Raw genomic sequence first — 57,671 nt, forward strand, 5'->3', positions numbered from 1 at the left:
AATCGACCAGTGCCAGTTAAAAACTGTTACCTATGTGCTTGAACTGTTTTGTTACCTATGTGGGTGAGTCATACCCGAGCGTTTTTTGCTTCCTTTTTTAGGCGCTTGTAAAAAAGGGAGTCGCCGTAAGGGCGAAACCATAAGCCGCCGTTACCGCAGAAATGGATATGTACACCACCAACAAGAACATGGTCGGCCCGAAGGCCGCCAAGATCAAACCGGTTCTTTTTTCACTCTGAACCAAGCCGCATACAACGCCGGCAAGAACAGCAACGTCAACGCCGTCGCCACAATCAGCCCGCCCATGATCGCCACCGCCATCGGCCCGAAAAACACACTGCGCGATAATGGAATCATCGCCAGCACCGCCGCCAGCGCGGTCAACACAATCGGCCGGAAACGTCGCACCGTCGCCTCGATGATCGCCTGCCAGGGCTTGAGCCCGGCAGCGATGTCCTGCTCGATCTGATCCACCAGAATCACCGAGTTACGCATGATCATCCCGGACAGCGCGATGGTCCCGAGCATGGCGACGAAACCGAACGGCTGACGGAACACCATCAGGAACAGCGTCACCCCGATCAACCCCAGCGGCGCTGTCAGAAACACCATGGCAGTGCGTGAGAAACTGCGCAGTTGCAGCATCAGCAACGTCAGCACCACCACGATGAACAGCGGCACGCCGGCCTTCACCGAGTTCTGCCCACGAGCCGAGTCTTCCACCGTACCGCCGACTTCCAGCAGATAGCCGTCCGGCAGTTCGGCGCGGACCGGATCGAGGGTCGGCATGATTTGCTGCACCAGTGTCGCCGGTTGTTCCTTGCCGTAGATGTCGGCGCGAACCGTCACGTTGGGCAGGCGGTTACGGTGCCAGATGATGCCTTCTTCAAAGCCGTATTCCAGCGTGGCAATCTGCGACAGCGCCACGCTGCGACCGTTGTCGGTCGGCACGGCCAGGCTCGGCAGCAATGCCAGTTCAGTGCGCTCATGCACCGTGCCGCGCAGCAGGATCTCGATCAATTCGTTGTCTTCGCGGTACTGACTGACACTGGAGCCGGTCAGCGAGCTTCGCAGGAACCCCGAGAGGTTCGCCGTGCTCACGCCCAGCGCCCGCGCGCGATCCTGATCGACGTTCAGGTACACGACTTTGCTCGGCTCTTCCCAATCCAGATGCACGTTGGCCACGTGTGGGTTCTCGCGAACCTTGGCCGCGACTTTACGCGCCAGGGCGCGGACGTCCGCAATGTTCTCACCGGTGACCCGGAACTGCACCGGATAGCCAACCGGCGGGCCGTTTTCCAGACGCGTGACCCGCGAGCGCAGGGCCGGGAATTGTTCATTGAGGGTTTCGATCAGCCAAGTGCGCAGGGCTTCGCGGTCTTCGATGGTTTTGGCCAGGACAACAAATTGCGCAAAGCTTGCAGCCGGAAGTTGCTGGTCCAGCGGCAGGTAGAAACGCGGCGAACCGGTGCCGACATAAGCCACATAGTTGTCGATCCCGGCGTGATCCTTGAGCAGGCCTTCGAGACGCTTGACCTCCTCGGCGGTGTTGCTCAGGGAGGCACCTTCGGCGAGTTTCAGATCAACCATCAATTCCAGTCGCCCCGATGCCGGGAAGAACTGCTGCGGCACGAAACGGAACAGCACCACGGACGCGACGAACATCACGATGGTCAGCACGATCACCGTTTTGCGTCGGCGCACGCACCACTCCACCAGCCGTCTGACGCGCTGATAGAACGGCGTGCCGTAAGGGTCGGGTTGGCCGTCGCCAGTGCCGTGTTTGGCGGCGTGAATTTTCGCCAGGTCCGGCAGAAGTTTCTCCCCCAGATAAGGCACAAAAACCACGGCGGCCACCCACGACGCCAGTAGCGCGATGGTCACCACCTGGAAGATCGAGCGGGTGTACTCGCCGGTGCCCGATTGCGCGGTGGCGATCGGCAGGAAACCGGCGGCGGTGATCAACGTACCGGTGAGCATCGGGAACGCGGTGCTGGTCCAGGCATAGCTGGCGGCCTTGATCCGGTCGAAGCCCTGCTCCATTTTGATCGCCATCATTTCCACGGCGATGATCGCATCATCCACCAGCAAGCCCAGCGCCAGCACCAGCGCGCCGAGGGAAATCTTGTGCAGGCCTATCCCTAAGTAATACATGCAGGCGAACGTCATCGCCAACACCAGCGGTATCGCCAGCGCTACGACCATGCCGGTGCGCACGCCGAGGGAGAAGAAGCTCACCAGCAACACAATCGCCAGGGCCTCCACCAGCACCTGAACGAACTCGCCCACACCGGTTTTCACCGCGGCGGGTTGATCGGAGACTTTGCGCAACTGCATGCCAGCCGGCAGGTTTTGCTGAATCCGGGCGAACTCGATTTCCAGCGCCTTGCCCAATACCAGAATATCGCCACCGTCCTTCATGGCCACCGCCAGACCGATGGCGTCTTCAGCCATGAAGCGCATGCGCGGCGCCGGTGGATCGTTGAAGCCACGACGAACGTCCGCCACATCACCGATGCGGAACGTGCGATCTGCAACGCGAATCGGGAAGTTCTTGATCTCGTCGACCGTCTGAAAATTCCCCGAGACCCGTAGCTGCAAACGCTCGCTGGTGGTTTCGAAGAAGCCTGCGGTGGACATCGCGTTCTGTTCTTCAAGCGCCTGCTGCACCGCCGCCAGCGGCACCCCGAGGGTGGCCAGTTTAACGTTGGAGAGTTCGATCCAGACCTTCTCGTCCTGCAACCCGAGCAGGTCGACCTTGCCCACATCCTTGACCCGTTGCAGCTGGATCTGGATGCGGTCGGCGTAATCCTTGAGCACTGCGTAATCAAAGCCCTCGCCGGTCAGGGCGTAGATGTTGCCGAACGTGGTGCCGAATTCATCGTTGAAAAACGGGCCCTGGATACCCGGTGGCAGGGTCTGGCGAATATCGCCGATCTTCTTGCGGACCTGATACCAGAGGTCCGGGATATCCACCGAATGCATGGAATCGCGCGCCATGAACGTCACCTGGGACTCGCCCGGGCGGGAGAACGAGGTGATCCGTTCGTACTCCCCGGTTTCCATCAGTTTCTTTTCAATACGCTCGGTGACCTGGCGCGAAACTTCCTCGGCCGTGGCCCCCGGCCAGTTGGTACGAATTACCATGGCCTTGAAGGTGAACGGCGGGTCTTCGCTTTGGCCAAGCTTGGTGTAGGACAACGCCCCGACCACAGCCAGCAGGAGCATCAGGAACAGTACGATCTGGCGGTTACGCAGCGCCCATTCGGATAGATTGAAACCCATCGGGGATTACTCCTTGTGCGCCAGATTGACCACGCGATTGGAGCGATCCACCGGGCGCACTTGCTGCCCGTCGTGAAGCACATGAACACCGGCCGCCACCACCCAGTCGCTGGCGTTCAGTCCCTCGAGCACCGGCACGGTTTTCTCGCCAAATGCACCGACCCGCACCGGGACTTTTTTCAAGGTGTTGTTGGCGCCGACCACCCACACGTAGGTGGCGCCGTTTTCTGCGGTGAGGGCCGACAGCGGCACTGACAACGGCACCACTTCGGCAGTCTGGATGAACACCCGGGCGCTCTGGCCGAGTTCGGCGGGAACCTTGCCGGCGGTAAAAGCGATACGGGCGGCAAAAGTGCGGGATTTGGGATCGGCGGCAGGCGACAACTCACGGATCTGCCCAGGGAAACGCTGATCGGGTTGGGTCCAGAGCTCCACCGAGACCGGCTGACCGACCTTGAAGCGGCCGAAGCTCTGCTCCGGCAGGCTGATCAATACTTCGCGCTCGCCATCGGTGGCCAGGGTAAACACGGTTTGCCCGGCCGCCACCACTTGCCCGACTTCAACCGCACGCTTGGCCACCACGCCATCCTGCGGCGCACGCAGCACCGCGTAACTGGCCTGATTGGTCGAAACGTTGAATTCGGCTTTGATTTGCTTGAGGCGGGCCTCACCGGAGCGGTAGAGGTTTTCCGCGTTGTCGTACTGCGAACGGCTGACCATCTGCCGCTCCATCAGGGTCTTGTAGCGATCACGCTCGGCGCGCACCAGGTTCAGATTGGCTTCGGCAGCCGCGACCTGGGCACGGGTGGCTTCCAGTTGCAGGCGCACGTCCTGAGGATCGAGTTCCGCCAGGGGTTGGTCAGCCTTGACCCGCTGCCCTTCTTCGACCAGTCGTCGGCTGACTTTGCCGCCAATCCGGAAGGCAAGGTCCGGCTCATAACGCGCGCGAACTTCGCCGGGATAGCTTTCCATTGCCTGGGCCGAGGGCTCTGGCTGCACCACCATGGCCGGGCGCACGCTGACCGGAGGGGCTTCTTCATGGCCACATGCCGACAATAAAAAAGCCAGACTGACCGGCAACGCGAGGGGCAAGGCAAAGCGCAGCATGGTGAACGACCTTTCGCTAATGGGGCTTGGAATAATTATACTGACCAGTATGTTATTAATAGCAAACTCACCAGTCCAGTATTAAAAGCGAAGAATGTCAGACAATCTTTCCACCCCCAGCGGTCCGGGCCGTCCCAAGGATCTGGCCAAGCGCCGGGCAATCCTCGACGCGGCGAAAATCCTGTTTTTGAGTAAGGGATACGCCAACACCAGCATGGATGCCGTAGCGACTGAGGCCGGCGTGTCGAAGCTGACGGTCTACAGCCATTTCAACGACAAGGAGACGCTGTTCTCTTCCGCTGTCGTGGCCAAATGCGAGGAGCAATTGCCTCCGCTGGTTTTTGAATTGCCGGACGGCGTCGCCGTGGAAACCGTGCTGCTGAACATCGCACACGGCTTTCATCAACTGATCAACAGCGACGAATCGGTGAACCTGCACCGGCTGATGATGACGCTGGGCAGCCAGGACCCGAAACTCGCACAGATCTTCTTCGAGGCCGGGCCGGAACGCGTGCTGCACGGCATGGAGCGTTTGCTGAGCAAGATCGATCAGAGTGGCGTGTTGAGCATCGACAAACCGCGCAATGCCGCCGAGCACTTCTTCTGCCTGCTCAAGGGCGCGGGGAATTTCCGCTTGCTGTATGGCTGCGGCGAACCGGTAACCGGGGATGCGGCCGAAGCCCATGTGCAGGAAGTGGTGGGATTGTTTATGCGGGCGTATCGGCCGGAGTCGGCCTGATAGATATTTGGCGTGATGATCGTTCCCACGCTGCGTGGGAACGATCAGTGAAGGCGACTCGATCTTAAGGCTTGAGCGCTTTCTTCGGATAAATGTCATATCGGCTGGACTTGCCGTCCAGCGCATGGCTCGGCTTCGGCCCATCGATGCACGGCGCCTTGCGCGGGCGTTTGACCACCACCCGGTGGCTGGCCAGGGCTAAGGCCGCTGCGAGCAGGGCCGGCGCATCCGGATCATCGCCGACCAGCGGCCGGAACAGGCGCATTTCCTTCTTCACCAACGCGGTTTTCTCTCGATGGGGAAACATCGGGTCGAGGTAGATCACCTGCGGCGGCTCGCCTTCCCAGTTGCGCATCACCTCGATCGAATTGCCCTTGAGCAAACGCATACGCGCCACGATCGGCGCTACGTCGAAATCTTCCGCGCCGCGTGCCAGACCATCTTCAAGCAAGGCGCCGATCAGCGGCTGGCGCTCGATCAGGCTCATCTCGCAGCCCAGGCTGGCCAGCACGAACGCGTCCTTGCCCAGCCCGGCCGTGGCGTCCAGCACCCGTGGCCGCACGCCTTGGGCGATGCCGACCGCCTTGGCGATCATCTGACCGCTGCCGCCGCCGTACAACCGACGATGGGCCGCGCCACCCTCGACGAAGTCGACCCGCACCGGCCCCGGTGCATCCGGCCCCAGTTGTTGCAGTTGCAAACCCTGCTCACCCACCTGCAAGGCAAACTCGCCGTCATCCACCTGCAACGGCAAACCCAGGCGCTCGGCCCATTGCTCGGCCTGTGGCTGGAACGTCGCGCCCAAGGCTTCGACATGGATGCGGCAGGCCGCAGGTTGCTCAATCATGGGAAAACACGCTCAAAAAATTAATGATCGGCAAAAACGGCCGATAACCAAACTATCGAGCATTTTGCCAGAGCTGAGCGTCGACCGAGAAAAATGTCAGGCATTCAACGCACATCGATAGGTTACATCTCGCCCCACGGCGATTTTGGCCTGCGAAACTCCCAAGCACTGAGCGGCGTCAGTCACCTGTGGCAAGATTTTTTTGCCCAGGCCCTGGCCGATCAGTCGGGCGATGTGGTGCCGGCGTCTCTGGACTTTCCGCCGGTCGATCTCGACAGCCCGGTCGAACCGACCGTCGGCAGCGAGCTGCTGGCGCACATCATTTCCCAGCGCGAATGTGATGTGAAAGAAACCGAAGTCCGTCCGCCGGAGCCATTGTTCCTGCCAATTGCCGAGTTCGAAATGGACCTGGCCGATAAACCGTTCCCACCGTTCCCGCCGGAAGAAATCGTCGCGCAACAGAAACAGCAGGACTTCGAAAGCGGCTGGGTTCGCCCGATCGTGCTCACCGCCGGTCAACCGCTGCCCGAGCCTGGTGTCGCGCCGCAACCGCGTCCGCTGCACTTGCCAATCGCCGAGTTCGAACTCGACCTGCTGGACAAGCCATTCCCGCCGTTCTCACCGCAAGAGTTGGTGGAACAGCAGAAACAACTCGATTTCGATAACGGCTGGGCGCGCCCGATCGTTCTGCAGAACCTGCGCATCGCCGCATAACCCCTCAGCGGCCCAACCATCACGGCCCGACCTCGTCAGCCTTTGAAGAATTGATTGGCCTTCTGGAACGGCATCGACCGGGAAGTGAAGCCAAAGGTCCCGTGTTGCTGGATTTCCTCGGCCGCGCGCAAGAACTCGCCATACGCTGCCAAAGCCAGGGCTGAACCGACGCTGATGCGTTTGACGCCCATTTCGCTCAACTGCGCTACCGTCAGCTTGAGCCCGCCGGACATCAACACATTCACCGGTTTCGGTGCCACGGCGCGAACCACCGCCAAGACCTCTTCGGCATTGCGCAGGCCTGGGGCGTAAAGCACGTCCGCGCCGGCCTCGGCGAATGCCTGCAAACGGCGAATGGTGTCGTCGAGGTCAGGATTGCCGTGCAGATAGTTCTCGGCACGCGCCGTCAACGTGAAGGGGAAAGGCAAACTGCGCGCTGCTGCGACAGCGGCTTCGATACGCGCCACGGCATGCTCGAAGCAGTAGATCGGACCGTCTTCACGCCCGGTGGCATCCTCGATCGAACCGCCTACGGCACCGGCCTGAGCGGCCCGCAGAATACTTTGGGCGCACTCGGCAGGAGCGTCGGCAAAGCCGTTTTCGAGATCCACCGCGACCGGCAAATCAGTGGCCGCAACAATCGCCTCAACGTTTGCCAGGGTATCGTCGAGCGTCAGCCCACCATCAGGACGGCCCCGGGAAAAGGCATAACCGGCGCTGGTGGTTGCCAGTGCCTCGAAGCCCAGGCTGGCAAGCATTTTCGCTGAGCCGGCGTCCCAGGGGTTGGGAATGACAAAGGCGCCCTCGCGTTCGTGCAGTGCTTTGAACGCCTGGGCTCGAAGGGTTTGCGCATCCATTGGCAGACTCCTGAAAAAGGGAAAACCCGCTTCAGAGCAAACCAAGTTGCTCGGCGGCGGGTTCTCTGTATAGCTCAGGCAGCGGCGGCAAGCCAGGCAAACGCTGCATCAGTTGTGCGTGAAAACGTTGTGCCAGTTTCGCCGCCAGCAGGTTATCGGCGGTGTGCAGAAAGATATACGGCGTGCGGCCCTCTTCGATCCAGACGGCGATTTTCTCGACCCATGGCACCAGGAACGGATCGTTGGCTTCAAGTTCGGGGTGGCCGATGAAACGCACCTGTGGAAACTGAGTGAACGCCGCAGGGCGAGGCGGCACCCTGGGCTTTTTCGATTGGGCGTGAAGCACCGAAGGATCGGTCGAGGTGCAGCTGAACAGCGCTCGCGGATCGAGGCAAATGCGCTCGACACCACGGTCCAGCAACAGGCGATTGAGCATTCGCTCGGCATCGCCCTTGGCAAAGAACTCGTCATGCCGCACTTCGACCGCCAAGGGCCGGTCCACCGCATCGATAAAACCGGCCAGCTCTGACAGTCGTTGCGGGGTGAAGTTTTTGGACAATTGCAGCCACAATGGCGAAACCCGCGCCCCCAGAGGGCTGAGCAATTGCAGGAAAGTTTCTGTGGCGGTCAATTGTTCGCGCAGGTCACCGCTGTGGCTGATGTCGCCGGGAAACTTGGCTGTGAAGCGAAAGTGTTCGGGCATGGTCTCGGCCCAGCGCTGCACGGTGGCGGCAGCCGGGCTCGCGTAGAAGGTCGTATTGCCTTCCACGGCGTTGAACACTTGAGAATAAAGATCAAGAAACTCGGCGGGCCTGGCGTCCTGTGGATACAAGTAGTCGCGCCAGGCGTTTTCGCTCCAGGACGGGCAGCCGAGGTAATAAGGCAGCATCAGATGTACAGGTCGAGACCCAGCACATCCGCATCCCAATCGACAAAAGTGGCAGTGCTCAGGTAACTGGCCAGTGCCATCGCCACGCTTTTGCTCATGGCGCGGTGATAAATCATGTCTTGTTGACGCGCGGGAAGATTGCTCAGGCGTTGCGCGGAGGCTTTGGCGGCGCGGGCGGCCAATTGCTCTTCGGTAGGGAATTCCAGCTCGCCGTCGATATCGACGGAGTCATCCTCAGACACATGGCCTTTACGAGGCTTGCGCTTGATCGGGTAGGACTGGGAGGAAACGCCGTCTATACGCATAAGTGCATGCTCGGTATCGATGATGGCAGTTTAGTGGCGCATTACCCACTTCGCAAACCGCCGAGTGATAACTAGAACACAGAAAAGCGAAAAGGTTTAAAAGCGGCGGGCAGAAACTGATGATTAGCTGCGGTTGGAACACTTTGTGGCGAGGGAGCTTGCTCCCGCTGGGCTGCGAAGCTGCCCCCCACGCGCAGTCAGATACATCGCGCCGTCAGGTTCTACGGCTGCTCCGCAGCCGAACGGGAGCAAGCTCCCTCGCCACAGGACAACCGGGATCAACGCGCTTTCGGCGTCGCGACTTTATCGCGCAAATACACCGGCTGCGCCTGATCGGCCACGATCGCTTCACCGCGTTCCCAGGCGAAACGCGCCAGGGTCAGCAAATCTTCGGCGTGGGGCAGCATGCTCGCGTCCTGGCCGCTCAGGTTCACTGCAATACGCTCGGCATAACCCCAACCGGTGCCCGCGCCGAACCACTCGCCGCTGGCATCGACCGGCAACGCGGCGGCTTCCGGTGGCAATACCGCTTCGTTGCCCACCAGCCGCATCTCCCCCGCCGTTTCGCGGTAGCAGCCCCAATACACCTCATCCATACGCGCATCGATGGCTGCCGCGACCTGGCTGACGCCGTGTTCGCGATAAGCCCGCTGGGCGAGCACCGCGAGGTTGGAGACCGGCAACACCGGACGGTCCAGCGCAAACGCCAGCCCTTGCACCACGCCAATGGCGATCCGCACACCGGTAAACGCGCCCGGCCCACGACCGAACGCAATGGCGTCGACCGCTTGCAGCGTGGTCCCGGCATCGGCCAGCAGTTGCTGAATCATCGGCAACAGCTTCTGCGCATGCAGGCGCGGGATCACCTCGTAATGGCTCGTGACCTTGCCGTCATGCAGCAAGGCAACGGAGCAAGCTTCAGTCGCGGTGTCCAGGGCCAGCAAGGTGCTCATCGATGTATCCGTAAGAGAGGTCAGAAAAAGTGCGCCAGTATAAACAACTACGGCCCGCAAGCGGGCCGTAGAAGATGAAGCCGATCAGACTTTTCAGCTCAGTGCTTCAAGCACCTTGCCGGTAATCGTCTCAACCGAGCCGACACCCGGAATATGGCTGTACTTCGGCTTGCCCTGAGCAGCGGCCAGGCCTTGGTAGAACTCCACCAGAGGTTTGGTCTGGGAGTGGTAGACCGACAGGCGATGACGCACGGTTTCTTCGGTGTCGTCCTTGCGCTGCACCAGCTCTTCACCGGTGATGTCGTCTTTACCGGCGATTTTCGGCGGGTTGTACACGGTGTGGTACACGCGGCCGCTGGCCTCGTGAACGCGACGACCGGCGATACGCTGAACGATCTCTTCGTCATCGACGGCGATTTCGACCACGTTGTCCAGTTCCACGCCAGCTTCTACCAACGCTTCAGCTTGCGGAATGGTGCGCGGGAAACCGTCGAACAGGAAACCGTTGGCACAGTCAGGCTGCGCAATACGGTCCTTGACCAAAGCGATGATCAGATCGTCGGAGACCAGACCACCGGCATCCATGATGCTTTTGGCTTTGATGCCCAGCTCGGTGCCGGCTTTTACAGCAGCACGCAGCATGTCACCGGTAGAGATTTGCGGAATGCCGAACTTTTCGGTGATGAACTTAGCCTGAGTACCTTTACCGGCCCCGGGAGCTCCCAGCAGAATGACGCGCATTAGATGTGCTCCTCAATTTTTTATTTAGAATTACTTAAACAAAACAAAGGATTCGCCTCGTAGGGCCAATCTCAAAAAATAGGGTCGTGACCGCCCAAACGGCCAAAGGCTGATCAAGATACACAGCAGGCCCTGCCCACACAAGCCGCCGAAAGTCGGAGAAACCTGCGCAGGACGTGCCCTTTCGAAGGGGTACCCCAAGTCGCAACCCCGTCATTAACTGTCGCCTGACAGACCTTCTCAACCGCTCGCCGACAGGCACTCGACGCTCGCGCCAGGTGCCTGTTCCCTATGACGAAAACCTTAGCCGGTATTTCGCAAACCGGCGGCAATCCCCGCCACAGACACCAGCAACGCCTGTTCTACCGGGCTGCCCTGCGCTTCATCCTGCTGCCGCGAACGGGCCAACAGTTCGGCCTGCAATAGATGCAGCGGGTCGAGGTAGGTGTTGCGCAGGCGGATGAATTCAAGGGTGTCTGGGCTATGTGCCAGTAGCTGGGACTGACCCGTCAGCCCCAGGACCACCGCACAGGCCTGCGACAATAGGTCGCGTAAATGCGCACCCAAAGGGAGCAGATCCGGCTCGACCAGGCGCTCGTCGTAAGACTGGGCGATATCGGCGTCGGCCTTGGCCAGCACCATTTCCAGCATATCGATACGGGTGCGGAAGAACGGCCATTGCTCGCGCATCTGCCCCAGCAGCTCCCCTTCGCCGCGCTCCAGCGCCTTGCTCAGCGCCGTTTCCCAGCCGAGCCAGGCCGGCAACATCAGGCGCGTCTGGGTCCAGCCGAAAATCCACGGAATGGCGCGCAGGCTTTCGATGCCGCCGGCGCGGCGCTTGGCCGGGCGGCTGCCCAACGGTAAGCGCCCCAACTCCTGCTCCGGGGTGGACTGGCGGAAATACTCGACGAACTGCGGATTTTCCCGCACCACGGCGCGGTAAGCCTTGACCCCATCGGCGGCCAGTTCGTCCATCAAATGGCGCCAGGCAGGCGTAGGAGGTGGTGGCGGCAGCAAGGTCGCTTCCAGCACCGCCGCCAGGTACAGATTGAGGTTTTGCTCCGCGATGTCCGGCAGGCCGAATTTGAAACGAATCATTTCCCCCTGCTCGGTGGTGCGGAAACGCCCCGCCACCGACCCCGGCGGCTGCGACAGAATCGCTGCGTGCGCCGGGCCGCCACCACGGCCCACGGTGCCGCCACGGCCGTGGAACAACAGCAGCTCCACTTGTTGCTCCCGGCAAATATCCACCAGACGCTCCTGCGCCCGATACTGCGCCCAGGCCGCCGCCGTAGTGCCGGCGTCCTTGGCCGAGTCGGAATAACCGATCATCACTTCCTGCGGCCCTTGCAGGCGCGAGCGATAACCCGGCAGCAACAACAGCTTTTCGATCACCGGGCCCGCGTTATCGAGGTCGGCGAGGGTTTCGAACAGCGGCACCACGCGCATCGGCCGCAACACGCCGGATTCCTTGAGCAGCAACTGCACGGCCAGCACGTCGGAAGCGGCGCCAGCCATGGAAATCACATACGAGCCGAGGGAAGCCCCCGGCGCGGCAGCGATTTCCCGGCACGTCGCCAGCACTTCGGCGGTGTCGGCAGACGGCTTGAAGTAGGCCGGCAGCAACGGCCGGCGATTGTTCAGTTCGCGCATCAGGAAGGCGATGCGCTCCTCTTCGTTCCAGTCCTCATAACGACCCAGGCCGAGGTAATCGGTGATTTCGGTCATGGCTGCGGTGTGGCGCGAGGAGTCCTGTCGCACATCGAGGCGCACCAGAAACAGCCCGAACGTCACCGCTCGGCGCAGGCAGTCGAGCAACGGGCCATCGGCGATAACGCCCATGCCGCATTCATGCAGCGAGTGGTAACACAGCTCCAACGGGTCCAGCAGGTCGCGGTTGTTTTGCAGCACATCGGCGGACGCCGGCGTGGTGGCCGTCAGGGAGGCCTGGGCCCAATTACGGGTTGCGCGCAGGCGCTCACGCAGCTGTTTGAGTACCGCGCGGTAAGGCTCGGCGCTGTCGCCAGCCTTGGCTTTCAGGGCGTCACTGGCCTGTTGCATCGACAATTCGGCGGCGAGGTGATCGACATCGCGCACATACAAATCGGCAGCCATCCAGCGAGCCAGCAACAATACTTCGCGGGTCACGGCGGCGGTGACGTTGGGGTTACCGTCACGGTCGCCGCCCATCCACGAGGCGAAGCGAATCGGTGCGGCCTCCAGCGGCAGATGCAGGCCAGTGGCGGCATGCAGGGCCTGGTCGGCTTTGCGCAAATAGTTGGGAATCGCCTGCCACAACGAATGCTCGATCACCGCAAAGCCCCACTTGGCTTCGTCTACAGGTGTCGGGCGGGTGCGGCGGATTTCTTCGGTGTGCCAGGCTTCGGCGATCAGGCGCTGCAAGGTGGTCTTGATCTGCTCGCGCTCGGCGCTGGTCAGGTCGCGATGATCCAGGGCCGCCAGTTGCGCGGCGATCGCGTCGTATTTCTGGATCAGTGTGCGTCGCGCCACTTCGGTGGGGTGCGCCGTCAATACCAGCTCGATGTCCACCCGCCCCAATTGCCGGGCCAGGGATTCGGCGTCATGCCCCGCAGCCAACAGGCGAGTGAGCAGCTCCGGCAACACCCGGGCCTCGAACGGCGCGGGTTGTGACTCTTCGCGGCGGTGAATCAGCTGATATTGCTCGGCGATATTGGCCAGGTTGAGGAACTGGTTGAACGCCCGCGCCACCGGCAGCAATTCGTCCTCGCTCAACTGGTTGAGGCTGGCGCTGAGTTCGGCATCCATCGAACCGCGACGGTCGGCCTTGGCGCCTTTGCGGATTTGCTCGATCTTGTCGATAAAGCCATCCCCGTACTGCTCGCGAATGGTGTTGCCCAATAGCTCACCCAACAGGTGAACGTCCTCGCGCAAGCGTGCATCAATATCGGTCATCAGCAGTTCTCCAGCGAAAATCCGGGCGGCTATGCTTTGATAATAGAGAGTGCCGTTGTAAAGCGGTTCTTACAAGTAAACCAGGGACTGCAAACCCCGAACGTTGCAGCTAGGCTCAACACCAAGCCGTACAGCGGCTTGCCACCGGCCACCGCCGGACACTCACCCGGCCTGCCATGAGCAGGTGCGTAATGAGGTCATTATGAAAATCCGCGAGCTTGCCAAGCACTGGGAAGAAAACGCCAAGGGTCGCCTGACCGACTCCGGCTACACGATTCGTCTGGACGTGGAAGCCGCCGCACGGCTGGCGGCGATTATCGATATGTACCCCAAACGGCACCCTGAAGAACTGCTCGGAGAATTGATCGGCGCCGCCCTGGAAGAGCTCGAAGCGAGCTTTCCGTATGTGAAAGGGTCAACGGTGGTCGCCACCGATGAAGAAGGCGATCCGCTGTACGAAGACGTCGGTCCAACCCCGCGTTTTCTCGCCTTGTCCCGTCGTCACTTGCACGATTTGTCGACCGAAAACGACAAGCCAAAACACTGATTTGCGCGTCTTGCTCCCCTTCCAGAAATACGTATTTCCTGGCCCGTGCAGGGCCGGAAATACCTCTGCGCACGACTAAAGTTCCCGATTTAGAGCCTTGTCCGTCAGGTCAAAGTTTTTTCGGGCGAAAGGCCATTTTCTCTGAACTTTTAAAAAACGCCTCGGGTCAACCCAGTAACCACGCCTGGGACGGCCGTTTCAAAATGCTCTGGAAATCGAAGGTTGCGGCTCCTTGCCCAGGATGGATTCAGATGTATTTCAGGAGTTATCCAACGGAGTTGAAACCATGAAGACCAGCACTGCTTCATCCTCGTCCACCCACCTGCGCGGTCTCAAACTGGCGGCCCTGGCCATCGGCAGCAGTTTGGTTCTGGCCGGATGCGCCGGCAACCCGCCCACCGAGCAATACGCCGTGACTCAATCGACCGTGAACAGTGCCGTCAGCGCCGGAGGCACCGAATTCGCCGCGGTGGAAATGAAGTCCGCTCAGGACAAGCTCAAACAAGCCGAAATCGCCATGCACGACAAAAAGTATGACGAAGCCAAAATGCTCGCCGAACAGGCCGAGTGGGACGCCCGAGTGGCAGAACGCAAAGCCCAGGCGATGAAAGCCGAACAGGCTGTAAAGGACTCACAGAAAGGTGTTCAGGAACTGCGTCAGGAAAGTCAGCGCACCGTGCAGTGAGCGCGCATCCCGATTTTCAGGCCTGACACTTTTATCGATAGAAAGGACGAACCACCATGCGCAAACAACTGATGATACCCGCCCTCCTGGCCGCAAGCATTGCACTGGCTGCCTGCGCCACACCGCCCAACACCAACCTGGAGCAAGCCCGCACCAACTACGCCGGCCTGCAAGCCAACCCGCAAGCCAGCAAAGTCGCGGCACTGGAAACCAAAGACGCCAGCGATTACCTGGACAAGGCCGACAAGGCTTACCAGGACAAGGAAGACCAGAACAAGGTCGACCAACTGGCTTACCTGACCAACCAGCGCGTTGAAGTGGCCAAGCAGACCATCGCCCTGCGCACCGCGGAAAACAACCTGAAGAACGCCGCGGCTCAGCGAGCCCAGGCGCGTCTGGATGCCCGCGACCAGCAGATCAAACAATTGCAGGCCAGCCTCAACGCCAAACAGACCGATCGCGGCACGCTGGTAACGTTCGGTGACGTACTATTCGCCACCAACAAGGCCGACCTGAAACCCAGCGGCTTGGTGAACATCAACAAACTGGCGCAGTTCCTTCAGGAAAACCCCGACCGTAAAGTGATTGTCGAAGGCTACACCGACAGCACCGGCGCGGCGTCGTACAACCAGTCGCTGTCCGAGCGGCGCGCGACCTCGGTGCAAGTGGCCCTGATCAAGATGGGTGTCGACCCGGCGCGCATCGTGGTCCAGGGTTATGGCAAGGAATACCCGGTGGCCGAAAACACCAGCGTCTCCGGCCGTGCGATGAACCGTCGGGTGGAAGTGACCATTTCCAACGACAACCAGCCGGTGATACCGCGTTCGGCTGTCAGCTCGAACTAAGTTTCACCTGCTGAAACACAAAAGCCCCGCCTGATCGGATCAGGCGGGGCTTCTTATTGATCGAACACTTGTCTTGGGGCCAAGCAACCCTGTGGCGAGGGGGCTTGCCCCCGTTCGGCTGCGAAGCAGTCGTGAAACCATCCCGCAAGGTGTACCTGACAAAACGCGAATGCAGGTTTTAGGGCCGCTTCGCGACCCAACGGGGGCAAGCCCCCTCGCCACAAGGGTTCATCATTGCCAATGGAGGTGGGATTTTACTGTTCGAGTTTTTGCGGGGTTTCCTGGCCCATGCAGCGCACGGCTTTTTTCTTGTTGTTGACCAGTACGCCGGTCAGGCCTTTCTGTTCGGTATCAAACATCACCAGTACGCCATCGATGCACTGCGCCACTTGCGCAGCCGGTTCCAGGGAGATTTTGTAGTCTTCGCCCGGCACGGTCTTGAGCATGGTGAAGTCGCTGAGCAGCAACGCATCCTCAGGTTTGGCGAAGTGCAGGTAGCCGTACCACCACAGGGCCCCGACGGTGCCGAGGATGCTGCAAATACCGGTGATGATCAGCGGGATGGCGTTACGTTCTTCACTCATTGCGGACTCTCTGGTGGTTCATCTTCAGAATTCGGGGGTGCCGGGTAATTCGGAATTTCACCCAGGCGGCGCAGGCCGTTGAAATGCTGCGGGTCTTCGAGGTAACGCAGCATGACTTTTCGCCAGACCGGGTCGGCGAAGGTTTGCACATGACCGCCCCGGGTCAGTTGCAGCACTCGCGGCGGCGGCGCAGCTTGATACAGTCGGATGCCGTTGGAAAGGGGCACCAGCTGATCATCGATACTGTGATAGATCAGTTTCGGTACACCATTGAGCTGCGTCATGGAACGGATCGCGCTATCGCCATCCGGCACCAGCCAGGACAACGGCACCTGGAACGGCCAGGTCATCCAGGAGGTGCTGAGGGCGAAACGCCCGACATCGCGGTAGCTGGCAGGCACGCCATCGAGCACGAAAGCCTTGAGTTGCCGCTGGCGCTCGGGATGCTGGGCCAGGTAATGCACGGCCATCGAACCGCCAAGGCTCTGACCGAGAAGGATCAACGGCTTGCCCTTGACCTCCGGCGCCTGGTCGAGCCATGTGAAGGCGGCGTCGATGTCCTGATAAATCTCCGGCAACGCCGGCTTACCTTCGGACAATCCGTACCCGCGATAGTCCACCAGCAACACCTGATAGCCCTGCTTCGGCAACCACCAGCTCGCACCCAGATGCCACGCCAGGTTGCCGCCGTTACCGTGCAGATGCAGCACAGTGCCTTTGACTTCGACGCCTTTTTTCGCCGGCAGCCACCAGCCATGCAGCTTGAGGCCGTCGGCAGTGGTCAGGGTGACGTCGCGATAGTCGAGCTTGGCTTTTTCCGGGGTGAACGGCTGGCCGGGCTCGGGGTAGAACAGCAAAGAGCTGCAACCGCCGAGGGCCAGGAGCAGGCAGAAGATGCCGAGGATTCTCATCCGGTGAAGCCTCAATGTGGGTGATCGTTCCCATGCTCCGCGTGGGAGTGCATACCGTGACGCTCTGCGTCACAGTGGACGCGAAGCGTCCATGGCGGCATTCCCAAGCAGAGCGTGGGAATGATCTGAATCAAAGGATATTGGAGTAATCCGCTTCGATCCGGTCCAGGCTCAGGTGGTTGAGGAAGTTGGAGAAGCACATCCACGCCGACAACGCGTTCATGTCGCGGAACTGCTCGGGCAGGTACTTGGGCGGCACCACCAGGCCTTCGTCCACCAATTGGCGCAAGGTCCGCATGTCCTCCAGCGTAGTCTTGCCGCAGAACAACAGCGGTATCTGCTCCAGCTTGCCTTTGCGCACGGCCAACTGAATGTAGTTGTAAATCATGATAAAGCCCTTGAGGTAGGACAAGTCTTTGGTAAATGGCAGACCATTCGGCACCGAGCCGCGGAACACCCGACTGGCATTGCCGTAGCTTTCGGCCATTTCAAAGCCCTGAGCCCGGAAGAACTCAAAGATCTGCAAGAAGTCCGCGCCCTCCTCCACCATATGAATGGCGCGGGTGCGGTTGGTCAGTTTGCGCAAGCGGCTCGGGTAGGAGGCGAAGGTGATGATTTCCATCAGGATCGCCAGGCCCTCCTGAGTCACGGTGGACGACGGCGGGCCCTTGGACAGGAACGTACAGATCGGCTGATTCAGGCCGTTGAGGGTGGTGCCCACATGCACCAGCCCTTCATGGACTTCCAGCGCACGCACGTCGCGATTGTTGAACATCGCGTCGGTGCGGATCTTGATGTAGTCGGCGCCGGCCGCCGCGTCGGCGACGATCCCGTCGGACTCGAACACCCGGATGGTTTCCTCGTTTTCGCCAAACACCTTGTTCAACCGATGTTGCAGCAGGTCGACGGCTTCCTTGGCGGTGAGGACTTTCGGTTCGTCCTTGAGGTCGCCACGGCCGTCGATGTTGTTCAGGTAATCGGAGAGCATCAGCCCCAGGTCGGCCAGGGTCGGGTCGCCGGCGTGAAACGCATCGGAGGCCGCGCCGTACAATTCCTGGGAAATCAGCCCGAAATCCTCGGTGCCGCGCGCTTCAAGCATGCGCACCACCATGCGGTATTCCTTGCACATGCGGCGCATGATCTGCCCGACCGGGTTGAACTGGCCAAGTTGCCGAGTGATGTCGCGCTCGATGTTCTGGAACTCCAGCTTCACTTTGCTGGAGTCGAACGACAGCGGTCGATTGAGGTAGTAGTCGCGGTCCACGGCCGGCATTTCCTTGCCCTTGCCCTTGAGGAACCCCTTGCGAATACTGTCATCCCACTTGACCGCATCCAGAATGCGAATCGGCGTCTGCGCCAGCACTATGCGATCGGACAACATGCGTATCGTCTGCTGGTATTCGTCCACCCGAGACTCCTGTAGTAAAGCTGTTACGTGCTGGGTTTATTTGGTTTTGGCCAGGCGCTGATAGCGTACCGCTTCGACGAAGACATCGGAATTGGCCGGGTCGTCGAGGTAGGCGAATACCTGATCCAGGCTGTTGTTGATCAACACCCCATCGCCATCTTCAGTCTGAAAGCCTTCGCCACTGAGGGCTTCTTGCCCCATGGCCTGTCTGATCTGCTCAAGGTCGAGGTTGTAGACCACCAGTTCGTGCTTATCGTTGAGCTCGAAACCGGCGATGGTGAAATGCCCGCCGAACTGCGCCGGCACCTTCGCCGACAGATACCAGCGATTGCCATGGCGCGACACCGTGAAAGGATAGGCTTCGCGCTCATGGGGTTTGGCCTTGAAGTAGCTGACCGCCTGGTAGTGATTGTCGCCGACGCGTGTCAGTTCCAGGTTCATCGGCTCGCCCCAGGCATTGGTGCTGGCCCATTTGCCGAGCAACCCTTTGGGCGCGGACTCGCTGGCGGGCAGCGACTCCTTGAAGGTCACCAGGCAGCCACTGAGCAGCAGGAACGACAAGGCGATCACCACGACACGCCAGGCTTTCATTCAACACTCCCTATCGACACACGATGCCCCCTACTGGCCACTCTCCCACAGGGTTGAGTCCCACAAGGGGTTACACCGACGCCAGTACCAGGTGCATGTAGCGGGTCAGGATGCCGAGCATTTCCTCTTCGGCAACAGGCTCGGCATCGTTGAGCAGGCCCTGATATTCCATCCGTCCGACAATCGCCGTCAACACTTTGGCATCTTGTTGTGGCTCGCGGGAACCCAATACTTCGAAAAGCTGGCAGGTGCCCTGCAAGAGAATTTGTTGATGGGAACGCACCAACAACGCCAGACGCGGGTTGAGCAACGCTTCCTGACGGAAGGCTTGCTCGGCCATCAGGTGCTCGCGGCGATTGATCAATTGCCGATGAACATAGTCAGCCATCAGCCGTGCGATATCGTCCGCCAGCTGTGAGCGCGACTCGGCGGTGCCATCACCGCTGACAACCATCTCGCGCAACAGGCCTTCGTTGCTGGCCCACAACCGGGCCATGTATGCCGCGCTGCGCTCCACGTATTGGGCGAAGGTATCGGTGAGCAGGTCATCGATGTCCTTGAAATAGTAAGTGGTGGCCGACAGCGGCACACAGGCCTCGGCTGCCACCGCACGGTGCCGCACGGCCCGCACGCCATCGCGCACGACAATGCGCATCGCCGCGTCGAGAATGTCCTGTCGACGCTGTTCGCTGCCCTGTCGGCTGGCCTTGCGGCCCTGGTACTGAACACTTTCAGCGACCGCAGTGGCGATATCCGCTGCACCTTCTTGAGCAATTGCACGATTCACGACAGGTATTCCTCTCTAACGTCAAAAGTAACCAATTGATACGTTTGTACCAGACAGGCAATAAAAAGCCGCCTGTTTTAGGCGGCTTTTTAATTGAAACATTTACGCTTGCGGGCGCATGTGCGGGAACAGGATCACGTCGCGAATCGACGGTGAGTTGGTCAGCAACATCACCAGACGGTCGATGCCGATCCCTTCACCGGCGGTCGGCGGCATGCCGTACTCCAGCGCACGAACGAAGTCGGCGTCGTAGTGCATGGCTTCATCGTCGCCAGCGTCCTTGTCGGCCACCTGTGCCATGAAGCGCTCAGCCTGGTCTTCCGCGTCGTTCAACTCGGAGTAGGCGTTGGCGATTTCACGGCCGCCGATGAACAGTTCGAAACGGTCGGTGACGTTCGGGTTCTCGTCGTTACGACGGGCCAGCGGCGACACTTCGAACGGGTACTGGGTAATGAAGTGCGGCTGTTCCAGCTTGTGCTCGACCAGTTCTTCGAAAATCATCACCTGCAGTTTGCCCAGGCCTTCGAAACCGAGCACCTTGGCGCCGGCCTTCTTGGCGATGGCGCGGGCCTTGTCGATGTCGTTCAGGTCGGCAGCGGTCAGTTCAGGGTTGTACTTGAGGATCGAGTCGAACACCGACAGGCGCACGAACGGCTCGCCGAAGTGGAACACCTTGTCGCCGTAAGGCACGTCGGTGCTGCCCAGAACCAGCTGCGCCAGTTCGCGGAACAGTTCCTCGGTCAGGTCCATGTTGTCTTCGTAGTCAGCGTGGGCCTGGTAGAACTCGAGCATGGTGAACTCGGGGTTGTGCCGGGTCGAAACGCCTTCGTTACGGAAGTTGCGGTTGATTTCGAAGACTTTTTCAAACCCGCCAACAACAAGCCGCTTGAGGTACAGCTCCGGCGCAATGCGCAAGAACATCTGCATGTCCAGCGCGTTGTGGTGAGTTTCGAACGGCTTGGCCGCCGCACCGCCCGGAATGGTTTGCAGCATCGGCGTTTCGACTTCCAGGAAGTCACGCTTCATCAGGAAGCTGCGGATGTGCGCAATCACTTGCGAACGCACGCGGAAGGTCTGGCGCACGTCTTCGTTGACGATCAGGTCGACGTAACGCTGGCGGTAGCGCTGCTCGGTGTCGGACAGGCCGTGGTGCTTGTCTGGCAGCGGGCGCAGGGATTTGGTCAGCAGGCGCACGTTGGTCATTTCAACGTACAGGTCGCCCTTGCCGGAACGGGCCAGGGTGCCTTCGGCGGCAATGATGTCGCCCAGGTCCCAGGTTTTCACCGCGGCCAGGGTCTCTTCGGACAGGGTTTTACGGTTGACGTAAACCTGGATGCGCCCGGACATGTCCTGAATCACCATGAACGAGCCACGGTTGAGCATGAGACGACCGGCAACCTTGACCGGGATCGCAGCCTCTGCCAGCTCTTCCTTGGTCTTGTCCGCGTACTTCTTCTGCAAGTCTTCGCAGTAGGCGTCGCGGCGGAAGTCGTTGGGGAAGGCCTGGCCCTTGGCGCGCTCGGCAGCAAGCTTTTCCTTGCGCAGGGCGATCAGGGAGTTTTCTTCCTGTTGCAGGGCTTGCGGGTCGAGTTGTAGGTCGCTCATGTCTTTAAATATTCCATCAGGTTCGTTGCCCCGGCCTTCGGCCGGGGATCGCTGGCAAGCCAGCTCCTACAGGGATCGCGCTGTATCAGGCGATCCTGTATTGCACGTCTTACAGCCCTTGTTTCAGGCTCGCCACCAGGTATTCGTCGATGTCGCCGTCGAGCACCTTGTCGCAGTCGCTGCGTTCGATGTTGGTGCGCAGATCCTTGATCCGCGAGGCATCGAGCACGTACGAACGGATCTGGTGACCCCAGCCGATGTCCGACTTGGTGTCTTCCAGGGCCTGGGAGGCGGCGTTGCGTTTCTGCACTTCCTGCTCGTACAAGCGCGCCCGCAACATTTTCATCGCGGTGTCTTTGTTGGCGTGCTGGGAGCGTTCGTTCTGGCAGCTGACCACGGTGTTGGTCGGTACGTGAGTAATCCGTACGGCCGAGTCGGTGGTGTTTACGTGCTGACCACCGGCACCGGAGGAGCGGTAGGTGTCGATGCGCAGGTCCGACGGGTTGATGTCGATTTCGATGTTGTCATCGATTTCCGGCGACACGAACACGGCCGAGAACGAGGTGTGACGACGGTTGCCGGAGTCGAACGGGCTCTTGCGCACCAGACGGTGCACGCCGATTTCGGTACGCAGCCAGCCAAAGGCGTATTCACCCTTGATGTGCACGGTCGCGCCTTTGATACCGGCGACTTCACCGGCCGACAATTCCATGATGGTCGCGTCGAAACCCCGTTTATCCGCCCAGCGCAGGTACATGCGCAGCAGGATGTTGGCCCAGTCCTGGGCCTCGGTACCGCCGGAGCCGGCCTGGATGTCCAGGTAGGCGTTGTTCTGGTCCATCTCGCCGCTGAACATGCGACGGAATTCGAGCTTCTCGAGGGCTTCGCGCAGGCGCTCCACTTCAAGGGCTACGTCGTCGACGGCGGCCTGGTCTTCTTCCTCGGCAGACATCAACAGCAGGTCCTTGGCATCGGCCAGACCGCTGGACATTTCATCGAGGGTTTCTACGATCTGGGCCAGCGCAGAGCGCTCGCGACCCAGGTTCTGAGCGTACTCAGGGTTGTTCCAGACACTCGGATCTTCAAGCTCGCGATTGACTTCGGTCAGACGCTCATGCTTTTGATCGTAGTCAAAGATACCCCCGAATAGTTTCGGAGCGCTCGGACAGGTCCTTGATACTGTTAAGGATCGGGTTGATTTCCATGGCGGGCAGCACTCGTTGGCGAACTTTTGAAAGCCGGCGAGTATAACGTAATCACGCTGTCAAGGCAGCCCGCCTGGCGGCTTTAGGGGCGAATGGTTTACGGAATAACGCGGGGGGCCCGTAGCAGCTGCCGAGCCCGCGAGGCTGCGTTCGGCGGCGCAGCCGTCGTAAAGTCAGACAACGCGGTCATTCAGGCAAACCGCATACACAGGACTTGCGAGGACTTCGTCCTCGAACGCAGCCTCGCGGGCTCGGCAGCTGCTACAGCGCTACAGTCAGCGGGTTACTCAATTCCCACCTGATTGCGCCCATTGTTCTTCGCCAGGTACAGCCCCTTGTCCGCCGCCAAGATCAATTGCCGGCAGTCGCTGCCCGGCTGCGGGATCACGGTCGACAGGCCGATGCTGATGGTCAGGCACGAACCTTCGGTCGGGAAAACGTGCGGGATCTTCAATCCGACCACGGTCTGGCGCAGTTTTTCCGCCACCAGCCGCGCACCGCCCGGCGAGGTGTTGGGCAAGACCAGGACGAACTCTTCGCCGCCGTAACGGGCCGGCAGGTCCGATGGCCTGGCACTGGCGTCGCGAATGGCCGTGGCGACTTTGCGCAGGGCTTCATCGCCTTCGAGGTGGCCAAAACTGTCGTTGTAGGACTTGAAATAGTCGACATCGATCATCAGCAACGACAATTGCGTCTGGTCACGCAACGAACGCCGCCACTCCAGTTCCAGGTATTCGTCGAAGTGCCGACGGTTCGACAGCCCGGTCAGGCCGTCGGAGTTCATCAAGCGTTGCAGCACCAGGTTGGTGTCGAGCAACTGTTGCTGGCTGACCCGCAACGCACGGTACGCCGCGTCACGCTGCAGCAGGGTCATGTAGGAGCGTGAGTGATAGCGGATGCGCGCCACCAGTTCGATGTTGTCCGGCAGCTTGACCAGGTAATCGTTGGCCCCGGCGGCAAACGCCGCGCTCTTGATCAGCGGGTCTTCCTTGGTCGACAGGACAATGATCGGAATGTCCTTGGTCGCCGGGTGATTACGGTATTCGCGCACCAGGCTCAGGCCGTCCAGGCCGGGCATGACCAGATCCTGAAGGATCACCGTCGGCTTGATGCGGATCGCCTGGGCGATGGCCTGGTGCGGGTCGGCGCAGAAGTGGAAGTCGATGTTTTCTTCGTTCGACAGACCACGGCGCACCGCCTCGCCGATCATCGCCTGATCGTCCACCAACAACACCATGGCGGCGTTTTCGTCGGTTTTGAAGTCATCGAGCTGTAATTCATTCATGTGCGGTCACCTGAGTACTGCTTGGGCCACGATTGCTGCTAATGATAGTCATTTTTGGAAAATCTCCAGCAAACGTGGCGCTATCTTGTCCAGCGGGCGGATTTCCACGGCAGCGTCGATGGCTGCGGCCGCCTTGGGCATTCCGTACACGGCACTGCTGTTCTGGTCCTGAGCGATGGTCAGGTAGCCCTGTCGGCGCATGAGTTTAAGCCCCTGGGCGCCGTCACGCCCCATACCGGTCAGTAGAACGCCCACGGCATCACCGCTCCAGTAATTGGCCACACTCTCGAAAAACACATCGATCGACGGCCGATAGATCTCGTTGACCGGTTCGGCGGTGTAGGCCAGCGTGCCGTTTTTCAGCAAGCGGATATGGTGATTGGTACCGGCCAGCAGGATCGTGCCGCTTTGCGGCGGTTCGCCTTCCTGGGCCAGGCGCACGTCCAGGCCGCTGGCGCTGGCCAGCCATTCGGCCATGCCGGCGGCGAACACCTGATCCACATGCTGGACCAGCACGATGGCCGCCGAAAAATCCCGGGGCAGGCCCTTGAGCAGCACTTCCAGCGCCGCCGGCCCGCCAGCGGATGAACCGATCGCCACCAGGTGCTGGCGCGAGGCCGAGTTGCGGTGCGGGCTCGGTGCCGATCGCTCCCGATTGCTGTGGTCACCGATCAACCAGCCAATGTTGAGGATCTTGCGCAGCAGCGGCGCAGCGGCTTCCTGAGGGTTACCAGCGCCCAGCGCCGGGGTATCGACCACATCCAGCGCGCCGTAGCCCATGGCTTCGAACACCCGGTGCACGTTCTGCTGACGGTCGACGGTGACGATGACGATCGCACACGGGGTCTCGGCCATGATCCGCCGGGTCGCTTCCACGCCGTCCATCAACGGCATGATCAAGTCCATCAGGATCAGATCCGGGGTGTATTCGGTGCAACGTTGCACCGCCTCGGCCCCGTTGCTGGCAACCCAGACCACCTCGTGCGCCGGTTCGAACGCCAGGGCGCGGCGTAAAGCCTCTACCGCCATGGGCATATCGTTGACGATGGCGATTTTCATGCTCGCGCCCCTCCAATGAGCTCAACGACTGCATCCAGTAAGGCGTCATCATGAAAACTGGCCTTGGCTAGATAATAGTCGGCGCCGGCGTCCAGTCCACGACGACGGTCTTCTTCGCGGTCCTTGTAGGACACCACCATCACCGGCAGCGATTGCAGGCGATTGTCGCGACGCAATAAAGACACCAGCTCGATGCCGTCCATGCGCGGCATGTCGATGTCGGTGATCAGCAGATCGAAATCCTCCGAACGCAGGGCATTCCAGCCATCCATACCGTCCACCGCCACGGCGACGTCGTAGCCGCGATTGAGCAGCAACTTGCGCTGCAACTCACGAACGGTCAGCGAATCGTCCACCACCAGAATCCGTTTGCGCGCGGCCTCAACGGCCTGATTGGCGTGCCGGGCAATGCGCTCCAGACGCCCGGTATTGAGCAATTTGTCCACCGAACGCAGCATGTCTTCGACGTCGACGATCAGCACCACCGAGCCATCGTCGAGCAAAGCCCCGGCGGAAATGTCCTGTACCTTGCCCAGACGCTCGTCCAGCGGCAGCACCACCAGCGTCCGCTCGCCGATAAACCGCTCGACCGCCACCCCGTAGATCGCCTCGCGCTCGCGCATGACCACGACTTTGAGGGTCTGCGCGCTGTTCTGGCTCGCCGGCCGATGCAACAGCTGACTGGCGGCGACCAGCCCGACATGCCGGCCTTCGTACCAAAAGTGCTGCCGGCCTTCGACCTGCACGATGTCTTCCGGCTCCAGGTCGCACATGCGCTCGATGTGCGCCAGCGGGAAGGCATACGCCTCGTCACCGACTTCCACCACCAGACTGCGCACCACCGACAGCGTCTGCGGCACTTCAAGATGGAAACGACTGCCCGCGCCCGCCGTCTGCTCCAGCACCACGGCGCCGCGCAACTGCCGGACCATGTGCTGAACCGCATCCAGCCCGACGCCGCGCCCGGACACTTCGGTGACCGTGTCCCGCAGGCTGAAACCCGGCAGAAACAGGAACGTCAGCAGCTCTTCTTCGCTCAACTGCGCGGCAGTCTCGGCTGGGGATAACTGCCGCTCGACGATCGTGCGGCGGACCTTTTCCAGGTCGACGCCATTGCCATCATCGCTCAGCTCCAGCACCAGCAGACCGGCCTGATGGGAGGCTCGCAAACGGATCACGCCTTCCTCCGGCTTGCCCGCCAAGCGTCGCTGTTCCGGGGTTTCGATGCCATGATCCACCGCATTGCGCAGCAGGTGTGTCAGCGGCGCTTCGAGCTTTTCCAGTACGTCTCGGTCGACTTGGGTCTTGTCGCCCTCGATCTCCAGCCGCACCTGTTTGCCAAGGTCGCGCCCAAGATCGCGGACCATGCGTACTTGACCGCTCAGCACGTCGGCGAACGGCCGCATGCGACAGGCCAGCGCGGTGTCATACAACACTTGTGCGCGCTGACTGGCGTGCCAGGCGAACTCGTCCAGTTCGGCGTTTTTTTCCACCAGCAATTGCTGGGACTCGGCCAGCAATCGGCGGGCATCGCCCAAGGCTTCCTGGGCTTCGAGGCTCAAGGCATGGTCCTTGAGATGAACGTTGAGGCTTTCCAGCGCCCGCAGGCCATTGCTCTGCATGCGTTTAAGGCGCTGCATGGTGGCCAGGTGCGGCTTGAGGCGCTGGGTTTCCACCAGGGATTTACTCGACAGGTCGAGCAGGCTGTTCAAGCGCTCGGCCGTGACACGCAATACGCGCTCGCCAGTGTCGGTGGCGCGCCTGGTCTTGGACGCAGGCTCGGCGGGCTCTGCCTGAGGTGTTTCAATGAGTGTTTCGACGGGTGTTTCGGCGGCACGAACGGGCGGCTCGACCCTGGGTGTCGACGGTTCGAGCTGAGGTTCTGCCATCGGCAGCGCGATGGGAACAGTCGCCATGTGCTCAAGCAGCCGTCCCATCAAAACAACGTAAGCGTCGATATCCGCAGGCGCCGGAGCATTGTTCGGCGTCGCAATCCGCATCAGCAGATCGGTGCCCTGCAACAGCGCATCAATGTGTTCGGGTCGCAGGTACAGGCGCCCTTCCTGGGCGCTGACCAGGTAATCCTCCATCACGTGGGCGACGCTGACCCCGGCATCGACGCCTACAATCCGCGCCGCGCCCTTGAGCGAATGGGCCGCGCGCATGCACGACTCGAGGTAATCGGCCTGGGTCGGATCACGCTCCAGCGCCAGCAGACCGGCGCTCAGCACCAGGGTCTGGGCCTCGGCTTCCAGGCTGAACAGCTCCAGCAAGGAGGCGTCACGCATTTGGTCGGGGGTCATGTGAGGCTCCGGGTCACGGCAGACAGCAGCTGCTCTTCATCCAGCCAACGCAGGCTGCGACCTTTGAATGGCAAGACTCCGCGGGTGTATTTGGCGCTGGCCTGGGTGCCGGACTGGGACGCGGCATCGAGAATGCGCTCGTCGATGGCGTGAATCCCGTCCACTTCGTCCACCGGCACCACCACCGGCCCGCCGTGGGCGGCGATGATCAGCATCCGCGGCGTTACCCGCGCGCCGGGCGCCACGCTACTGGTGTCGTCGAGCCCCAACAGCTCCACCAAAGACAGGCACGCCACCAAGGCACCGCGCACATTCGCCACGCCGAGCAATGCCCGGGAGCGCTGGTGCGGCAAGGAATGGATCGCTTGCAGCGGCGCCACTTCGACCAGGCTGCGAGTGGCCAGGCCCAGCCACTCTTCGCCGAGGCGAAACATCAGCAGCGAGCGGGTTTTCACCTCACTCTCGGCCACCGTGGAGATTTGCCCACGGTCGCCCTGCGACAAGGCGTAGCGGTCGAGCAAGCGCGTGGCGGCAGCCGAATACACCGCGCAATTGCGGCAATGAATGTGCTCGCTCAGCAGCGGACAGGACTGGTCGCCGTGGATACCGATGCGGTTCCAGCAGTCGTCGATGGCCTGGGCATCTTCATGGGTGACGCTCAAGGTGTCGGAGGCGTTCATCGTTTACGCTCACTGTCAGCGGCGCGCTCGCTGCGGGCGGCGCGGGCCTGCAATCGTCTGGCACCCGCCGTGTCACCCTGGGATTGCAACAAGGCAGCCAGGTGCATCAACGCGTCGGGGTGTTGCGGTTCGAGGTACAACGCCTTGCGATAAAAACCCTGGGCCTCCAGGGCACTGCCGGCGACATCGCTGAGCAGCCCCAGCCAATAGAACACTTGGGCCACCGGTTCGTGACTGCGCAAATAACTTTCGCACGCGGTGCGGGCCTCGGCACTTTTGCCTTCATTGGCCAGCGCGGCGATATTCGCCAACAGCGTGGCGGCGTCCGAAGGGGTGGCCGAAGGGGTGGCGGCAGCCTGAGGTATCGGCACGACTGTCGCAAAAGGCCGACTGCGCACAGGCGGCGGAGTCACGCTGCGCAACGGTTGCTGCACTGGCAGCGACATCGGCGTGAAAGTCGCAGGCGGCTCGAGCGCGCTCTGGCGACTGAAGGCAAACGACTGCGGGATACCGATCGAGCGCATGCTGAAACGGCCGAGCAGACTGCCCTCGGCCGGGCCGATAAATAGCACGCCATCGACGTGAGTCAGGCGCTTGAGCACTTCGAACACTTGCTGCTGGGTCGGCTGGTCGAAATAAATCAGCAGGTTGCGACAGAACACGAAGTCATAGGGCGGCTCGTTGACCAGCAAGGTCGGATCCAGCAGGTTACCGACCTGTAAACGCACCTGTTCGAGCACGCGCCCGCTGAGGCGATAGTTATCGTGTTCAGCGGTGAAGTGGCGCTCGCGAAACTCGAGGTCCTGGCCACGAAACGAATTTTTGCCGTACAGCGCGAGCCTGGCCTTTTCCACCGACAGCGGGCTGACGTCCATGCCGTCGACCTTGAACTGGTGCGGCGCCAGCCCCGCATCAAGCAATGCCATGGCGATCGAGTACGGTTCTTCGCCGGTAGAACACGGCAAGCTGAGAATCCGCAGGGCGCGCATGTTGTTGATCGCCGCCAGCCGCTTGGCCGCCAGCTTCGCCAGCGTGGCGAAGGATTCCGGGTAACGGAAAAACCAGGTTTCGGGGACGATCACCGCTTCGATCAGCGCCTGCTGTTCGTCGCGCGAGCCCAGCAAAGTGTGCCAGTACTCATCGGCCGTCCGCGCCCGAACCGCCGTAATGCGCTGGCGCACCGCGCGCTCAATGATCGCCGGGCCGACCGAGCCGACATCCAGGCCGATACGCTCCTTGAGAAAATCGAAAAACCGTTGATCGCTGCTCATCCCTGCTCCTCAAACTGCGCCAGGTCCAGCGGCGGCGAGGGAAACAATAAGGCGCGAACCTGTGCATCCAGTAAATCGGCAACCCGCACCCATTGCAGCAGCCCCTGGGCATCTTCGCGCACCGGGCCGAGGTACGGCGCCTGGCGATTGTCCAGGCCATAAGGCTGAAAGTCCGCCGGGTTGCAGCGCAACGTGTCGGTGACCTGCTCCAGAATCAGCCCGAGCAATTGCGCAGGCGTTGCCTCATCCGGCCGATAGTGCACCAACACCAGCCGCGTGCTGGTGCGGGCCTGGGCCGGTTGGCCAAACGTCAGCGCGCTGAGGTCGATCACCGGCACCACCGCGCCGCGATAGGCGAACACCCCCGCCACCCAGTCTGGCGCCCGGGGAATGGGTTTCAACGGCAGTTGCGGCAGCACTTCGGCCACCTCGATGGCCTGCAAGGCGTAGCGCTCGTTGCCGATGCGGAACACCAGAAACAACGACTGCTTCGCCGGCATCGCCACGCCGCGCCTGGCCGTAAGTTCGCTCATCAGACTTTGAATCGCGAGACACCGCCACGCAGCCCCACGGCCACCTGGCTCAGTTCGTCGATGGCGAAACTGGCCTGGCGCAGGGACTCAACCGTCTGGCTGCTGGCATCGCCCAATTGCACCAGCGCGTGGTTGATCTGCTCGGCGCCGGTGGCCTGGGCCTGCATGCCTTCGTTGACCATCAACACCCGTGGCGCCAGCGCCTGGACCTGATGAATGATCTGCGACAGCTGCTCGCCCACCTGCTGCACCTCGGACATGCCGCGGCGCACTTCCTCAGAGAACTTGTCCATGCCCATGACCCCGGCCGACACCGCCGACTGGATCTCGCGCACCATCTGCTCGATGTCGTAGGTGGCCACGGCGGTCTGGTCTGCCAGACGTCGCACTTCGGTGGCGACCACGGCAAACCCGCGACCATACTCGCCGGCCTTCTCGGCTTCGATCGCGGCGTTCAGGGACAACAGGTTGGTCTGGTCGGCGACTTTGACGATGGTCACCACCACCTGGTTAATGTTGCCGGCCTTCTCGTTGAGGATCGCCAGCTTGGCGTTCACCAGATCTGCCGCGCCCATCACCGAGTGCATGGTGTCTTCCATGCGCGCCAGGCCTTGCTGACCAGAACCGGCCAGCACCGAAGCCTGGTCGGCGGCGGTGGAGACTTCGGTCATGGTGCGCACCAGGTCGCGCGAGGTGGCGGCAATTTCACGGGATGTCGCACCGATTTCGGTGGTGGTGGCCGCGGTTTCGGTGGCGGTGGCCTGTTGCTGCTTGGAGGTCGCGGCGATTTCGGTGACCGACGTGGTGACCTGCACCGAGGAGCGCTGGGCCTGGGATACCAACGAGGTGAGCTCGGTCATCATGTCGTTGAACCCGGTTTCCACCGCGCCGAACTCGTCCTTGCGATCCAGATTCAGGCGACTGCTGAGATCGCCGGTGCGCATGACTTCGAGGATATCCACAATGCGATTCATCGGCGCCATGATCGCGCGCATCAGCAGCAGGCCGCAGAGGCCGGCGGCGATGATTGCCACCAGCAAAGAGACGCCCATGCTGATTTTGGCGGCCGTCACCGCGTCACTGATGGCCAGCGTGGATTGTTCAGCCAGGGCGTGATTATTTTCAAGAAGGCTGTTCAATTGCATGCGCCCATTGACCCAGGCCGGCGTCAGTTTTTGCTCCAGGGCAAGCACCGCCTGGTCGTACTCTTTGCGCTGATAGAGATCGATAACGTTGTTCATCTCTTTGTTGTAGAGCTGATGACGCACTTCGAACTCCTCGAACAGAGCCCGATCGTCCTCCGTGAAAATGGTTTTACGGTAGTTGGCTATTTGCTCGTTCAAGCGCTCTTCGAAACTTTTGTACATGGTCTGGTCGGCGACGGTCATTTCGCGATGCCCGGAAAGGCCGACAAGCTGTTGGGTGAGGTTAAAACTGTCGACCCACGCACCGCGGATCATCGAACTGTAATACACCCCCGGGACCGCATCGGTGCGAACCGATTCTGCGCCGGCGTCGATCTTCATCAGCCGAGAAAAAGACACCACAACCATCAGCAGCATGATTGCGATAATTACCGCAAAGCTCGCCAAAATGCGTTGGCGCAACGTCCAGTTCTTCACAGTCAGTCCTCGGTGCGGGTCAAATTGCGGGGGAGTATAGCTGAGGGCGGTGTTTCATTAATCAGACGCTGAGCATCGTTTCTCATCCCGCCAATAAAAAGCCGGGATTCGGCAGAAACATCACATCCTGCATTGGAAATTTGTCGACCGTGACATCGGGCACTAGTCTGGATAAACCCATGACACAGCCCGGCCTCGGTCAGCCTCCCACAAAGCGCACTACGCTAATAACAAGCCACTCGTGGCGAACTACCCCGTTCAACGCTGTCCCGACCCTAATTAAAGAAGAGGGAAACCCCATGTTCGAACACAAGACCGCACTGCTCAGTGCAATCGCCACGGCGCTTCTGGCCAGCGCCAGCCTGCAGGCCGCCGAACCGCTGAAAGCCGTCGGTGCCGGCGAAGGTCAGCTGGATATCGTTGCCTGGCCCGGCTATATCGAACGGGGCGAAAGCGACAAGGCCTACGACTGGGTCAGCGCTTTCGAGAAGGAAACCGGCTGCAAGGTCAACGTCAAGACGGCCGGCACATCCGATGAGATGGTCAGCCTGATGGCCAAGGGCGGTTACGACCTGGTGACGGCGTCCGGCGATGCCTCCCTGCGCTTGATCGCCGGTAAGCGCGTCCAGCCGATCAACACCGCATTGATCCCCAACTGGAAGAATCTCGATCCGCGCCTGAAGGATGGGCCGTGGTACGTGGTCGACAAGCAAACCTATGGCACCCCGTACCAATGGGGGCCGAATGTGCTCATGTACAACACCAACGTGTTCAAACAGCCGCCGACCAGTTGGAGCGTGATACTCGAAGAGCAGAAGCTGCCCGACGGCAAATCCAACAAGGGCCGCGTGCAGGCGTATGACGGCCCGATCTACATCGCGGACGCGGCGCTGTACCTGAAAACCGCCAAGCCGGAACTGGGCATCAAGGACCCTTACCTGCTCGACGAAAAACAGTACAAGGCCGTTCTCGACCTGCTGCGCGCCCAGCAAAAGTTGATCCACCGCTACTGGCACGACACCACCGTGCAGATGAGTGACTTCAAGAACGAAGGCGTGGTGGCTTCCAGTTCCTGGCCGTATCAGGTCAACGGCCTGATGAACGAGAAACAGCCAGTCGCCTCGACCATCCCCAAAGAAGGCGCCACCGGGTGGGCCGACACCACCATGATGCACGCCGAAGCCAAGCACCCGAACTGTGCTTACAAATGGATGGACTGGTCGCTGACGCCGAAGGTCCAGGGTGATGTGTCCGCCTGGTTCGGCTCGCTGCCGGCGGTTCCGGCGGCGTGCAAGGCAAGCGAACTGCTGGGGGCCGAGGGGTGCAAGACCAACGGTTTCGACCAGTTCGACAAGATCGCCTTCTGGAAAACCCCGCAGGCTGAGGGTGGCAAGTACGTGCCTTATAGCCGTTGGACCCAGGACTACATCGCGATTATGGGAGGCAGGTAATACACCCCCTTGTGGCGAGGGAGCTTTGTGGCGAGGGGGCTTGCCCCCGTTGGGTGGCGAAGCCGCCCTGGAACCAGTCACCGCGGTCTAACAGATAAACCGCGCTCTCCTTTTCAGGGCTGCTACGCAGCCCAATGGGGCGGTGCGGCGGTCCGACAAGCCCCCTCGCCACAGTGAGCATTCCAGCTAAAAAAGCACACCGATTCAGCTTTTTCAGAAGTCCAGGCAGGGGCCGCTGTGATGGGCCCCCGCTTTTTGGGAGCACCGTATCCATGACGCTTGCAGTCCAGTTCACCAACGTTTCCCGTCAGTTCGGTGAGGTGAAGGCCGTTGACCGGGTTTCCATCGACATCCAGGACGGCGAGTTCTTTTCCCTGCTGGGCCCTTCTGGCTCGGGTAAAACCACCTGCCTGCGCCTGATCGCCGGTTTCGAACAGCCGAGCACCGGCTCCATCCGCATCCATGGCTTGGAGGCCGCCGGGCTGCCGCCGTATCAGCGCGACGTGAACACCGTGTTCCAGGATTACGCGCTGTTCCCGCACATGAACGTACTCGACAACGTCGCCTACGGTTTGAAAGTCAAAGGCGTCGGCAAGAGTGAACGCCACAAACGCGCCGAAGAAGCCCTCGACATGGTCGCCCTCAACGGCTACGGCGAGCGCAAACCGGTGCAGCTGTCGGGCGGCCAACGCCAGCGTGTGGCCCTGGCTCGCGCGCTGGTCAATCGCCCTCGCGTGTTGTTGCTCGACGAACCCTTGGGCGCCCTCGACCTGAAGCTGCGCGAGCAAATGCAAGGCGAACTGAAGAAGCTGCAACGTCAGCTCGGCATCACCTTTATCTTCGTCACCCACGACCAGACCGAAGCGTTGTCGATGTCCGACCGCGTGGCGGTGTTCAACAAGGGGCGTATCGAACAGGTCGACACGCCGCGCCACCTCTATATGAAACCGACAACCACCTTCGTCGCCGAATTCGTCGGCACGTCCAATGTGATACGCGGTGATCTGGCCCGGCAGTTGAGCGGCAATCCTCAGCCGTTTTCGATCCGCCCGGAACACGTGCGTTTCGCCGAAGGGCCGCTGGCCAGCCATGAAATAGAAGTCAGCGGCGTGCTTCATGACATCCAGTATCAGGGCAGCGCCACCCGCTATGAACTGAAACTGGAAAACGGCCAGACCCTGAACATCAGCCAGGCCAACGTCCAGTGGCTGGACGTCAGTGCGCAACATCAGCCCGGGCAACGCATCAGCGCTCGCTGGGCGCGCGAGGCGATGATCCCGCTGCACGACAATGTTGTAGGCGGGGTATGAGATGGACAGTGTGATCTCTCGAACCCCGGCCAACGGCTCGCCGCTGCGCCGGTTTTCGAACCTGCTGTACCGGCGGCCGAACCTGTATCTGTCGCTGCTGCTGGTGCCGCCGTTGCTGTGGTTTGGCGCGATCTACCTCGGCTCGCTGCTGACCCTGCTGTGGCAAGGCTTCTACACCTTCGATGACTTCACCATGACGGTCACCCCCGACCTGACCCTGGCGAACTTCGCAGCGCTATTCCAGCCATCGAACTTCGACATCATCCTGCGCACCCTGAGCATGGCCATCGTCGTGTCGATCGCCAGTGCAATCGTGGCCTTCCCGATCGCCTACTACATGGCGCGCTACACCAGCGGCAACACCAAGGCGTTTTTCTACATCGCGGTGATGATGCCGATGTGGGCCAGTTACATCGTCAAGGCCTATGCCTGGACCTTGCTGCTGGCCAAGGGCGGCGTGGCCCAGTGGTTCGTTCAGTACCTGAACCTGGAGCCGGTGTTGCAGTTCGTACTCGGGATGCCGGGAGTGGGTGGCAGCACCCTGTCGACCTCGCACCTGGGGCGGTTCATGGTGTTTGTCTATATTTGGCTGCCGTTCATGATCCTGCCGATCCAGGCGTCACTGGAACGCTTGCCGCCGTCCTTGCTGCAAGCTTCGGCGGATCTGGGCGCCAAGCCGCGTCAGACCTTCATGCAAGTGATTCTGCCGCTGTCGATTCCGGGGATCGCGGCCGGTTCGATTTTCACGTTTTCACTGACACTGGGCGACTTCATCGTGCCGCAACTGGTGGGCCCACCGGGCTACTTCGTCGGCAGCATGGTCTACGCCCAGCAAGGGGCGATCGGCAACATGCCGATGGCGGCGGCCTTCACGCTGGTGCCGATCGTGCTGATCGCCATTTACCTGTCCATCGTCAAACGTATGGGGGCCTTCGATGCGCTCTGACGCTTCCTCTCAAGACCGGGCATCCCTGGGCCTGCGCATCGCCGCCTGGGGCGGGTTGCTGTTCTTGCACTTCCCGATCCTGATCATCTTCCTCTATGCCTTCAACACCGAAGACGCAGCGTTCAGCTTTCCGCCCAAGGGCTTCACCCTGAAGTGGATCGCCGTGGCGTTCTCGCGGCCCGACGTACTGGAGGCGATCAAGCTGTCACTGCAGATCGCCGCCATCGCCACGCTGATTGCGCTGATCCTCGGCACCCTCGCCTCGGCGGCGCTGTACCGGCGGGACTTTTTCGGCAAGCAAGGCATCTCGCTGATGCTGATCCTGCCGATTGCCCTGCCCGGGATCATCACCGGGATCGCGCTGCTGGCGACCTTCAAGACCCTGGGGATCGAGCCGGGGGTGTTCACCATCGTGATCGGTCACGCGACCTTCTGCGTGGTGATCGTCTACAACAACGTCATCGCCCGATTGCGCCGCACGTCCTACAGTTTGATCGAAGCGTCGATGGACCTCGGCGCCGACGGCTGGCAGACCTTCCGCTACATCGTCCTGCCGAACCTCGGCTCGGCGTTGCTGGCTGGCGGCATGCTGGCGTTTGCCCTGTCGTTCGACGAAATCATCGTCACCACCTTCACCGCCGGCCACGAACGCACCTTGCCGTTGTGGCTGCTCAACCAGCTCAGCCGCCCTCGGGACGTGCCGGTGACCAACGTCGTGGCGATGCTGGTCATGATGGTGACCATGTTGCCGATTCTCGGCGCGTATTACCTGACCCGTGGTGGGGAGAGTGTTGCGGGTAGTGGCGGAAAATAACTGACAACTCATTTCCCAATGTGGGAAGCGGATTCTGTAGGAGCGAGGCTTGCCCGAAGGCGTCCTCAAGAACGTCAAAAGCTTCGCGGGCAAGCCTCGCTCCTACAGAGATTCGGTTTCCACAGAGGGAAAACAACAGCTTCGGAGGACAAAGCCATGCAAACCAAACTCTTGATCAATGGCCAACTGGTCGCCGGCGACGGCCCCGCCCAAGCCGTGTTCAACCCGGCCCTCGGTCGCGTACTGGTGGAAATCAACGAAGCCAGCGAAGCCCAGGTCGACGCCGCCGTGCGCGCCGCCGATAGCGCCTTCGAAGGCTGGTCGCAAACCACGCCGAAAGAACGCTCGCTGTTGCTGCTCAAACTCGCCGACATCATCGAAGCCCATGGCGAAGAGCTGGCCAAACTGGAGTCGGACAACTGCGGCAAACCCTACAGCGCCGCGCTGAACGACGAGATCCCGGCGATTGCCGACGTGTTCCGATTCTTCGCCGGGGCCAGCCGTTGCATGAGCGGTGCGCTGGGAGGTGAATACTTGCACGGCCACACCTCGATGATCCGCCGCGACCCGGTCGGCGTGATTGCCTCCATCGCGCCATGGAACTACCCGCTGATGATGCTCGCCTGGAAAGTCGCCCCAGCCCTGGCCGCCGGTAATACCGTGGTGCTCAAGCCGTCGGAACAAACCCCGCTGACCGCCCTGCGCCTGGCAGAACTGGCGTCGGAGATTTTCCCGGCGGGTGTGCTTAACCTGGTGTTCGGTCGAGGTCCTTCCGTTGGCACCCCACTGGTCACCCACCCGAAAGTGCGCATGGTGTCGCTGACCGGCTCCATCGCTACCGGCTCGAACATCATTTCCAGCACCGCCGGCAGCGTCAAACGCATGCACATGGAACTGGGCGGCAAGGCGCCGGTGATCATCTTCGACGATGCCGACATCGACGCCGCCGTGGAAGGCATTCGCACCTTCGGTTTCTACAACGCCGGGCAGGACTGCACTGCCGCTTGCCGCATCTACGCTCAGGCAGGCATCTATGACACCTTCGTCGAGAAGCTCGGCGCCGCGGTCAGCAGCCTCAAGTACGGCTTGCAGGATGATCCGTCGACGGAGCTGGGCCCATTGATCAGCGCGCAACATCGTGACCGCGTAACCGGGTTTGTCGAGCGGGCCATGGCGCAACCGCACATTCGGTTGATCACCGGCGGCAAGCCAGTGGAAGGCAATGGCTTCTTCTTTGAACCGACGGTGCTGGCCGACGCACAACAGGACGACGAGATCGTGCGCCGCGAAGTGTTCGGGCCGGTGGTATCGGTAACCAAATTCACCGATGAAGCGCAGGCGCTGGCCTGGGCCAACGACTCGGACTACGGCCTGGCATCGTCAGTCTGGACCTCGGACGTCGGCCGCGCCCATCGCCTGTCTGCGCGCCTGCAGTACGGCTGCACCTGGGTGAACACCCACTTCATGCTGGTCAGCGAAATGCCGCACGGTGGTCAGAAACTGTCCGGTTATGGCAAGGACATGTCCATGTATGGGTTGGAGGACTACACGGTTGTGCGGCATGTGATGTTCAAGCATTAAAAGCGAAAAGATCGCGGCCTGCGGCAGTTCTCCTGTAAGCGCTGCCGCAGGCCGCGATCTTTTGCTCAACGGACAAAGCCTTTGCACCTCAAAACCGCGAAACACTCCTCATCGCATCCACCAGATAGCGCATCGCAATCCGGTCACTCTCCGACAGCTCGCGATAGCGCTCCACCAACTTCAACTCCTCCGAACTGAGACGACGCCTTCGCCGCCCGGTGGCCAGGCAGGGAAAGAGTCCTAACATTTCAGTGATGCCTTGTACTTTCGACATGGACGATGTCCTTCTATACGTCAAAGAAAACTGCAAAACCGCATCGCCCTATCACTTTCAGCGGCCGTCTTGTGTGCACTGAACCCACCGGCCTGAAGGGCCGAAACCGGTCATGCCCATAGAATAGAAATTAAATCGGCGCTGAAAAGCGGTTTTTAGAGTAATTAGTCGAAAAAAGCAGATATGCCCTATAAATCAGAAAACGCTGTGAGAAACGTTACCTGACATGTCTTGTTTCATTGCCGCGCTGTCGCGGTGCTATCAATCATTTTTGCTCTGTAATCGAACGGTTTAAGCTATTTGGCATCTCTTTACAGTCCGTTGTGTTTGGCCAAGGCATGTCCGAACCGCTATTTCTGATCCAGCACGTGCCAGGAACGGCGCGGGATTGTTCACGACAGGTTGTACTTATGCATCGCAGGAATTTGCTCAAAGCGTCCATGGCCATCGCGGCTTACACCGGTCTCTCGGCCACCGGCCTGCTGGCCGCAAACGCCTGGGCCGGCAGTGGCACTGCCGATGGCGACGCCCAGGCGTTCGACTTCGAAGCGCTGAAGAGCCAGGCCAAACAGCTCGCCGGCAAGCCGTATCAGGACACCAAACAGGTGCTGCCGCCGACGCTGGCAACCATGACGCCGCAGAACTTCAACGCGATCCGCTACGACGGCAATCACTCGCTGTGGAAGGATCTGAAAGGTCAGCTGGACGTGCAGTTCTTCCACGTCGGCATGGGTTTCAAGCAGCCGGTGCGCATGTACAGCGTCGATCCCAAGACTCGACTGGCGCGCGAGGTGCATTTCCGCCCGTCGCTGTTCAATTATGAAAAAACCACCGTCGATACCCAGCAGCTCAAGGGCGACCTGGGATTTTCCGGGTTCAAGCTGTTCAAGGCCCCGGAGCTGGATCAGCACGACGTCTTGTCGTTCCTCGGCGCCAGCTATTTCCGTGCGGTAGACGCCACCGGCCAGTACGGTTTGTCGGCCCGCGGCCTGGCAATCGACACCTACGCCAAGAAGCGTGAAGAATTCCCGGACTTCACCAAATTCTGGTTCGAGACACCGGACAAGGACAGCACCCGCTTCGTGGTGTACGCCCTGCTCGATTCGCCGAGCGCCACCGGGGCCTACCGTTTTGACATCGATTGCCAGGCCGAGCGCGTGGTGATGGAAGTCGACGCCCACGTCAATGCCCGCACCGCCATCGAGCAACTGGGCATCGCACCGATGACCAGCATGTTCAGCTGCGGCACCCACGAACGCCGTATGTGCGACACCATTCACCCGCAAATCCACGACTCCGATCGCCTGGCCATGTGGCGTGGCAACGGCGAGTGGATCTGCCGTCCGCTGAACAACCCGGCCACCCTGCAATTCAACGCCTTCGCCGACACCGACCCGAAAGGCTTTGGCCTGGTGCAGACCGACCATGAATTCGACAGTTATCAGGACACCGTCGACTGGTACAGCAAGCGCCCGAGCCTGTGGGTAGAACCTACAACCGCGTGGGGCGAAGGCTCTATCGATTTGCTGGAAATTCCTACGACCGGCGAAACCCTGGACAACATCGTCGCGTTCTGGACGCCGAAGAAACCGGTCGCCGCCGGTGACTCCCTGAACTACGGCTACAAGCTCTATTGGAGCGCCCTGCCACCGACGGGTACGCCGCTGGCACGGGTCAACGCGACCCGTTCGGGCATGGGCGGCTTTGTCGAAGGCTGGGCACCGGGTGAGCATTATCCTGAAGTCTGGGCACGCCGCTTTGCCGTGGACTTCACCGGCGGCGGGTTGGACCGCTTGCCCGAAGGCGCGGGGATCGAACCGGTGGTGACCTGCTCGAACGGTCAGGTGAAGGATTTCAACGTGCTGGTGCTCGATGACATCAAGGGCTACCGAATCACCTTTGACTGGTACCCGACCAATGACAGCGTGGCGCCGGTGGAGCTGCGGTTGTTCATCCGCACCAATGACCGCACGTTGAGTGAAACCTGGTTGTACCAGTATTTCCCGCCGGCGCCTGATAAGCGCAAGTACACCTGAGGTATTAGACGGGGTCCGGGCCGAACAACCGCCCAATATCCCGAACCAGAAATCAAAAAGCCCCGGTCAACCCGACCGGGGCTTTTCGTTTTTACAGCGGCCTTCAGTCACGCAAATCCGATTCATGAATCGGCTGGTCACGATGAGTGGCCCGTTGGTATTGCGCCGGCCAGACAGCCTTGTGCCCACCCAGATCGTCATCGGCATGCAGCGGCCAATACGGATCACGCAACAACTCCCGGGCGAGGAAGATGATGTCGGCCTGACAGGTACGCAGAATATGCTCGGCCTGGGCTGGCTCGGTGATCATGCCTACCGTGCCGGTGGCAATGCCCGACTCTTTACGTACCCGCTCAGCAAATCGGGTCTGATAACCGGGCCCTGTAGGAATCTCGGCGTTCACCGCCGTACCACCTGACGAAACATCAATCAGATCCACACCCAGGTCTTTCAGGCGTCGCGCCAGCTCCACGGTTTCGTCGGGGTTCCAGCCATCCTCCACCCAGTCGGTGGCCGATACCCGCACAAACACCGGTAACTCTTCAGGCCACACGGCCCGCACCGCTTCGGTGACTTGCAGCACCAGCCGAATACGATTCTCGAATGAGCCACCGTACTGATCGCGCCGTTGATTGCTCAAGGGCGAAAGAAATTGATGCAGCAGATACCCATGGGCGGCGTGCACTTCGACCACTTTGAAACCGGCGATCAACGCCCGTTTGGCCGAATCGACGAAAGCCTGGACGACCTCGGCGATCTCACTTTCATTAAGCTGCTTGGGTGGTGTGTGCTGGGGGTCGAAAGCGATCGGCGAAGGGCCGACCGGAATCCAGCCGCCATCTTCCGGTTTGACGCTGCCATGCTTGCCCAGCCACGGCCGATGCGTGCTGGCCTTGCGCCCGGCATGGGCCAGCTGGATGCCGGCAACGGCGCCCTGAGCGGCAATGAAACGCGTAATACGTTGCAAGGGTTCGATCTGTTGATCATTCCAGAGACCTAGGTCCTGGGCGGTGATACGCCCATCGGCGGTGACCGCCGTGGCTTCGGTGAATACCAGACCTGCGCCGCCGATCGCGCGGCTGCCGAGATGGACCAGATGCCAGTCATTAGCCAGCCCATCGACGCTGGAGTACTGGCACATCGGTGACACCGCGATGCGGTTAAGCAGGGTCAATTGACGAAGGGTATAGGGTTCAAGCAGCAGACTCATGGGGCACCTCTCAAATCAGTGGGCAGGCTCCAGGGTTCTGTTTGAATAGTCGACGAGTGACAGGAAAAAGGTGCAGCACCCGCCCCCGCGGGCAAAAAATTCGACAAGACGTCACAAGGATAATCAAGCAGTGCTTAGAGCCTAGTCGACATCGCGGGATCAGGGAGGGTTCAAGAAATGAAACACCGCCAATTTGAGGTCAAACCAAAACCACAACAGCAGTTAGACATTATCGCGGTTCGATGTGGGCAATCATCAACTGTACAGTCTCGTTCCCACGAAACTCGTTGAGGTCGAGCTTGTAGGCCAATTCGACCCACTTGATGGTCGGATTCGGCCAGATGTCCCGGTCGATCCCGAAGGCGATGCCATCCAGCTTCACCGAGCCGCATTCACTTTTCAGCACCACTTTGAGGTGCCGCTCGCCAACCACCCGTTGCTCGACCAACTGGAACACCCCGTGAAACAGCGGCTCCGGAAAGTGCTGCCCCCAAGGCCCGGCGTGGCGCAGGGCGCGGGCCAGTTCCAGGTGAAACTCCTCGACCGCCAGGGTGCCGTCCGACAGCAGTCGCCCGGTCAGGTCTTCTTCGCGCATTTGCCTGCGCACTTCGGCGTCGAAGGCTTGCGCGAACAACGGAAAATTCGCTTCCGGCAAGGTCAGGCCGGCCGCCATGGCGTGGCCGCCGTATTTGCTGATCAGGTTCGGATGTTGCGCCGCGACCACGCTCAAGGCATCGCGAATGTGAAAGCCCTGAACCGAACGCCCCGACCCCTTGAGCAGGCCATCGCCAGCATCGGCAAAGGCAATGGTCGGACGGAAATAACGCTCTTTCATACGCGAGGCGAGGATACCGATCACCCCCTGGTGCCACTCGGGATCGAACAGGCACAGGCCGAACGGCATCGATTCCACCGGCAGATCCTTGAGTTGGGCCAGCGCCTCGCGCTGCATGCCCTGCTCGATGGATTTACGGTCCTGGTTCATGCCATCCAGCTGAGCCGCCATTTCACGGGCGGCGCCAGCGTCTTCGGTGAGCAGGCACTCGATGCCCAGGCTCATGTCATCCAGCCGCCCTGCCGCGTTCAGACGCGGGCCGAGGATAAAGCCCAGGTCAGTGGAGGTGATGCGCGAATGATCACGCTTGGCCACTTCAAGGATCGCCTTGATCCCCGGCCGCGCACGCCCGGCGCGAATTCGCTCCAGGCCCTGATGCACCAGAATCCGGTTGTTGGCATCCAGCGGCACCACGTCGGCGACGCTGCCCAGCGCCACCAGGTCGAGCAATTCGCCAATGTTCGGCTGCGGCTTGCTCTCGTACCAGCCCAGGCTGCGCAGGCGCGCGCGCAGGGCCATCAGTACATAGAAAATCACCCCGACACCGGCCAGGGCTTTGCTCGGGAATTCGCAACCCGGCTGGTTCGGATTGACGATGGCATCGGCCAACGGCAGCTCGTCGCCGGGCAAGTGGTGATCGGTGACCAGCACCTTGAGCCCGGCCTTTTTCGCCGCTGCCACGCCTTCGACGCTGGAAATGCCATTGTCCACGGTGATCAGCAACTGCGGCTCGCGGGTCAGCGCCACTTCGACGATTTCCGGGGTCAGGCCGTAGCCGTACTCGAAGCGGTTTGGCACCAGATAGTCGACATGCGCCGCGCCCAACAGACGTAACCCCAACATGCCCACGGTACTGGCCGTCGCGCCATCGGCATCGAAGTCGCCAACGATCAGAATCCGCTGACGCTGCTCCAGCGCCGTTACCAGCAAATCCACCGCCGCCTCGATGCCCTTGAGCTGCTGGAACGGAATCAGCCGCGCCAGGCTCTTGTCCAGTTCAGCCTCGGACTGCACGCCCCGAGCCGCATAAAGGCGGGTCAGCAGCGGTGGAATATCACCGAGGAATGGCAGGGTGTCGGGCAACAGGCGAGGTTCGATGCGCATGGGGTGACAGGTGCTTCTCTTGAATACGTAGGATAAAACCGGGGGGACGCGGCCAAGCGGCGAATAATCAGCCGCGTTCGCCGGCCAGCCATTGCAACTGGACTTCGTGCTGACCACGGTCGTCGGTGACGAAAATCGTTCCTTCGCTGATCATCACGTCCCACTTGATAACGCGCGGCATGTCCTTGGCCAGGGTTTCCAGCACTTCCTGGGGCACGGCGGCGATGTTGACGTTTTTCAGGGTCTTGATCGCCGGGATCACTTTGCCTTCCCAGACACGCAGGCTGCCGTAGGCCAGCAGGCTGGTGCGTTCGGTGCGGCGCGAGCACCAGGTCAGGCGGTCGGCGTCTGGCTGGCCGACTTCGATCCAGTGCAGGACACGGTCGTCCAGGCTCTTTTCCCACAGCGCCGGCTCATCCACGTCTGACAGACCGCGGCCAAAAGACAGCTGCTCGTTGTACCAGAAGGCGTAGGCCAGCAGCCGCACGGTCATGCGCTCTTCGGTTTCCGAAGGGTGACGGGCGATGGTCTGCTTCACGTTCTCGTAGACGCTGCGGTCGAGGTCGGTGAGGTTCAGTTCAAACTTGTAGGTCGTGGACGGCTGGGCCATGAACGGGCTTCTTGATACGGGGAAAGGCGGCAAGTCTAACCGATGCAAGAGGGCAATCAACGAATTGAAGGCGAATCAACTTTGGGCGATGGATGTCGGCCTATGATAAAACGCTGTATTCGCTCAGCCTTTGTCCTACAGGATTTCGCATGCCGTTCTCCAATAAACCGCTCTCGGGTCTGAAAGTCATCGAATTGGGTACGTTGATTGCCGGGCCGTTTGCCTCGCGTATTTGCGGCGAATTCGGCGCCGAAGTGATCAAGATCGAGTCACCGGACGGCGGTGATCCGTTGCGCAAATGGCGCAAGTTGTATGAAGGCACCTCGCTGTGGTGGTTCGTTCAGGCGCGCAACAAGAAATCCCTGACCCTGAACCTGAAACACCCAGATGGCCTGGCGATCCTGAAACAGCTGCTCAGTGAAGCGGACATCCTGATCGAGAATTTTCGCCCCGGCGTGCTGGAAAAGCTCGGCCTGGGCTGGGAAGTCTTGCACGCACTGAACCCGAAACTGGTGATGGTGCGGCTCTCGGGCTTTGGCCAGACCGGCCCCATGAAAGATCAGCCGGGCTTCGGTGCGGTCGGTGAGTCCATGGGCGGCCTGCGCTACATCACCGGGTTCGAGGACCGGCCGCCGGTGCGCACCGGGATTTCCATCGGCGACTCGATTGCCGCGCTCTGGGGCGTGATCGGCGCACTGATGGCCTTGCGTCATCGCGAGGTCAACGGCGGTTTGGGGCAAGTGGTGGACGTGGCGCTGTATGAAGCGATCTTCGCCATGATGGAAAGCATGGTCCCGGAGTTCGATGTGTTCGGCTTCATCCGCGAACGCACCGGCAACATCATGCCGGGCATCACACCCTCCTCCATCCACACCAGCGCCGATGGCAAACACGTGCAGATCGGCGCCAACGGCGATGCGATCTTCAAGCGATTCATGCTGATCATCGGCCGCGAGGATCTGGCCAACGACCCAGTGCTGGCCAGCAACGACGGGCGTGACAGCCGTCGCGACGAGATTTACGGGGTGATCGATCGCTGGGTCAACTCACTGCCACTGGACGCGGTGATCGAGCAATTGAACCAGGCCGACGTTCCCGCCAGCCGGATCTTCAGCGCCGAAGACATGTTCAGCGATCCGCAATACCTGGCCCGGGAAATGTTCCTGCAAGCCAAGCTGCCCGACGGCAAGGACTTCAAGATGCCCGGCATCGTACCGAAGCTTTCCGAGACACCCGGCACCTCGGAATGGGTCGGGCCGCAGTTGGGTGAACACAATGCGCAAGTCCTCCACGATCTGGGCTACGACCCGGCACAGATCGCACGACTGCGTGAAGACGGGGCCATCTAAGCTGAATCGCCTGCTTTCATCTGTCCTCGATTACGCCGGCATCGGGCGCCTGCTGGCGGCGCTCGGGCTGTTGTCGGGCCTGATATCCCCGGCCCTGGCGCAACCTAAGGAGCATTTGTTCTGGCTGTTGCGCGACCTGCCGCCACTGACGATCTTCGAAGGCCCGAAAAAAGGCCAGGGCGTCATTGACCAATTGATGCCCCTGCTGATCGCCGGTATGCCGCAGTACGAACACACCCTGATACGGGTCAATCGCGCCCGCGGCATACAGATGCTTCACGAAGAATCCTTTACCTGCGACCCCTCGCTGGTCTGGAGCAGGGAGCGCGAACAGTGGATCACGTATTCCATTCCGGCCTTCCGGGTGGTCAGCAATGGGCTGGTGATCCGACGTGAAGATCGGTCGGTGCTGGAGCCGTTTCTTTCCAACGGTGAAGTCGATCTGGCGGCCCTGTTGGCCAGCGGTCGACAGAAAGTCGGTGTGATCGCCGAGCGCCGTTACGGTGAGTTCCTCGACACACTGCTGCAACAGGCGCCAGCCGGCGCGCTGACGCCCCACTATGGCAATGACGCCCTCGGCAGCCTGCTGCAGATGCAACGCTTGGGTCGTTTGCAGGTGGTATTGGGTTACTGGCCGGAAATCCGCTATCAGGCCCATCAGGAAAACCTGGCCGATGAGCAACTGGAGTTCTACCCGGTCAAAGGCACGGGCAACTACATGCCCGTGTACATCGGTTGCTCGAATACGCCCCAGGGTCGACAGGCGATCAGTGAAATCAACCGACTATTGCGCGCCCTGCCCCGCGAGCACCTGGCCCCGTTGTATGCCGACTGGCTCGACCCGCAAAGACGCAAGAATTACCTGGAAGAAACCAAGGCCTTTTTCGAGCATCAGGCCACGCAATGACAAATCGCAGGCAAAAAGAAACCCCGAGAAGTGGGGAGACAACTCGGGGTTAAACGTGGCCTGTATTACAGACCCGTAGCAGCAAGCTACAAGCACCGGAGCACAATGCTTGATCCTGCCGTTACATGGTCTGACTGACCTTGGCGCAGGAAGGTTCCCACAAAAAACACTTCAATTTCGGCTGGCCAGGCGCTTGTCCTGAGCAGCATTGCGCAACGCCGCGATAACACAGGGCTCCAGGCGTCCTTCAGCGATCAGCACGTCACGGTGCAAGCCGTCGACGACATCCGTCAGCAGACGTTTATCGGTTAACTGGGCCTGATTGAACAGCCGTTCGACCACGATAGCGCCGGTCGCACTCTTGAGCGTCACCAGGCATTCGCCATGGGCACCCGATGGGGTCAACGTGACTTGGTACGGGCTCAGAGCCTCGCCGAGCAATAGACTGATACTTTCCATCTCGATCACCACTCAATAGTCCGTAAACAAAGTGCCTGGGGCGTATCCACAGTAATTGACCCCAGGCCCGAGAAGAAAGTTCTGGATTCCAACGGCAGGCGCACCGGCGCCTCTGGTGGATAAAGCATGCCCGGAAAAGATGACAGTAAAAAAACAGCCGCGTTTAAACCCTTTCACCCGAGACACATGCCTTGTAGCAGCTGCTACAGGCATTGCGCTTTACGCCTGCCTTGTCTCCGCTTGGCCAGATCGGTCCATCCGCCCAGCAGTCCTCGCAATTGACCGTCGGCACTGTAAAACGGCACCGTCCACTGATAGATGTCCCTGACGCCGTCCTTGAACATCAACTGACGTTCGCTGAAGCGGGTCTTGCGCGTACCGAGCTGGGCCATGAACTCGGCGTGCAGTTGCTCGGCGGTTTCTTTGGGCAAGACATCGAGTTCGATCAGTCGACGCCCCTGAATCTGGTCGAAACGGGTCGACAACCCCTCTTCATAACTCTTGTTGCACATGATCAAGCGCCCCTCCAGATCACGCACGAACATCGGATCGGGCATGGCGTCTATCAAGGCATGCTGGAAGGCGAGCTGGTCATTGAGATCTTTTTCCGCGTCCCGACGTTGCTGGATCAACACCGTGAGTCGCCGGTTCCACAGCAGGGATAGCAGCGCAAAAACACTGGCGAAAAAAACGCTCCAACAGCCCCATTCGGTTATTTGCTGCCAGGTCGAAGGCGTCTGTACGGGAACAATGCCATCGAGCCACTTCAAGCGAATCGCGCGTAATTCGGCAGGCGGAAACGCTTCGAGCGCCTTGTTGAGGATGCTCAACAATTGCGGCTGCCCTTTGCGTAGCGCCAGATGATCAGCTTCCCATTTACCCTCCACCGTATCGCCCACCTTGAGCTGCCCTGACGGATAGAGCTGCGCCCCGGTTTCATTCTCGATGGTGGCGTAGGCTTCGCCGCTTTCGACCAGCGCCCTGGCCTCGGCGTAGGTTTTGACCGAACGCAGCTCGATGGACGGATAGTCGCGACGAATGGTCGCCTCCAGCGCATGCCGGGCTGGCAGCACCAGTACTCTTTTCGACAGCTGCTGCATGGATTGCACCGCTGGCGCGCCCGCTCGCCCGACGAACACCCAGCCCGCACCACCGAACGCATGACTGAAATCCAGGAACTCCTTGCGCTCCTCACTCATTGCCAGTGTGGTGCTAATGTCTGCCGCGCCGCTTTCCAGCCGCTCCAGCAATTGATCGGTGGAAAACGTCTCTTCATGGAGGAACTTCAGCCCTGTCATGGCGCTGATGCGGTTGAGCACATCGTTGTTCAACCCGCTCCAGTGTCCATGCTCATCCTTGAACAGATACAACGGGTACTGCGCCGACGCGACCGTGACCGTCGGATGTTCCGCAATCCATTGCAGCTCCTGAGCGTCTAGCCCGATAGCGGCCTCGGCGACCGCCCCCCGGGGCTCATAAGCCGCCAATTGCGCCGCCAGCCCCCATTGAGCAACGCTCATGGCTCCGACCAGAAATATCCAGCACGCAGCTGGTTTAAACCCTCTAAAAAACAGCATTGCCACTTCCTTGGTGATCGTCTCGCCCGCCCTTCATGGGCGGCTCTTCATTTACGAAACCCGACAAGTGTGGCATGCAGAAATGAGAAAGCCCGTCAGGAGACGGGCTTCAAAATGTGACAGCTTTTACCGGTTACAGTGGCTTGCCGCGGTTGCCATGCTGACTGACAAAGGCCTGCACGGCTTTCAGGTCATTCGGCAACACGGTGCAACGCTCGTCTCGCTCAAACAAATCAGAAAGATGTGCAGGTAGTTCGAGTGCTTTTCCTACACCGGCTTTTTCCACCGCGTCCGGGAATTTGACCGGATGAGCCGTGCCCAGGATCACCATCGGGATATCCAGGCTGCGACGGCATTCGCGCGCGGCCTTCACGCCGATGGCGGTGTGCGGGTCCAGCAGCTCGCCGGTTTGCTCGAAGACTTCGGCAATGGTTTCGCAGGTTTGGGCGTCATCCACCGCCAGCGAATCGAACAGCTTGCGCGCCTCGGTCCAGCGTTCCTGCTCGACGCTGAAACCGCCGCCCTGCTTGAAGGTGTCCATCAAACCGGCAATCGCCGCGCCGTTGCGACCGTGCAGGTCGAACAGCAGGCGTTCGAAGTTCGACGAGACCATGATGTCCATGGACGGCGACAGCGTGGCGTGCAGGGTTTCCTTGACGTACTGATTGCCGCTCATGAAGCGGTGCAGGATGTCGTTGCGGTTGGTGGCGACGATCAACTGGTTGATCGGCAGGCCCATGTTGCGCGCCAGGTAACCGGCGAAGATATCGCCGAAGTTGCCGGTCGGCACCGAGAACGATACCGAACGCGCCGGGCCACCCAGTTGCAGGGCTGCGTGGAAGTAATAAACGATCTGGGCCATGATCCGCGCCCAGTTGATCGAGTTCACCGCTACCAGGCGAGTGCCCTTGAGGAAGCTCTGGTCGGCGAAGCTCGCCTTGACCATTTCCTGGCAGTCATCGAAGTTGCCTTCGATGGCGATGTTATGGATGTTCTCGCCGAAGATGGTGGTCATCTGGCGACGCTGCACTTCGGACACGCGGTTGTGTGGGTGCAGGATGAAGATGTCGACGTTTTCGCAATGCTTGCAGCCTTCGATGGCCGCCGAACCGGTGTCACCGGAGGTAGCGCCGACGATCACCACGCGCTCACCGCGCTTTTCCAGCACATAGTCGAGCAGGCGACCGAGCAGTTGCAGGGCGAAGTCCTTGAACGCCAGGGTCGGGCCGTGGAACAGCTCCAGCACCCATTCGTTGCTGTTCAGCTGACGCAACGGCGCCACGGCGTTGTGGGAAAACACGCCGTACGTTTCTTCAAGAATCTTTTTGAAATCGGCATCGGGGATGCTGCCGGTGACGAACGGGCGCATCACCCGGAAGGCCAGTTCGTGATACGGCAGGCCGGCCCAGGAAGCGATTTCTTCCTGAGTGAAACGTGGCAGGTTTTCCGGGACGTACAGACCGCCGTCGGTGGCTAGACCGGCCAGCAGGACGTCTTCGAAATTCAGGGCCGGTGCCTGGCCGCGGGTACTGATGTAACGCATGACTGACTCCAATGGACAGTGTTCGCAATGCCGGGCCCGCGTGCGGGCCCGGTGAACGATAACGGCTTAGTTCAGGTGCTCGACGCGGATCCGTACAACCGGACCGACCACGCCCGCCAAGGCTTCCAGGGCAGCGATCGCATCGTTGATGTGCTGTTCCAGCACGCGATGGGTCAGCAGGATCATCGGCACCAGGCCGTCGTGCTCCTCGACTTCCTTCTGCATGATCGATTCGATGTTGATGCCGCGCTCCGACAGGATGCTCGCCACCTGGGCCAACACGCCCGGATGGTCCTTGGCCTGAATGCGCAGGTAGTAAGCGCTTTCGCAGGCTTCGATCGGCAGGATCGGGTGGGCCGACAGCGAATCCGGCTGGAAGGCCAGGTGCGGTACACGGTTTTCCGGGTCGGAGGTCATGGCGCGAACCACGTCCACCAGATCGGCGATTACCGACGAAGCAGTCGGTTCCATGCCGGCACCAGCACCGTAGAACAGGGTCGAACCGGCAGCATCACCGTTGACCATCACCGCGTTCATCACGCCGTTGACGTTGGCGATCAGGCGATCGGCCGGGATCAGCGTCGGGTGCACGCGCAACTCGATACCGGCCGCGGTGCTGCGCGCCACGCCCAGGTGCTTGATGCGATAGCCCAGCGCTTCGGCGTAGTTCACGTCAGCGGTGGTCAGCTTGGTGATGCCTTCGGTGTAGGCCTTGTCGAATTGCAGCGGAATGCCGAACGCGATGGACGCCAGGATCGTCAGCTTGTGGGCGGCGTCGATGCCTTCGACGTCGAACGTCGGGTCGGCTTCGGCGTAACCCAGGGCCTGCGCTTCGGCCAGCACGTCTTCGAAGGTCCGGCCTTTTTCACGCATTTCGGTAAGGATGAAGTTACCGGTGCCGTTGATGATGCCGGCCACCCAGTTGATACGGTTGGCGGACAGGCCTTCACGGATCGCCTTGATCACCGGAATGCCGCCGGCCACGGCCGCTTCGAACGCAACGATCACGCCCTTCTCGCGAGCCTTGGCGAAAATTTCATTACCGTGAACGGCAATCAGTGCCTTGTTCGCGGTGACCACATGCTTGCCATTCTCGATGGCCTTGAGTACCAGCTCGCGGGCAACGGTATAGCCGCCCATCAGCTCTATGACGATGTCGATCTCAGGGTTCGTGGCCACTTCGAAGACATCGTTGGTAATCGCAATACCGGTCGTCTGGAACTGAGGCTTTGGCGTGCGCATGGCAATTTGTGCCACTTCGATTCCACGCCCGGCACGACGAGCAATTTCCTCGGCGTTGCGCTGAAGTACGTTGAAGGTACCGCCACCGACGGTCCCTAACCCACAGATGCCTACTTTGACCGGTTTCACTGTGAACTCCCCATAAAACGGCCGACTCGAGGCCGGCCGTGAAAACAGCCGCAGGTTCGCGGCTCTCTATTGATGGCCCGGCAAATGCTGCCGCCGGACCACGCTCGTCAAAGGCTGGCCGTGACGATGCGAATTTACTTCGCGCCCAGTGCCAGTTTGGCGACTTGTGGCGCAGGCTGGTAGCCCGGAATGACCTGACCGTCAGCCAAAACGATGGCCGGTGTACCGTTCACGCCAATCGACTGACCGAGGGCAAACTGCTTGGACACCGGGTTATCGCACTTGGCGGCCTTGATTTCCTTGCCATCGACCATTTTGTCCATGGCGGCTTTCTTGTCTTTCGAACACCACACGGCTTGCAGTTGCTCGTCACCCGGCGAGCCCAGGCCCTGGCGCGGGAACGCAACATAACGCACTTCGATGCCGCGTTTGTTCAGCTCAGGCACTTCGGCGTGCAGCTTGTGGCAATACGGGCAAGTGGTGTCGGTGAACACGGTGATGTGCGACTTGGTTTCGCCGATGGCCGGGTAGACCACGGTTTCAGCCACAGGAATGCCATTGATCAGTTTGGCAATGCCCAGGCGTTCGGTCTTCTCGGTCAGGTTGACCGGTTTACCGTCCTTGAGCTGGAACAGGTAGCCCTGAACCACGTATTGGCCGTCGGCGCTGGCGTAAAGCACGCGGCTGCCCTTGAGCTTGACTTCGTACAGACCTGGCAGCGGGCTGGCGGTGATGGTTTCGACCGGCACGTCGAGCTGGAGGTTTTCCAGGCTTTTACGAATGGCTTGGTCGGCCGCGTCATCGGCGACGGCAAAGGTGCTGACCAACGCAATGGCTGCAGCGGCGAAAATCTGGGTCAGACGCATGAGAACTCCTGAAGGCGGACAAATGGGACGATCAGAACGCCAGTGCCGAAACACCGGGTCATAACCGCCCATCGTGCAAACCGGCAAAGCCTACCACATAAGGCCCGTGTGGCGAGGGGGCTTGCCCCCGTTGGGTTGCGAAGCAGCCCCTCTTTGGCGATCCCTATCCGACATATGGACCGAGGCGTGAGGCTTGACGACTGCTGCGCAGCCGAACGGGGGCAAGCCCCCTCGCCACAGGGTTTGTAACCATCCCGCATTGATTAGCCTCTGGGGTGATGCTTGGCATGCAGATCCTGCAAGCGCGCCCGGGCGACGTGAGTATAGATCTGGGTGGTGGAGAGATCGCTGTGGCCGAGCAACATTTGCACCACCCGAAGGTCGGCACCGTGGTTGAGCAGGTGCGTGGCGAAGGCATGACGCAAGGTATGCGGCGACAGCGACTTGCCGATCCCGGCGACCTTGGCCTGGTGCTTGATGCGATGCCAGAAGGTCTGGCGGGTCATCTGCTCACCGCGCAGGCTGGGGAACAGCACATCGCTGGGACGCCCGCCCAGCAACTCGCCACGGGCATCGCGCATGTAACGCTCGACCCAGACAATCGCCTCCTCGCCCATCGGCACCAGCCGTTCCTTGCTGCCCTTGCCCATCACCCGCAGCACGCCTTGGCGCAGGTTGACCTGTTCCAGCGTCAGGCTGATCAGCTCCGTCACCCGCAAGCCACACGCGTAAAGCACCTCAAGCATGGCGCGATCACGCTGACCGATGGCCTCGCTCAAGTCCGGCGCGGCCAGCAAGGCCTCCACATCGGCTTCCGACAAGGATTTAGGCAATGGCCTACCCAGTTGCGGCATATCCACGCGCAGGGTCGGATCGACGGCAATCAGCTTTTCCCGCAGTAAATAGCGATAAAAACCACGCACACCGGAAAGGAATCGCGCCGTAGAACGGGGTTTGTAGTTTTGCTCCAGGCGCCAGGCCAGGTGATCGAGGATCAACTCGCGCCCGGCGTTGATCAGCTCCAGGCCCTTCTCCTGCAACCAGCCGTTGAACAAAGCCAGGTCGCTGCGATAGGCATCGCGGGTGTTATCGGAAAGGCCTTTCTCCAGCCACAGGGCGTCGAGGAACTGGTCTATCAGGGGATGATCGATGGCAGGCATGGGGGCTCAGGACTGGCGGGCAAAAGGCCGCAAAAATGAAGAGTCTTGCATAACACGTTGAAGGTGACACATGAAATTCGGGCACAAAAAAAGCATCCCTTGCGGGATGCTTCTTTTTGAGTAGACGCTCAGCTCATTACCGGGCCGGTTCGTTCTGCCCCAGGATCAGCTTGCCATCCTTGTCGACCGGAATCTGATTGCCTGGATCGCGATCCATCCGCACCTTGCCTTCCTTGCCATCCAGCGAATAACGAACGTCGTAGCCTACGACCTTGTCGCTGATGTCATTGACCGTGTTACAGCGAGTCTGAGTCGTGGTGTAAGTGTCACGCTCCTGCATGCCTTCCTGCACCTTGTTACCCGCATAACCGCCGCCGACCGCACCGGCCACTGTGGCGATTTTCTTGCCTGTACCGCCGCCGATCTGATTGCCCAACAGGCCACCAGCCAGGGCGCCGACCACCGTACCGGCGATCTGGTGTTGGTCTTTCACCGGCGCTTGCCGGGTCACCGTAACGTCCTTGCACACTTCACGTGGAGTCTTGATTTGTGTCTTGACCGGTTCAACGGCCAGCACTTGTGCATACTCAGGGCCGCTTTTAACCAGTTTGTAGGTGGCAACAGCACCACCGGCAGTCACACCGACAGCACCCAATACCGCACCAACCAGCAACGACTTGTTCACATGAACCTCCTGGCTATAACAGACGGGACAAACCCGCGCTTCTCCCAGCCTTGGAGCATGAAAAAAGGCGCGAGTTCAACACTCGCGCCTTCTCGGCTTGCAGCAGGAAAAAGATAACCGTTATGGACGGTCGTCGACTTCCTTCTCGCTCGTCGCCACAGGAATCAGGTCTTCGCTGTTCAGGTTCAGCCAGATCAGCACCACGTTCGCGATGTAGATCGAGGAGTAAGTACCCGCCAGAACACCGATGAACAGGGCAATGGAGAAACCGAACAGGTTGTCGCCACCGAAGAACAACAGGGCCGCGATCGCCAGCAAGGTGGAGATCGACGTCGCCATGGTCCGCAGCAGGGTTTGCGTGGTCGAGATGTTGATGTTCTCGATCAGGCTGGCCTTGCGCAGGACGCGGAAGTTCTCACGAACCCGGTCGAATACCACGATGGTGTCGTTGAGCGAGTAACCGATGATCGCCAGTACCGCCGCCAGCACCGTCAGGTCGAAGGTGATCTGGAAGAACGACAGGATACCGACGGTCACGATAACGTCGTGGATCAAGGACACGATCGCACCGACCGCAAACTTCCACTGAAAGCGGAAAGCCAGGTAGATCAGGATGCCACCCAGCGCCATCAGCATGCCGAGGCCGCCCTGGTCGCGCAGTTCTTCACCCACCTGCGGGCCGACGAACTCGACACGCTTGACCTGAGCCGGGTTGTCGCCGCCGACTTTCTGCAGCGCTTCAGCCACCTGGTGACCCAGTTGCGGATCTTCGCCAGGCATGCGCACCAGAAGATCGGTAGTCGCACCGAAGTTCTGCACGATGGCTTCGTGATAACCGGCTGTAGCCAGTTGCTCACGCACCTTGGTGACATCGGCCGGACGCTCGTAGGTCAGCTCGATGAGCGTACCGCCGGTGAAGTCCAGGCCCCAGTTCATGCCCTTATGAAAGACACTGAACATTGCCAGCGCGGTAAGGAACAATGTGACGCCGAACGCAAAGTTGCGAACGCCCATGAAGTTGATTGTACGTAACATGGCAGCCCCTTAAATCCACAACTTCTTGAAGTCACGACCGCCGAAGATCAGGTTGACCATCGCGCGGGTCACCATGATGGCCGTGAACATCGAGGTAAAGATCCCGAGGGACATGGTCACGGCGAAACCCTTGACCGGGCCGGTGCCCATGGCAAAGAGAATCCCGCCCACCAACAAGGTTGTCAGGTTGGCGTCGAGAATCGCGGTGAATGCCCGGCCGAAGCCTTCGTTGATTGCCCGTTGTACGGTCATGCCGGCCGCGATCTCTTCACGTATCCGCGAGAAGATCAGGACGTTGGCGTCGACCGCCATGCCCATGGTCAATACGATACCGGCGATACCCGGCAGGGTCAGCGTTGCACCCAGCAGCGACATCAAGGCCAGCAGCATCACCATGTTCACTGCCAGCGCAACGGTGGCGATGAGGCCGAAGAAGCGGTAGATGGCCATGATGAACAGCGAGACAAACAGCATGCCCCACAACGATGCATCGATACCTTTGGTGATGTTGTCGGCACCCAGGCTTGGGCCAATGGTGCGCTCTTCAGCGAAGTACATCGGAGCCGCCAGACCACCGGCACGCAGCAACAGCGCCAGCTCGGACGATTCGCCCTGGCCGTTCAGGCCAGTGATGCGGAACTGGGCACCCAGCGGCGACTGGATGGTCGCCAGGCTGATGATCTTCTTCTCTTCCTTGAACGTCTGGACCGGCACGTCTTTCTCGACGCCGTTGACCACTTGCTTGACGTAAGTGGTGACCGGACGCTGTTCGATGAAGATCACCGCCATGCTGCGGCCGACGTTGCTGCGAGTCGCACGACTCATCAGCTCGCCACCGTGACCATCCAGACGGATGTTCACTTCTGGCGTACCGTGCTCGCCGAAGCCGGCCTTGGCGTCAGTCACCTGGTCGCCGGTGATGATCAGGCCACGCTCGATCAGAGCCGGAGGACGCTTGCCTTCACGGAACTCGAATTCCTCGGAAGTGGCTTTCGAAGCACCAGGCTCAGCCGCCAGACGGAACTCCAGGTTGGCCGTCTTGCCGAGGATACGCTTGGCTTCTGCGGTGTCTTGCACGCCCGGCAGCTCAACCACGATGCGGTTGGCGCCCTGGCGCTGAACGATAGGTTCGGCAACACCCAGCTCGTTGACGCGGTTACGTACCGTGGTCAAGTTCTGCTTGATGGAGTATTCACGGATTTCCGCCAGCTTGGCCGGGGTCATCGCCAGACGCAGTACCGGTTGGCCATTGAGGTCGGCCGGAACAATGTCGAAATCGTTGAAGTTCTTGCGGATCAGCGCACGGGCCTGTTCGCGGGAGTCTTCATCAGTGAAGCCCAGCTGAATGGCACCGCCCAGTTGCGGCAGGCTGCGATAGCGCAGTTTCTCTTTGCGCAACAGGCTCTTCACATCGCCTTCGTAGACTTTCAGGCGTGCGTCGAGGGCTTTGTCCATGTCCACTTCCAGCAGGAAGTGCACACCACCGGACAAGTCCAGACCCAGCTTCATCGGGTGCGCGCCCAGGCTGCGCAGCCATTGCGGGGTGGTTTGCGCCAGGTTCAGTGCAACGACGTAGTCATCGCCCAATGCCTTGCGCACAACGTCTTTGGCTGGCAACTGGTCTTCGGCCTTGACCAGGCGAATCAGACCGCCCTTGCCGTTTGCCGCCAGCGTGGCCGCCTTGACGCTGATCCCGGATTCCTTGAGCGCGGTGCTCACACGGTCCAGATCAGCCTGATTGACTTGCAGCGCAGTGCTTGCACCGCTGACCTGAATGGCCGGGTCGTCAGGATATAGATTGGGAGCGGAATAAATCAGACCGACCGCCAGCACCGCCAGGATCAGAATGTATTTCCACAGAGGGTATTTGTTCAGCATCACGCCGCCCGCTTATGACGCGGGGCGCCTTGCGCGCCCCGTCGATTGAGTAGAAGTTGTAACTTAGATCGCTTTGAGCGTGCCTTTTGGCAGCGTGGCGGCGATGGCGCCTTTCTGGAACTTCATTTCAACGGTGTCGGAAACTTCCAGAACCACGAAGTCGTCGGACACTTTGGTGATTTTGCCGGCGATACCACCGGTGGTCACAACTTCGTCACCTTTTTGCAGGCTGCTCAGCAGGTTCTTCTGCTCTTTGGCGCGCTTGGCCTGTGGACGCCAGATCATCAGGTAGAAGATGACCAGGAAACCGACCAGGAAAATCCACTCAAAGCCGCCGCCCATCGGGCCTGCCGCAGGTGCAGCAGCGTCAGCCATGGCATTAGAGATAAAAAAGCTCATTTAGCACTCCAGTTGCAAATGTTGAATCTTGGGGTCAGAAAACTCAGTCCAAAGGCGGAACAGGCAACCCGCGTTTGGCGTAGAAGGCATCGACAAAGGCGGCCAATGTACCCTGTTGAATAGCCTCGCGCAAACCAGCCATAAGCACTTGATAATGGCGCAAGTTATGGATGGTATTGAGCATGCTTCCCAGCATTTCGCCGCACTTGTCCAGGTGATGCAGATAAGCGCGGGAGAAGTTCTGGCAGGTATAGCAATCGCAGGTCGGATCCAGCGGCGAGTCATCATGGCGATGGAACGCGTTACGGATCTTCAGCACGCCTGTATCAATGAACAGATGCCCGTTGCGGGCATTACGGGTTGGCATCACGCAATCGAACATGTCCACACCGCGGCGCACACCCTCAACCAGATCTTCCGGTTTGCCAACGCCCATAAGGTAACGAGGTTTGTCAGCCGGCATCTGACCCGGCAGGTAATCGAGCACCTTGATCATCTCGTGCTTGGGCTCGCCCACCGACAGACCGCCGATGGCCAGGCCGTCGAAGCCGATCTTGTCGAGGCCTTCCAAGGAGCGCATGCGCAGATCCTGGTGCATGCCGCCCTGCACGATGCCGAACAACGCCGCCGTGTTGTCGCCATGGGCGTTTTTCGAACGCTGAGCCCAGCGCAACGACAGCTCCATCGATACGCGAGCGACGTCTTCGTCGGCCGGGTACGGGGTGCATTCGTCGAAGATCATCACGATGTCCGAGCCAAGATCACGCTGGACCTGCATCGACTCTTCCGGCCCCATGAACACTTTGGCGCCGTCGACCGGAGAGGCGAAGGTCACGCCCTCCTCCTTGATCTTGCGCATGGCGCCCAGGCTGAATACCTGGAAACCGCCGGAGTCGGTCAGGATCGGGCCTTTCCACTGCATGAAATCGTGCAGGTCGCCGTGCTTTTTGATCACTTCGGTGCCAGGACGCAGCCACAA

Annotated in this window: 50 protein-coding genes and 2 pseudogenes (1 of these 52 running past the window's edge); 13 read left to right on the plus strand and 39 right to left on the minus strand. The window is 60.5% G+C overall.

Features of this window, described 5'->3' with window-relative positions:
- Positions 1-213: 213 nt before the first annotated feature.
- Both AC07VO_RS27380 and AC07VO_RS27385 read right to left on the minus strand, forming a co-directional pair.
- Complete coding sequence (locus tag AC07VO_RS27380) at positions 214-3,285, minus strand: efflux RND transporter permease subunit (RefSeq protein WP_086946361.1); 3,072 nt, start codon at positions 3,283-3,285, stop codon at positions 214-216.
- A gap of 6 nt (positions 3,286-3,291) precedes the next feature.
- Positions 3,292-4,392, minus strand: coding sequence for an efflux RND transporter periplasmic adaptor subunit (locus AC07VO_RS27385; protein ID WP_019581601.1), 1,101 nt, complete (start codon positions 4,390-4,392; stop codon positions 3,292-3,294).
- Between the two features lie 94 nt (positions 4,393-4,486).
- Here AC07VO_RS27385 and AC07VO_RS27390 point away from each other — a divergent pair, with 94 nt between their 5' ends.
- Complete coding sequence (locus tag AC07VO_RS27390) at positions 4,487-5,131, plus strand: TetR/AcrR family transcriptional regulator (protein WP_018926667.1); 645 nt, start codon at positions 4,487-4,489, stop codon at positions 5,129-5,131.
- Positions 5,132-5,195: 64 nt separating this feature from the next.
- Here the strand turns inward: AC07VO_RS27390 and AC07VO_RS27395 are convergent, their stop codons facing one another.
- On the minus strand, positions 5,196-5,978 hold the full coding sequence (locus AC07VO_RS27395; RefSeq protein WP_086946360.1) for a class I SAM-dependent methyltransferase: 783 nt from the start codon (positions 5,976-5,978) through the stop codon (positions 5,196-5,198).
- A gap of 93 nt (positions 5,979-6,071) precedes the next feature.
- On the opposite strand from AC07VO_RS27395, the gene AC07VO_RS27400 reads away from it, so the two are divergent.
- Positions 6,072-6,692 (plus strand): energy transducer TonB, encoded by a 621-nt coding sequence (locus AC07VO_RS27400; protein WP_086946359.1) that lies wholly within the window; start codon positions 6,072-6,074, stop codon positions 6,690-6,692.
- Between the two features lie 35 nt (positions 6,693-6,727).
- Here the strand turns inward: AC07VO_RS27400 and AC07VO_RS27405 are convergent, their stop codons facing one another.
- The 6 genes from AC07VO_RS27405 to ppc form a co-directional block, all read right to left on the minus strand.
- Positions 6,728-7,549, minus strand: coding sequence for an isocitrate lyase/PEP mutase family protein (locus tag AC07VO_RS27405; RefSeq protein ID WP_086946358.1), 822 nt, complete (start codon positions 7,547-7,549; stop codon positions 6,728-6,730).
- A gap of 31 nt (positions 7,550-7,580) precedes the next feature.
- Entirely contained in the window at positions 7,581-8,441 is an 861-nt protein-coding gene (locus AC07VO_RS27410) for a DUF72 domain-containing protein (protein WP_086946363.1), read from the minus strand.
- The gene (locus tag AC07VO_RS27415; RefSeq protein ID WP_007940187.1) at positions 8,438-8,743 is read right to left on the minus strand and encodes a hypothetical protein; all 306 of its coding nucleotides are present in this window, start codon (positions 8,741-8,743) and stop codon (positions 8,438-8,440) included. The genes AC07VO_RS27410 and AC07VO_RS27415 overlap by 4 nt, the downstream gene beginning before the upstream one ends.
- A gap of 278 nt (positions 8,744-9,021) precedes the next feature.
- Positions 9,022-9,696 (minus strand): tRNA (adenosine(37)-N6)-threonylcarbamoyltransferase complex dimerization subunit type 1 TsaB, encoded by a 675-nt coding sequence (gene tsaB / locus AC07VO_RS27420; protein ID WP_018926673.1) that lies wholly within the window; start codon positions 9,694-9,696, stop codon positions 9,022-9,024.
- 93 nt (positions 9,697-9,789) lie between these two features.
- A complete protein-coding gene (gene adk / locus AC07VO_RS27425; protein WP_018926674.1) occupies positions 9,790-10,437 on the minus strand; it encodes an adenylate kinase in 648 nt (215 codons plus the stop codon).
- Positions 10,438-10,740: 303 nt separating this feature from the next.
- Entirely contained in the window at positions 10,741-13,371 is a 2,631-nt protein-coding gene (ppc, locus tag AC07VO_RS27430) for a phosphoenolpyruvate carboxylase (protein WP_064616255.1), read from the minus strand.
- Between the two features lie 202 nt (positions 13,372-13,573).
- Here ppc and AC07VO_RS27435 point away from each other — a divergent pair, with 202 nt between their 5' ends.
- From AC07VO_RS27435 to lptF, 3 genes are all read left to right on the plus strand, one after another.
- Positions 13,574-13,918, plus strand: a complete 345-nt coding sequence (locus AC07VO_RS27435; protein WP_064616254.1) for a hypothetical protein — start codon at positions 13,574-13,576, stop codon at positions 13,916-13,918.
- A gap of 286 nt (positions 13,919-14,204) precedes the next feature.
- Entirely contained in the window at positions 14,205-14,603 is a 399-nt protein-coding gene (locus tag AC07VO_RS27440; RefSeq protein ID WP_018926677.1) for a DUF4398 domain-containing protein, read from the plus strand.
- A 56-nt stretch (positions 14,604-14,659) separates the two neighbouring features.
- Positions 14,660-15,448, plus strand: a complete 789-nt coding sequence (gene lptF, locus AC07VO_RS27445; RefSeq protein ID WP_064616253.1) for a lipotoxin F family OmpA-related lipoprotein LptF — start codon at positions 14,660-14,662, stop codon at positions 15,446-15,448.
- A gap of 254 nt (positions 15,449-15,702) precedes the next feature.
- Here the strand turns inward: lptF and AC07VO_RS27450 are convergent, their stop codons facing one another.
- The 15 genes and pseudogenes from AC07VO_RS27450 to AC07VO_RS27520 all read right to left on the minus strand — a co-directional run.
- On the minus strand, positions 15,703-16,032 hold the full coding sequence (locus AC07VO_RS27450; protein WP_007940182.1) for a PA3694 family proteiin: 330 nt from the start codon (positions 16,030-16,032) through the stop codon (positions 15,703-15,705).
- Positions 16,029-16,943: an alpha/beta hydrolase gene (locus tag AC07VO_RS27455; protein WP_007940179.1), complete on the minus strand. Its 915-nt coding sequence runs from the start codon at positions 16,941-16,943 to the stop codon at positions 16,029-16,031. The genes AC07VO_RS27450 and AC07VO_RS27455 overlap by 4 nt, the downstream gene beginning before the upstream one ends.
- Before the next feature lie 130 nt (positions 16,944-17,073).
- The gene (locus AC07VO_RS27460; RefSeq protein WP_172901247.1) at positions 17,074-18,324 is read right to left on the minus strand and encodes a flavohemoglobin expression-modulating QEGLA motif protein; all 1,251 of its coding nucleotides are present in this window, start codon (positions 18,322-18,324) and stop codon (positions 17,074-17,076) included.
- Positions 18,325-18,387: 63 nt separating this feature from the next.
- Positions 18,388-18,942, minus strand: a complete 555-nt coding sequence (locus AC07VO_RS27465) for a hypothetical protein (RefSeq protein WP_064616250.1) — start codon at positions 18,940-18,942, stop codon at positions 18,388-18,390.
- Between the two features lie 70 nt (positions 18,943-19,012).
- Complete coding sequence (locus AC07VO_RS27470) at positions 19,013-19,729, minus strand: TetR/AcrR family transcriptional regulator (protein WP_007940176.1); 717 nt, start codon at positions 19,727-19,729, stop codon at positions 19,013-19,015.
- Between the two features lie 102 nt (positions 19,730-19,831).
- Positions 19,832-21,334, minus strand: coding sequence for a lysine--tRNA ligase (gene lysS, locus AC07VO_RS27475; protein WP_018926680.1), 1,503 nt, complete (start codon positions 21,332-21,334; stop codon positions 19,832-19,834).
- Between the two features lie 109 nt (positions 21,335-21,443).
- Positions 21,444-22,539, minus strand: a protein-coding gene (gene prfB / locus AC07VO_RS27480) for a peptide chain release factor 2 (protein WP_096481021.1) whose coding sequence is annotated in 2 segments (ribosomal slippage) — positions 21,444-22,466 and positions 22,468-22,539 — 1,095 coding nt in all. Because the reading frame shifts where the segments join, the coding sequence is not laid out codon by codon here.
- Between the two features lie 283 nt (positions 22,540-22,822).
- Positions 22,823-23,824 carry a response regulator gene (locus tag AC07VO_RS27485; RefSeq protein WP_018926681.1) on the minus strand — a complete coding sequence of 334 codons (1,002 nt, stop codon included), beginning with the start codon at positions 23,822-23,824 and terminating at the stop codon, positions 22,823-22,825.
- Between the two features lie 48 nt (positions 23,825-23,872).
- Complete coding sequence (locus AC07VO_RS27490; RefSeq protein ID WP_064616247.1) at positions 23,873-24,883, minus strand: chemotaxis response regulator protein-glutamate methylesterase; 1,011 nt, start codon at positions 24,881-24,883, stop codon at positions 23,873-23,875.
- Positions 24,880-27,186: a hybrid sensor histidine kinase/response regulator gene (locus AC07VO_RS27495; protein WP_064616246.1), complete on the minus strand. Its 2,307-nt coding sequence runs from the start codon at positions 27,184-27,186 to the stop codon at positions 24,880-24,882. The genes AC07VO_RS27490 and AC07VO_RS27495 overlap by 4 nt, the downstream gene beginning before the upstream one ends.
- Positions 27,183-27,866 carry a chemotaxis protein CheW gene (locus tag AC07VO_RS27500; RefSeq protein ID WP_018926684.1) on the minus strand — a complete coding sequence of 228 codons (684 nt, stop codon included), beginning with the start codon at positions 27,864-27,866 and terminating at the stop codon, positions 27,183-27,185. Before AC07VO_RS27500 ends, AC07VO_RS27495 begins: the two co-directional genes overlap by 4 nt.
- Positions 27,863-29,137 carry a CheR family methyltransferase gene (locus AC07VO_RS27505; RefSeq protein ID WP_086946357.1) on the minus strand — a complete coding sequence of 425 codons (1,275 nt, stop codon included), beginning with the start codon at positions 29,135-29,137 and terminating at the stop codon, positions 27,863-27,865. Before AC07VO_RS27505 ends, AC07VO_RS27500 begins: the two co-directional genes overlap by 4 nt.
- Positions 29,134-29,670: a chemotaxis protein CheW gene (locus AC07VO_RS27510; RefSeq protein WP_018926686.1), complete on the minus strand. Its 537-nt coding sequence runs from the start codon at positions 29,668-29,670 to the stop codon at positions 29,134-29,136. The genes AC07VO_RS27505 and AC07VO_RS27510 overlap by 4 nt, the downstream gene beginning before the upstream one ends.
- Positions 29,670-30,845, minus strand: a pseudogene (locus AC07VO_RS27515) (methyl-accepting chemotaxis protein); the annotation flags it as partial. The gene AC07VO_RS27510 and the pseudogene AC07VO_RS27515, both read right to left, overlap by 1 nt.
- A pseudogene (locus AC07VO_RS27520) lies at positions 30,819-31,232 on the minus strand (MCP four helix bundle domain-containing protein); the annotation flags it as partial. The pseudogenes AC07VO_RS27515 and AC07VO_RS27520, both read right to left, overlap by 27 nt.
- A gap of 359 nt (positions 31,233-31,591) precedes the next feature.
- On the opposite strand from AC07VO_RS27520, the gene ydcS reads away from it, so the two are divergent.
- From ydcS to AC07VO_RS27545, 5 genes are all read left to right on the plus strand, one after another.
- The gene (ydcS, locus tag AC07VO_RS27525) at positions 31,592-32,743 is read left to right on the plus strand and encodes a putative ABC transporter substrate-binding protein YdcS (RefSeq protein ID WP_018926690.1); all 1,152 of its coding nucleotides are present in this window, start codon (positions 31,592-31,594) and stop codon (positions 32,741-32,743) included.
- Positions 32,744-33,015: 272 nt separating this feature from the next.
- Positions 33,016-34,053 (plus strand): ABC transporter ATP-binding protein, encoded by a 1,038-nt coding sequence (locus tag AC07VO_RS27530; protein WP_086946356.1) that lies wholly within the window; start codon positions 33,016-33,018, stop codon positions 34,051-34,053.
- 1 nt (position 34,054) lies between these two features.
- Positions 34,055-34,999 (plus strand): ABC transporter permease, encoded by a 945-nt coding sequence (locus AC07VO_RS27535; RefSeq protein ID WP_086946355.1) that lies wholly within the window; start codon positions 34,055-34,057, stop codon positions 34,997-34,999.
- Positions 34,989-35,813, plus strand: a complete 825-nt coding sequence (locus AC07VO_RS27540; RefSeq protein WP_019581623.1) for an ABC transporter permease — start codon at positions 34,989-34,991, stop codon at positions 35,811-35,813. The genes AC07VO_RS27535 and AC07VO_RS27540 overlap by 11 nt, the downstream gene beginning before the upstream one ends.
- Positions 35,814-35,969: 156 nt before the next feature.
- On the plus strand, positions 35,970-37,394 hold the full coding sequence (locus AC07VO_RS27545; RefSeq protein ID WP_086946354.1) for a gamma-aminobutyraldehyde dehydrogenase: 1,425 nt from the start codon (positions 35,970-35,972) through the stop codon (positions 37,392-37,394).
- A gap of 88 nt (positions 37,395-37,482) precedes the next feature.
- Here AC07VO_RS27545 and AC07VO_RS27550 read toward each other — a convergent pair whose 3' ends face one another.
- Positions 37,483-37,668: a hypothetical protein gene (locus AC07VO_RS27550; RefSeq protein WP_007940616.1), complete on the minus strand. Its 186-nt coding sequence runs from the start codon at positions 37,666-37,668 to the stop codon at positions 37,483-37,485.
- Positions 37,669-38,078: 410 nt separating this feature from the next.
- On the opposite strand from AC07VO_RS27550, the gene AC07VO_RS27555 reads away from it, so the two are divergent.
- The gene (locus AC07VO_RS27555; RefSeq protein WP_019581625.1) at positions 38,079-39,704 is read left to right on the plus strand and encodes a glucan biosynthesis protein D; all 1,626 of its coding nucleotides are present in this window, start codon (positions 38,079-38,081) and stop codon (positions 39,702-39,704) included.
- A gap of 103 nt (positions 39,705-39,807) precedes the next feature.
- On the opposite strand, the gene AC07VO_RS27560 is transcribed toward AC07VO_RS27555, so the two are convergent.
- The 3 genes from AC07VO_RS27560 to AC07VO_RS27570 all read right to left on the minus strand — a co-directional run bounded on the left by AC07VO_RS27560 (position 39,808) and on the right by AC07VO_RS27570 (position 43,463).
- Entirely contained in the window at positions 39,808-40,914 is a 1,107-nt protein-coding gene (locus AC07VO_RS27560; protein ID WP_019581626.1) for an NADH:flavin oxidoreductase/NADH oxidase, read from the minus strand.
- Between the two features lie 229 nt (positions 40,915-41,143).
- On the minus strand, positions 41,144-42,853 hold the full coding sequence (gene recJ / locus AC07VO_RS27565) for a single-stranded-DNA-specific exonuclease RecJ (protein ID WP_064616237.1): 1,710 nt from the start codon (positions 42,851-42,853) through the stop codon (positions 41,144-41,146).
- A gap of 67 nt (positions 42,854-42,920) precedes the next feature.
- Positions 42,921-43,463, minus strand: a complete 543-nt coding sequence (locus AC07VO_RS27570) for a YaeQ family protein (RefSeq protein WP_007940622.1) — start codon at positions 43,461-43,463, stop codon at positions 42,921-42,923.
- A 149-nt stretch (positions 43,464-43,612) separates the two neighbouring features.
- Between AC07VO_RS27570 and AC07VO_RS27575 the strand changes: the two genes are divergently transcribed.
- Both AC07VO_RS27575 and AC07VO_RS27580 read left to right on the plus strand, forming a co-directional pair.
- Complete coding sequence (locus AC07VO_RS27575) at positions 43,613-44,812, plus strand: CaiB/BaiF CoA transferase family protein (RefSeq protein ID WP_018926698.1); 1,200 nt, start codon at positions 43,613-43,615, stop codon at positions 44,810-44,812.
- Positions 44,793-45,719, plus strand: a complete 927-nt coding sequence (locus tag AC07VO_RS27580) for a TIGR02285 family protein (protein ID WP_086946353.1) — start codon at positions 44,793-44,795, stop codon at positions 45,717-45,719. The genes AC07VO_RS27575 and AC07VO_RS27580 overlap by 20 nt, the downstream gene beginning before the upstream one ends.
- Before the next feature lie 171 nt (positions 45,720-45,890).
- Here the strand turns inward: AC07VO_RS27580 and AC07VO_RS27585 are convergent, their stop codons facing one another.
- The 11 genes from AC07VO_RS27585 to tgt all read right to left on the minus strand — a co-directional run.
- Positions 45,891-46,178, minus strand: coding sequence for a DUF3509 domain-containing protein (locus AC07VO_RS27585; RefSeq protein WP_019581629.1), 288 nt, complete (start codon positions 46,176-46,178; stop codon positions 45,891-45,893).
- Between the two features lie 203 nt (positions 46,179-46,381).
- Positions 46,382-47,755, minus strand: coding sequence for a transporter substrate-binding domain-containing protein (locus tag AC07VO_RS27590; RefSeq protein WP_086946352.1), 1,374 nt, complete (start codon positions 47,753-47,755; stop codon positions 46,382-46,384).
- 133 nt (positions 47,756-47,888) lie between these two features.
- Positions 47,889-49,298, minus strand: coding sequence for a threonine synthase (gene thrC, locus AC07VO_RS27595; RefSeq protein ID WP_019651847.1), 1,410 nt, complete (start codon positions 49,296-49,298; stop codon positions 47,889-47,891).
- A gap of 66 nt (positions 49,299-49,364) precedes the next feature.
- A complete protein-coding gene (locus AC07VO_RS27600) occupies positions 49,365-50,669 on the minus strand; it encodes a homoserine dehydrogenase (RefSeq protein ID WP_018926703.1) in 1,305 nt (434 codons plus the stop codon).
- A 134-nt stretch (positions 50,670-50,803) separates the two neighbouring features.
- Complete coding sequence (locus AC07VO_RS27605) at positions 50,804-51,535, minus strand: DsbC family protein (RefSeq protein WP_018926704.1); 732 nt, start codon at positions 51,533-51,535, stop codon at positions 50,804-50,806.
- Between the two features lie 263 nt (positions 51,536-51,798).
- Positions 51,799-52,695, minus strand: coding sequence for a site-specific tyrosine recombinase XerD (gene xerD / locus AC07VO_RS27610; RefSeq protein ID WP_019651849.1), 897 nt, complete (start codon positions 52,693-52,695; stop codon positions 51,799-51,801).
- Between the two features lie 136 nt (positions 52,696-52,831).
- The gene (locus tag AC07VO_RS27615; protein WP_018926705.1) at positions 52,832-53,380 is read right to left on the minus strand and encodes a glycine zipper 2TM domain-containing protein; all 549 of its coding nucleotides are present in this window, start codon (positions 53,378-53,380) and stop codon (positions 52,832-52,834) included.
- Positions 53,381-53,500: 120 nt separating this feature from the next.
- Positions 53,501-54,415 (minus strand): protein translocase subunit SecF, encoded by a 915-nt coding sequence (secF, locus tag AC07VO_RS27620; RefSeq protein ID WP_018926706.1) that lies wholly within the window; start codon positions 54,413-54,415, stop codon positions 53,501-53,503.
- Between the two features lie 9 nt (positions 54,416-54,424).
- Positions 54,425-56,293: a protein translocase subunit SecD gene (gene secD / locus AC07VO_RS27625; protein WP_495007697.1), complete on the minus strand. Its 1,869-nt coding sequence runs from the start codon at positions 56,291-56,293 to the stop codon at positions 54,425-54,427.
- A gap of 63 nt (positions 56,294-56,356) precedes the next feature.
- On the minus strand, positions 56,357-56,692 hold the full coding sequence (gene yajC / locus AC07VO_RS27630; protein WP_007934009.1) for a preprotein translocase subunit YajC: 336 nt from the start codon (positions 56,690-56,692) through the stop codon (positions 56,357-56,359).
- Positions 56,693-56,735: 43 nt separating this feature from the next.
- Positions 56,736-57,671, minus strand: the 3' portion of a protein-coding gene (tgt, locus tag AC07VO_RS27635; protein ID WP_019651852.1) for a tRNA guanosine(34) transglycosylase Tgt. Its footprint extends 180 nt past the window's final position; 936 of the gene's 1,116 nt are visible here — the last part of the coding sequence; its start codon lies off the right edge, out of view; it ends in the stop codon at positions 56,736-56,738.

The sequence above is a fragment of the Pseudomonas sp. GW821-FHT03E01 genome (assembly GCF_059420765.1).

Bases quoted from the DNA above. Each gene is read 5' to 3' on its own strand.
- ppc (WP_064616255.1), bottom strand. From the start codon at position 13,371: ATGACCGATATTGATGCACGCTTGCGCGAGGACGTTCACCTGTTGGGT.
- AC07VO_RS27390 (WP_018926667.1), top strand. From the start codon at position 4,487: ATGTCAGACAATCTTTCCACCCCCAGCGGTCCGGGCCGTCCCAAGGAT.
- AC07VO_RS27405 (WP_086946358.1), bottom strand. From the start codon at position 7,549: ATGGATGCGCAAACCCTTCGAGCCCAGGCGTTCAAAGCACTGCACGAA.
- AC07VO_RS27570 (WP_007940622.1), bottom strand. From the start codon at position 43,463: ATGGCCCAGCCGTCCACGACCTACAAGTTTGAACTGAACCTCACCGAC.
- AC07VO_RS27415 (WP_007940187.1), bottom strand. From the start codon at position 8,743: ATGCGTATAGACGGCGTTTCCTCCCAGTCCTACCCGATCAAGCGCAAG.
- AC07VO_RS27485 (WP_018926681.1), bottom strand. From the start codon at position 23,824: ATGAATGAATTACAGCTCGATGACTTCAAAACCGACGAAAACGCCGCC.
- AC07VO_RS27385 (WP_019581601.1), bottom strand. From the start codon at position 4,392: ATGCTGCGCTTTGCCTTGCCCCTCGCGTTGCCGGTCAGTCTGGCTTTT.
- AC07VO_RS27395 (WP_086946360.1), bottom strand. From the start codon at position 5,978: ATGATTGAGCAACCTGCGGCCTGCCGCATCCATGTCGAAGCCTTGGGC.
- AC07VO_RS27575 (WP_018926698.1), top strand. From the start codon at position 43,613: ATGCCGTTCTCCAATAAACCGCTCTCGGGTCTGAAAGTCATCGAATTG.
- AC07VO_RS27590 (WP_086946352.1), bottom strand. From the start codon at position 47,755: ATGCTGTTTTTTAGAGGGTTTAAACCAGCTGCGTGCTGGATATTTCTG.
- AC07VO_RS27555 (WP_019581625.1), top strand. From the start codon at position 38,079: ATGCATCGCAGGAATTTGCTCAAAGCGTCCATGGCCATCGCGGCTTAC.
- AC07VO_RS27535 (WP_086946355.1), top strand. From the start codon at position 34,055: ATGGACAGTGTGATCTCTCGAACCCCGGCCAACGGCTCGCCGCTGCGC.
- thrC (WP_019651847.1), bottom strand. From the start codon at position 49,298: ATGCGTTACATCAGTACCCGCGGCCAGGCACCGGCCCTGAATTTCGAA.
- AC07VO_RS27605 (WP_018926704.1), bottom strand. From the start codon at position 51,535: ATGCGTCTGACCCAGATTTTCGCCGCTGCAGCCATTGCGTTGGTCAGC.
- AC07VO_RS27460 (WP_172901247.1), bottom strand. From the start codon at position 18,324: ATGTTGTCCGATCGCATAGTGCTGGCGCAGACGCCGATTCGCATTCTG.
- secF (WP_018926706.1), bottom strand. From the start codon at position 54,415: ATGTTACGTACAATCAACTTCATGGGCGTTCGCAACTTTGCGTTCGGC.
- AC07VO_RS27455 (WP_007940179.1), bottom strand. From the start codon at position 16,943: ATGAGAATCCTCGGCATCTTCTGCCTGCTCCTGGCCCTCGGCGGTTGC.
- AC07VO_RS27440 (WP_018926677.1), top strand. From the start codon at position 14,205: ATGAAGACCAGCACTGCTTCATCCTCGTCCACCCACCTGCGCGGTCTC.
- AC07VO_RS27545 (WP_086946354.1), top strand. From the start codon at position 35,970: ATGCAAACCAAACTCTTGATCAATGGCCAACTGGTCGCCGGCGACGGC.
- xerD (WP_019651849.1), bottom strand. From the start codon at position 52,695: ATGCCTGCCATCGATCATCCCCTGATAGACCAGTTCCTCGACGCCCTG.
- AC07VO_RS27585 (WP_019581629.1), bottom strand. From the start codon at position 46,178: ATGGAAAGTATCAGTCTATTGCTCGGCGAGGCTCTGAGCCCGTACCAA.
- lptF (WP_064616253.1), top strand. From the start codon at position 14,660: ATGCGCAAACAACTGATGATACCCGCCCTCCTGGCCGCAAGCATTGCA.
- tsaB (WP_018926673.1), bottom strand. From the start codon at position 9,696: ATGAGCACCTTGCTGGCCCTGGACACCGCGACTGAAGCTTGCTCCGTT.
- lysS (WP_018926680.1), bottom strand. From the start codon at position 21,334: ATGAGCGACCTACAACTCGACCCGCAAGCCCTGCAACAGGAAGAAAAC.
- AC07VO_RS27400 (WP_086946359.1), top strand. From the start codon at position 6,072: ATGTCAGGCATTCAACGCACATCGATAGGTTACATCTCGCCCCACGGC.
- AC07VO_RS27450 (WP_007940182.1), bottom strand. From the start codon at position 16,032: ATGAGTGAAGAACGTAACGCCATCCCGCTGATCATCACCGGTATTTGC.
- AC07VO_RS27550 (WP_007940616.1), bottom strand. From the start codon at position 37,668: ATGTCGAAAGTACAAGGCATCACTGAAATGTTAGGACTCTTTCCCTGC.
- AC07VO_RS27560 (WP_019581626.1), bottom strand. From the start codon at position 40,914: ATGAGTCTGCTGCTTGAACCCTATACCCTTCGTCAATTGACCCTGCTT.
- AC07VO_RS27495 (WP_064616246.1), bottom strand. From the start codon at position 27,186: ATGACCCCCGACCAAATGCGTGACGCCTCCTTGCTGGAGCTGTTCAGC.
- AC07VO_RS27380 (WP_086946361.1), bottom strand. From the start codon at position 3,285: ATGGGTTTCAATCTATCCGAATGGGCGCTGCGTAACCGCCAGATCGTA.
- AC07VO_RS27490 (WP_064616247.1), bottom strand. From the start codon at position 24,883: ATGAAAATCGCCATCGTCAACGATATGCCCATGGCGGTAGAGGCTTTA.
- adk (WP_018926674.1), bottom strand. From the start codon at position 10,437: ATGCGCGTCATTCTGCTGGGAGCTCCCGGGGCCGGTAAAGGTACTCAG.
- recJ (WP_064616237.1), bottom strand. From the start codon at position 42,853: ATGCGCATCGAACCTCGCCTGTTGCCCGACACCCTGCCATTCCTCGGT.
- yajC (WP_007934009.1), bottom strand. From the start codon at position 56,692: ATGAGCTTTTTTATCTCTAATGCCATGGCTGACGCTGCTGCACCTGCG.
- ydcS (WP_018926690.1), top strand. From the start codon at position 31,592: ATGTTCGAACACAAGACCGCACTGCTCAGTGCAATCGCCACGGCGCTT.
- AC07VO_RS27540 (WP_019581623.1), top strand. From the start codon at position 34,989: ATGCGCTCTGACGCTTCCTCTCAAGACCGGGCATCCCTGGGCCTGCGC.
- AC07VO_RS27530 (WP_086946356.1), top strand. From the start codon at position 33,016: ATGACGCTTGCAGTCCAGTTCACCAACGTTTCCCGTCAGTTCGGTGAG.
- secD (WP_495007697.1), bottom strand. From the start codon at position 56,293: ATGCTGAACAAATACCCTCTGTGGAAATACATTCTGATCCTGGCGGTG.
- AC07VO_RS27510 (WP_018926686.1), bottom strand. From the start codon at position 29,670: ATGAGCGAACTTACGGCCAGGCGCGGCGTGGCGATGCCGGCGAAGCAG.
- AC07VO_RS27505 (WP_086946357.1), bottom strand. From the start codon at position 29,137: ATGAGCAGCGATCAACGGTTTTTCGATTTTCTCAAGGAGCGTATCGGC.
- AC07VO_RS27465 (WP_064616250.1), bottom strand. From the start codon at position 18,942: ATGAAAGCCTGGCGTGTCGTGGTGATCGCCTTGTCGTTCCTGCTGCTC.
- AC07VO_RS27500 (WP_018926684.1), bottom strand. From the start codon at position 27,866: ATGAACGCCTCCGACACCTTGAGCGTCACCCATGAAGATGCCCAGGCC.
- AC07VO_RS27435 (WP_064616254.1), top strand. From the start codon at position 13,574: ATGAAAATCCGCGAGCTTGCCAAGCACTGGGAAGAAAACGCCAAGGGT.